59 protein-coding genes, 2 pseudogenes and 2 riboswitches (1 of these 63 running past the window's edge) are annotated in these 57,671 nt (G+C 28.9%); of the genes and pseudogenes, 30 read left to right on the plus strand and 31 right to left on the minus strand.

Annotated features, from left to right (window positions below; genetic code table 11):
- Positions 1-157 (plus strand): annotated as a pseudogene (locus tag ACWI69_RS00505) (electron transfer flavoprotein subunit alpha/FixB family protein); the annotation flags it as partial.
- Between the two features lie 51 nt (positions 158-208).
- Here the strand turns inward: ACWI69_RS00505 and blaOXA are convergent.
- From blaOXA to ACWI69_RS00580, 15 genes and pseudogenes are all read right to left on the minus strand, one after another.
- Entirely contained in the window at positions 209-1,006 is a 798-nt protein-coding gene (gene blaOXA / locus ACWI69_RS00510; RefSeq protein ID WP_448819914.1) for a class D beta-lactamase, read from the minus strand.
- 412 nt (positions 1,007-1,418) lie between these two features.
- On the minus strand, positions 1,419-2,003 hold the full coding sequence (locus ACWI69_RS00515) for a CDP-alcohol phosphatidyltransferase family protein (RefSeq protein WP_448819915.1): 585 nt from the start codon (positions 2,001-2,003) through the stop codon (positions 1,419-1,421).
- Positions 2,004-2,987: an ABC transporter ATP-binding protein gene (locus ACWI69_RS00520; protein ID WP_448819916.1), complete on the minus strand. Its 984-nt coding sequence runs from the start codon at positions 2,985-2,987 to the stop codon at positions 2,004-2,006.
- Entirely contained in the window at positions 2,988-3,650 is a 663-nt protein-coding gene (locus ACWI69_RS00525) for an ABC transporter permease (protein WP_448819917.1), read from the minus strand.
- An 85-nt stretch (positions 3,651-3,735) separates the two neighbouring features.
- Positions 3,736-4,617, minus strand: a complete 882-nt coding sequence (locus tag ACWI69_RS00530; RefSeq protein ID WP_448819918.1) for an ABC transporter permease — start codon at positions 4,615-4,617, stop codon at positions 3,736-3,738.
- On the minus strand, positions 4,604-5,767 hold the full coding sequence (locus ACWI69_RS00535; RefSeq protein ID WP_448819919.1) for an ABC transporter substrate-binding protein: 1,164 nt from the start codon (positions 5,765-5,767) through the stop codon (positions 4,604-4,606). Before ACWI69_RS00535 ends, ACWI69_RS00530 begins: the two co-directional genes overlap by 14 nt.
- Positions 5,768-5,780: 13 nt before the next feature.
- Positions 5,781-6,452, minus strand: coding sequence for a TVP38/TMEM64 family protein (locus ACWI69_RS00540; protein ID WP_448819920.1), 672 nt, complete (start codon positions 6,450-6,452; stop codon positions 5,781-5,783).
- The gene (locus tag ACWI69_RS00545) at positions 6,449-8,491 is read right to left on the minus strand and encodes a heterodisulfide reductase-related iron-sulfur binding cluster (protein ID WP_448819921.1); all 2,043 of its coding nucleotides are present in this window, start codon (positions 8,489-8,491) and stop codon (positions 6,449-6,451) included. Before ACWI69_RS00545 ends, ACWI69_RS00540 begins: the two co-directional genes overlap by 4 nt.
- Positions 8,492-8,643: 152 nt before the next feature.
- Positions 8,644-10,281, minus strand: a complete 1,638-nt coding sequence (locus ACWI69_RS00550) for an FAD-dependent oxidoreductase (RefSeq protein ID WP_448819922.1) — start codon at positions 10,279-10,281, stop codon at positions 8,644-8,646.
- Positions 10,282-10,353: 72 nt separating this feature from the next.
- Positions 10,354-10,917, minus strand: coding sequence for an alkyl hydroperoxide reductase subunit C (gene ahpC, locus ACWI69_RS00555; RefSeq protein WP_448819923.1), 564 nt, complete (start codon positions 10,915-10,917; stop codon positions 10,354-10,356).
- 183 nt (positions 10,918-11,100) lie between these two features.
- Complete coding sequence (locus ACWI69_RS00560; RefSeq protein ID WP_448819924.1) at positions 11,101-12,003, minus strand: cation diffusion facilitator family transporter; 903 nt, start codon at positions 12,001-12,003, stop codon at positions 11,101-11,103.
- Between the two features lie 165 nt (positions 12,004-12,168).
- The gene (gene rbr, locus ACWI69_RS00565; RefSeq protein WP_448820011.1) at positions 12,169-12,732 is read right to left on the minus strand and encodes a rubrerythrin; all 564 of its coding nucleotides are present in this window, start codon (positions 12,730-12,732) and stop codon (positions 12,169-12,171) included.
- Between the two features lie 15 nt (positions 12,733-12,747).
- Positions 12,748-14,214: pseudogene (locus ACWI69_RS00570) on the minus strand ([FeFe] hydrogenase, group A); the annotation flags it as partial.
- 12 nt (positions 14,215-14,226) lie between these two features.
- Positions 14,227-14,769: a rubrerythrin gene (gene rbr / locus ACWI69_RS00575; RefSeq protein ID WP_448819925.1), complete on the minus strand. Its 543-nt coding sequence runs from the start codon at positions 14,767-14,769 to the stop codon at positions 14,227-14,229.
- A 504-nt stretch (positions 14,770-15,273) separates the two neighbouring features.
- A complete protein-coding gene (locus tag ACWI69_RS00580) occupies positions 15,274-15,696 on the minus strand; it encodes a GNAT family N-acetyltransferase (protein WP_448819926.1) in 423 nt (140 codons plus the stop codon).
- Positions 15,697-15,768: 72 nt separating this feature from the next.
- Here ACWI69_RS00580 and ACWI69_RS00585 point away from each other — a divergent pair, with 72 nt between their 5' ends.
- The gene (locus tag ACWI69_RS00585; RefSeq protein WP_448819927.1) at positions 15,769-16,077 is read left to right on the plus strand and encodes a hypothetical protein; all 309 of its coding nucleotides are present in this window, start codon (positions 15,769-15,771) and stop codon (positions 16,075-16,077) included.
- Positions 16,078-16,161: 84 nt separating this feature from the next.
- Here the strand turns inward: ACWI69_RS00585 and ACWI69_RS00590 are convergent, their stop codons facing one another.
- Both ACWI69_RS00590 and ACWI69_RS00595 read right to left on the minus strand, forming a co-directional pair.
- Positions 16,162-16,506 (minus strand): hypothetical protein, encoded by a 345-nt coding sequence (locus ACWI69_RS00590; RefSeq protein ID WP_448819928.1) that lies wholly within the window; start codon positions 16,504-16,506, stop codon positions 16,162-16,164.
- Positions 16,507-16,538: 32 nt separating this feature from the next.
- Complete coding sequence (locus ACWI69_RS00595; RefSeq protein WP_448819929.1) at positions 16,539-17,219, minus strand: hypothetical protein; 681 nt, start codon at positions 17,217-17,219, stop codon at positions 16,539-16,541.
- 248 nt (positions 17,220-17,467) lie between these two features.
- Here ACWI69_RS00595 and ACWI69_RS00600 point away from each other — a divergent pair, with 248 nt between their 5' ends.
- From ACWI69_RS00600 to ACWI69_RS00610, 3 genes are read left to right on the plus strand one after another with little or no spacing between them, the layout of a single operon-like run.
- Positions 17,468-18,127 carry a response regulator transcription factor gene (locus ACWI69_RS00600; protein WP_448819930.1) on the plus strand — a complete coding sequence of 220 codons (660 nt, stop codon included), beginning with the start codon at positions 17,468-17,470 and terminating at the stop codon, positions 18,125-18,127.
- Positions 18,108-19,448, plus strand: coding sequence for a histidine kinase dimerization/phospho-acceptor domain-containing protein (locus ACWI69_RS00605; protein ID WP_448819931.1), 1,341 nt, complete (start codon positions 18,108-18,110; stop codon positions 19,446-19,448). The genes ACWI69_RS00600 and ACWI69_RS00605 overlap by 20 nt, the downstream gene beginning before the upstream one ends.
- Before the next feature lie 18 nt (positions 19,449-19,466).
- Positions 19,467-20,282 carry a nitroreductase family protein gene (locus ACWI69_RS00610; RefSeq protein ID WP_448819932.1) on the plus strand — a complete coding sequence of 272 codons (816 nt, stop codon included), beginning with the start codon at positions 19,467-19,469 and terminating at the stop codon, positions 20,280-20,282.
- Between the two features lie 185 nt (positions 20,283-20,467).
- Here the strand turns inward: ACWI69_RS00610 and ACWI69_RS00615 are convergent, their stop codons facing one another.
- Positions 20,468-22,021, minus strand: a complete 1,554-nt coding sequence (locus tag ACWI69_RS00615) for an ABC-F family ATP-binding cassette domain-containing protein (RefSeq protein ID WP_448819933.1) — start codon at positions 22,019-22,021, stop codon at positions 20,468-20,470.
- Positions 22,022-22,274: 253 nt separating this feature from the next.
- On the opposite strand from ACWI69_RS00615, the gene ACWI69_RS00620 reads away from it, so the two are divergent.
- Both ACWI69_RS00620 and hutG read left to right on the plus strand, forming a co-directional pair.
- A complete protein-coding gene (locus ACWI69_RS00620; protein ID WP_448819934.1) occupies positions 22,275-24,290 on the plus strand; it encodes a urocanate hydratase in 2,016 nt (671 codons plus the stop codon).
- Between the two features lie 29 nt (positions 24,291-24,319).
- A complete protein-coding gene (gene hutG, locus ACWI69_RS00625) occupies positions 24,320-25,264 on the plus strand; it encodes a formimidoylglutamase (RefSeq protein WP_448819935.1) in 945 nt (314 codons plus the stop codon).
- A 55-nt stretch (positions 25,265-25,319) separates the two neighbouring features.
- On the opposite strand, the gene ACWI69_RS00630 is transcribed toward hutG, so the two are convergent.
- A complete protein-coding gene (locus ACWI69_RS00630) occupies positions 25,320-25,955 on the minus strand; it encodes an HAD family hydrolase (RefSeq protein WP_448819936.1) in 636 nt (211 codons plus the stop codon).
- A gap of 302 nt (positions 25,956-26,257) precedes the next feature.
- Here ACWI69_RS00630 and ACWI69_RS00635 point away from each other — a divergent pair, with 302 nt between their 5' ends.
- Positions 26,258-26,953, plus strand: coding sequence for a polysaccharide deacetylase family protein (locus ACWI69_RS00635; RefSeq protein ID WP_448819937.1), 696 nt, complete (start codon positions 26,258-26,260; stop codon positions 26,951-26,953).
- 429 nt (positions 26,954-27,382) lie between these two features.
- Here ACWI69_RS00635 and ACWI69_RS00640 read toward each other — a convergent pair whose 3' ends face one another.
- Entirely contained in the window at positions 27,383-27,637 is a 255-nt protein-coding gene (locus ACWI69_RS00640) for a hypothetical protein (RefSeq protein ID WP_448819938.1), read from the minus strand.
- Positions 27,638-27,824: 187 nt separating this feature from the next.
- Between ACWI69_RS00640 and ACWI69_RS00645 the strand changes: the two genes are divergently transcribed.
- The 6 genes from ACWI69_RS00645 to ACWI69_RS00670 all read left to right on the plus strand — a co-directional run bounded on the left by ACWI69_RS00645 (position 27,825) and on the right by ACWI69_RS00670 (position 31,896).
- A complete protein-coding gene (locus tag ACWI69_RS00645) occupies positions 27,825-28,004 on the plus strand; it encodes a PAS domain-containing protein (protein WP_448819939.1) in 180 nt (59 codons plus the stop codon).
- Positions 28,005-28,147: 143 nt separating this feature from the next.
- A complete protein-coding gene (locus ACWI69_RS00650; RefSeq protein ID WP_448819940.1) occupies positions 28,148-28,786 on the plus strand; it encodes a GGDEF domain-containing protein in 639 nt (212 codons plus the stop codon).
- Positions 28,787-28,863: 77 nt separating this feature from the next.
- A complete protein-coding gene (locus tag ACWI69_RS00655; protein ID WP_448819941.1) occupies positions 28,864-30,072 on the plus strand; it encodes a DEAD/DEAH box helicase in 1,209 nt (402 codons plus the stop codon).
- Between the two features lie 433 nt (positions 30,073-30,505).
- A complete protein-coding gene (locus ACWI69_RS00660; protein WP_448819942.1) occupies positions 30,506-30,754 on the plus strand; it encodes a glutaredoxin domain-containing protein in 249 nt (82 codons plus the stop codon).
- A 159-nt stretch (positions 30,755-30,913) separates the two neighbouring features.
- The gene (locus tag ACWI69_RS00665; protein ID WP_448819943.1) at positions 30,914-31,420 is read left to right on the plus strand and encodes a GNAT family N-acetyltransferase; all 507 of its coding nucleotides are present in this window, start codon (positions 30,914-30,916) and stop codon (positions 31,418-31,420) included.
- Between the two features lie 11 nt (positions 31,421-31,431).
- A complete protein-coding gene (locus tag ACWI69_RS00670; RefSeq protein WP_448819944.1) occupies positions 31,432-31,896 on the plus strand; it encodes a YbaK/EbsC family protein in 465 nt (154 codons plus the stop codon).
- Positions 31,897-32,007: 111 nt separating this feature from the next.
- On the opposite strand, the gene ACWI69_RS00675 is transcribed toward ACWI69_RS00670, so the two are convergent.
- From ACWI69_RS00675 to treR, 3 genes are all read right to left on the minus strand, one after another.
- The gene (locus ACWI69_RS00675; protein WP_448819945.1) at positions 32,008-32,208 is read right to left on the minus strand and encodes a cold-shock protein; all 201 of its coding nucleotides are present in this window, start codon (positions 32,206-32,208) and stop codon (positions 32,008-32,010) included.
- A gap of 194 nt (positions 32,209-32,402) precedes the next feature.
- Entirely contained in the window at positions 32,403-33,407 is a 1,005-nt protein-coding gene (gene add, locus ACWI69_RS00680; RefSeq protein WP_448819946.1) for an adenosine deaminase, read from the minus strand.
- A gap of 68 nt (positions 33,408-33,475) precedes the next feature.
- A riboswitch (purine riboswitch) is annotated at positions 33,476-33,574 on the minus strand.
- 225 nt (positions 33,575-33,799) lie between these two features.
- The gene (treR, locus tag ACWI69_RS00685) at positions 33,800-34,510 is read right to left on the minus strand and encodes a trehalose operon repressor (RefSeq protein ID WP_448819947.1); all 711 of its coding nucleotides are present in this window, start codon (positions 34,508-34,510) and stop codon (positions 33,800-33,802) included.
- 179 nt (positions 34,511-34,689) lie between these two features.
- On the opposite strand from treR, the gene treP reads away from it, so the two are divergent.
- Together treP and treC are read left to right on the plus strand one after the other, a co-directional pair.
- Positions 34,690-36,114 (plus strand): PTS system trehalose-specific EIIBC component, encoded by a 1,425-nt coding sequence (gene treP / locus ACWI69_RS00690; protein ID WP_448819948.1) that lies wholly within the window; start codon positions 34,690-34,692, stop codon positions 36,112-36,114.
- 25 nt (positions 36,115-36,139) lie between these two features.
- Positions 36,140-37,810, plus strand: a complete 1,671-nt coding sequence (gene treC / locus ACWI69_RS00695) for an alpha,alpha-phosphotrehalase (RefSeq protein ID WP_448819949.1) — start codon at positions 36,140-36,142, stop codon at positions 37,808-37,810.
- 104 nt (positions 37,811-37,914) lie between these two features.
- Here treC and ACWI69_RS00700 read toward each other — a convergent pair whose 3' ends face one another.
- Positions 37,915-38,286: a pyridoxamine 5'-phosphate oxidase family protein gene (locus ACWI69_RS00700; RefSeq protein WP_448819950.1), complete on the minus strand. Its 372-nt coding sequence runs from the start codon at positions 38,284-38,286 to the stop codon at positions 37,915-37,917.
- Between the two features lie 159 nt (positions 38,287-38,445).
- On the opposite strand from ACWI69_RS00700, the gene ACWI69_RS00705 reads away from it, so the two are divergent.
- The 12 genes from ACWI69_RS00705 (at position 38,446) to ACWI69_RS00760 (ending at position 48,017) form a co-directional block, all read left to right on the plus strand.
- Complete coding sequence (locus ACWI69_RS00705; protein WP_448819951.1) at positions 38,446-38,961, plus strand: RrF2 family transcriptional regulator; 516 nt, start codon at positions 38,446-38,448, stop codon at positions 38,959-38,961.
- Between the two features lie 136 nt (positions 38,962-39,097).
- Entirely contained in the window at positions 39,098-39,424 is a 327-nt protein-coding gene (locus ACWI69_RS00710) for a hypothetical protein (RefSeq protein WP_448819952.1), read from the plus strand.
- Positions 39,425-39,490: 66 nt separating this feature from the next.
- Positions 39,491-39,700, plus strand: a complete 210-nt coding sequence (locus ACWI69_RS00715) for a hypothetical protein (RefSeq protein WP_448819953.1) — start codon at positions 39,491-39,493, stop codon at positions 39,698-39,700.
- A 274-nt stretch (positions 39,701-39,974) separates the two neighbouring features.
- Complete coding sequence (locus ACWI69_RS00720; protein ID WP_448819954.1) at positions 39,975-41,003, plus strand: C4-dicarboxylate TRAP transporter substrate-binding protein; 1,029 nt, start codon at positions 39,975-39,977, stop codon at positions 41,001-41,003.
- Positions 41,004-41,026: 23 nt separating this feature from the next.
- Entirely contained in the window at positions 41,027-41,566 is a 540-nt protein-coding gene (locus ACWI69_RS00725) for a TRAP transporter small permease (RefSeq protein ID WP_448819955.1), read from the plus strand.
- Complete coding sequence (locus tag ACWI69_RS00730; protein WP_448819956.1) at positions 41,566-42,852, plus strand: TRAP transporter large permease; 1,287 nt, start codon at positions 41,566-41,568, stop codon at positions 42,850-42,852. The genes ACWI69_RS00725 and ACWI69_RS00730 overlap by 1 nt, the downstream gene beginning before the upstream one ends.
- 14 nt (positions 42,853-42,866) lie before the next feature.
- Entirely contained in the window at positions 42,867-43,937 is a 1,071-nt protein-coding gene (gene glpQ / locus ACWI69_RS00735; protein ID WP_448819957.1) for a glycerophosphodiester phosphodiesterase, read from the plus strand.
- Between the two features lie 14 nt (positions 43,938-43,951).
- Complete coding sequence (locus ACWI69_RS00740; protein ID WP_448819958.1) at positions 43,952-44,464, plus strand: MgtC/SapB family protein; 513 nt, start codon at positions 43,952-43,954, stop codon at positions 44,462-44,464.
- An 8-nt stretch (positions 44,465-44,472) separates the two neighbouring features.
- The gene (locus tag ACWI69_RS00745) at positions 44,473-45,252 is read left to right on the plus strand and encodes an HAD-IIA family hydrolase (protein ID WP_448819959.1); all 780 of its coding nucleotides are present in this window, start codon (positions 44,473-44,475) and stop codon (positions 45,250-45,252) included.
- A gap of 66 nt (positions 45,253-45,318) precedes the next feature.
- A riboswitch (cobalamin riboswitch) is annotated at positions 45,319-45,492 on the plus strand.
- Positions 45,493-45,587: 95 nt separating this feature from the next.
- Entirely contained in the window at positions 45,588-45,992 is a 405-nt protein-coding gene (locus tag ACWI69_RS00750) for a hypothetical protein (RefSeq protein WP_448819960.1), read from the plus strand.
- A 172-nt stretch (positions 45,993-46,164) separates the two neighbouring features.
- Complete coding sequence (locus ACWI69_RS00755; RefSeq protein ID WP_448819961.1) at positions 46,165-47,523, plus strand: FAD-dependent oxidoreductase; 1,359 nt, start codon at positions 46,165-46,167, stop codon at positions 47,521-47,523.
- A gap of 32 nt (positions 47,524-47,555) precedes the next feature.
- The gene (locus ACWI69_RS00760; RefSeq protein ID WP_448819962.1) at positions 47,556-48,017 is read left to right on the plus strand and encodes a DUF302 domain-containing protein; all 462 of its coding nucleotides are present in this window, start codon (positions 47,556-47,558) and stop codon (positions 48,015-48,017) included.
- Between the two features lie 127 nt (positions 48,018-48,144).
- On the opposite strand, the gene ACWI69_RS00765 is transcribed toward ACWI69_RS00760, so the two are convergent.
- The 4 genes from ACWI69_RS00765 to ACWI69_RS00780 all read right to left on the minus strand — a co-directional run bounded on the left by ACWI69_RS00765 (position 48,145) and on the right by ACWI69_RS00780 (position 52,346).
- On the minus strand, positions 48,145-48,900 hold the full coding sequence (locus ACWI69_RS00765; RefSeq protein ID WP_448819963.1) for a class I SAM-dependent methyltransferase: 756 nt from the start codon (positions 48,898-48,900) through the stop codon (positions 48,145-48,147).
- Positions 48,901-48,926: 26 nt separating this feature from the next.
- The gene (locus tag ACWI69_RS00770) at positions 48,927-50,324 is read right to left on the minus strand and encodes a tryptophanase (protein ID WP_448819964.1); all 1,398 of its coding nucleotides are present in this window, start codon (positions 50,322-50,324) and stop codon (positions 48,927-48,929) included.
- A 138-nt stretch (positions 50,325-50,462) separates the two neighbouring features.
- Complete coding sequence (locus ACWI69_RS00775) at positions 50,463-51,749, minus strand: rhodanese-like domain-containing protein (protein ID WP_448819965.1); 1,287 nt, start codon at positions 51,747-51,749, stop codon at positions 50,463-50,465.
- 231 nt (positions 51,750-51,980) lie between these two features.
- Positions 51,981-52,346 carry a YbaN family protein gene (locus ACWI69_RS00780; RefSeq protein WP_448819966.1) on the minus strand — a complete coding sequence of 122 codons (366 nt, stop codon included), beginning with the start codon at positions 52,344-52,346 and terminating at the stop codon, positions 51,981-51,983.
- A 153-nt stretch (positions 52,347-52,499) separates the two neighbouring features.
- On the opposite strand from ACWI69_RS00780, the gene ACWI69_RS00785 reads away from it, so the two are divergent.
- Positions 52,500-54,647 (plus strand): TonB-dependent receptor, encoded by a 2,148-nt coding sequence (locus ACWI69_RS00785; RefSeq protein ID WP_448819967.1) that lies wholly within the window; start codon positions 52,500-52,502, stop codon positions 54,645-54,647.
- A 488-nt stretch (positions 54,648-55,135) separates the two neighbouring features.
- On the opposite strand, the gene ACWI69_RS00790 is transcribed toward ACWI69_RS00785, so the two are convergent.
- The 3 genes from ACWI69_RS00790 to ACWI69_RS00800 are packed head-to-tail and all read right to left on the minus strand — an operon-like array spanning position 55,136 to position 56,746.
- Entirely contained in the window at positions 55,136-55,504 is a 369-nt protein-coding gene (locus ACWI69_RS00790; RefSeq protein ID WP_448819968.1) for a hypothetical protein, read from the minus strand.
- Positions 55,492-56,565, minus strand: a complete 1,074-nt coding sequence (locus ACWI69_RS00795; protein WP_448819969.1) for a ParA family protein — start codon at positions 56,563-56,565, stop codon at positions 55,492-55,494. The genes ACWI69_RS00790 and ACWI69_RS00795 overlap by 13 nt, the downstream gene beginning before the upstream one ends.
- A gap of 46 nt (positions 56,566-56,611) precedes the next feature.
- The gene (locus tag ACWI69_RS00800; RefSeq protein ID WP_448819970.1) at positions 56,612-56,746 is read right to left on the minus strand and encodes a hypothetical protein; all 135 of its coding nucleotides are present in this window, start codon (positions 56,744-56,746) and stop codon (positions 56,612-56,614) included.
- A 553-nt stretch (positions 56,747-57,299) separates the two neighbouring features.
- On the opposite strand from ACWI69_RS00800, the gene ACWI69_RS00805 reads away from it, so the two are divergent.
- Positions 57,300-57,671, plus strand: partial view of a hypothetical protein gene (locus ACWI69_RS00805; protein ID WP_448819971.1) — the start only. It continues 1,461 nt past the right edge of the window; 372 of the gene's 1,833 nt are visible here — the first part of the coding sequence; the start codon lies at positions 57,300-57,302; its stop codon lies off the right edge, out of view.

Raw genomic sequence — 57,671 nt, forward strand, 5'->3', positions numbered from 1 at the left:
TTTAGCTGGAATGGAAGAGTCAGAATATATAATAGCTATAAATAAAGACAAGGCGGCACCTATTTTTGGAGTAGCAGATTTAGGATTAGTAACTGATCTGGGAAAAACAGTTACTTACTTGGTTGAAGAGATTAAAAAGGCAAAGGCGGAAAAATAGTAAATTAAGGTTCAAGTTTAATTTAACTTGAACCTCAAATTTCAAGTAATCTTATATAATATTTAAAGTTTTTAAAGCTTCTTTTGCCATTTCTTCACGTTTAGGTAGATTTTTACTCTCTTTCATATCTAAGTTAATAGCAAAACTATATATCCTATCATCTTTTTCTATCCAACCAACAAACCATCCGATAGGAATTTTTATATTTGAAGTCCCCCAACCAGTCTTTCCATGCAGGGTCCAATCCTCAGTTTTTTCTAAAATTGTTATTTCTTGAACTTGTTTTTGGATATCTTTACTGTATGGCAATTCACTATTTGCTAATTTAGTTAATAATTCACATTGCTCTATTGCGCTAATTTTTAAAGGTCCTCTTAACCAAAATTGATCAACTTCTTTTCCAATTTTTTTATTTCCAAAATTTAGTTTATTGATTTCTTCTTGCATTTTTTTTACTCCGATTTTTCTTGCTAGTAATTGATAAGCTGGAACTTGTGAAACCTTAATAGCGTATCTCAAATTTGAATCTTGAGCCCAACTTTTTAAAAATACTTTCTCACCATTATATTTATAAAAAATATCATCTACATTTTTTACAGCTCCAGTATTTAAGGCAATGAGAGAACTATAAATTTTAAAAGTAGAAGCTGGGTAAAATTGTACTTCAGCTCTTTTTTTATTATAACCAGTGAAGCTATTATTTTCGCTGTCATAAAGTACAAAAGTTCCTTCTAATTTATTTTTTTCAAATATTTCTTTAATTTTTTTATTTTCAGTAAAATTTAAAGCTAGTAATTGAAGTGATAAAATTAGAAAAATACTTAAAATATAAAACACTCTTTTCCTCATAATTTAAAATGAACTCCTTTTTATTTTTTTGCTCTTTAGCATACCATATAATTGGTGAATTGTAAATCTTTTAACAATAAATTATTTTAGATAATTTTTATGTTTATTAGTTGATAATATTGCTATTAAATAGGTCTAATAAATATTTTAATATAAAATTATTAATGAATAATATTTTTAAATGTTATTTTTATAACAATTTATAAATCTCGTATTCTAAATAGAATACGAGATTTATTTTATTGATTTTACTAATAATTTCCCAAAATATTAAAATTGCTTTACTAAAACCGAGAATTAAAATATATAAATACGAGATATAGAAATAATAAAAAAATCATACAATAAATAAAAAATAAAATTATTAAAGTATGATTTAAAAATTATCTTTCTAATAAAATTATTATAGGGTTTATTTTAATATTTTTCTAGCTTCTCTAAATCTTTGAAAAGCTGTGAATAAAACCATCCCTGTAAATATATTTATAACAAGTCCAGCGTTCTCTTTTAAAAGTATTATTAAACTCAACATTAAGAAACCTTCAGTTCTTTCGGCTAATCCAGCTTGATAATAGAATGTTTTTTCTCCTTTATTTTCAGCCAATGGCCCCGTTGTTAAAAATATTGTCATTGATATGATAATACTTATTGCTAATATAAGGGATATAAAGCTAAATTCACTATATTTATATGCAACTCCTAATATAACTGCACCCTCAACCATTCTGTCAAAAGTGATATCCATTACAGTTCCAAATGCTGATGAAGATTTTGTTTTTCTAGCTATTGTTCCATCTACAGCATCCAAATATCCAGAAAACCATAGTACCAAAACTGCTAGAACATTGAATCCAAAAACAACCAATCCCCCACTAAAAACTCCTAATAACATAGCTATTATTGTAACCGCATTTGCACTTAAATCAAATTTCATAGCTATTTCTGCTCCAACTCCTATCAATGGTTGAATATACCTTCTACAATGTGTATCTAACATCTATTTTTGCTCTCCTATTAATATTTTTTCATTGTCACTATATGCAAGAGACACCTCATCTCCCACTTCATATAAAAATTCTTTTTCTTCCACTAAAGTCACTTTTTCATTTCCTAAAGCAACAACCACTGAATATCCTCCCATTTTAAAATTTATTTCACGTACTATTCCTTTTAATTTTGAGTTTTTTACAATCTTGATACTCTTTCCCCTAAGAGCGACAAATTTATATTCACCTATATCATATTGAAAAACTTTTTCAAATATTTCTTTTGAAAATATATTTTCCACAGCCAGTAATTTTGCAGTGTAAACACTTTTAGGTTTATTGTATAAATCTTTGGGCGTTCCATAGTCTAAAAGCTCACCTTTAAACATAATTCCAATTTTATTGGATAAATAAAAAGCCTCTTCCCTATCGTGTGTTACAAATATAATTGTAATTTTTAACCTTTCATGAAGTTTTTTTACCATTTTTTGCATTTTATCTCTTAAATTAAAATCTAAAGCTGAAAAAGGTTCATCCATTAATAAAAGTTTAGGACGAGTTACTATTGCTCTTGCTATAGATACTCTCTGCTTTTCACCACCACTCAGCTCATTGGGAAATCTTTTTTCTTTTCCTACCAAGTCCATCTCAAGCAGAGTATTTTTTACTCTTTTTTCAATTTCATCCTTAGAAATTTTCTTTATTTTTAATCCAAAAGCTATGTTTTCCCAAACATTTAAGTGAGGAAGAAGTAAATCACTTTGAAAAACCATTGCTACTTCTCCATCTTTTATCACTCTACTGGGAGTTTTACCATCTATTATTATCTCACCACTGAAGTCCTTATCCAATCCTGCCACTAAGTTTAAAAGCGTGGACTTCCCTGATCCCGATTGTCCCAATATTCCGATAAATTCGCCATTCTCTATAGAAATATTAATATCCTTCAGTGAAAACTCAGAAAAAAACTTAGATACTCCTTTTATTTCTATCATTTATTGTTCTCTCTTTCTATAAATATTTTTTATTATTAAGTTTACTAAAAGAACTAACAAGTATGTAAATGAAACGTATATAACACTATATACTGTTCCATTAGTAACACCGCCATCAACTAAGTATGGCATCATTAAAATTGGAAGTGTCATAATCTGCCCTCCTCCAATTATAAAAGTTACTAAATATTGAGCTAATGAAATAACAATAACCAGAGACATTCCAACCAAAAATGATGGATAAATTATAGGTAAAGTAATTTTAAAAAAACGTTCCATAGCATCTGCTCCTAAGACCTTTCCCAAATTTATATAATCTTTATTTAATGTCACATATCCTGCTCTCATACTTTGAATATAGTAAGGCATTGTTGTTACACTATGAACAATAGCAACCCCCAATATTGTTTCTATTAAATTTAATTTTATAAATGCAAACTGAATTCCCATTGTACTGACCATTGTCGGAATAATTAGTGGAAGAATAATTAAAAACTCTATAAACTTCTTTCCTCTAAAATTTTCTCTGGCCATAAAAGAAGCTATTGGAGTTCCAATTATAAAATTTATAAACATTGTTAGTATAACAATTAAAAGTGTTGTTAGTAGGCTATCATAGGTTTTTCCAGAATTTAACACATATTTCCACATCTTAAAATTCATACTATTTAAAAATATTCCAATGAAAGGTAATAAAAATATTAGAGATAGTAAAAAATATATAATCCATAAAAATAATTTTTTCATTTTACCACTCTCTTTCTTGAAATTTTGTAAAGAACTTTAAAGCTAAGCACATTATTCCACCAAATAGTAAGCTTATACTTGAAATTAAAATATTCATAACCATTATTTTTCCTCTTAATCCTAAATTACCTTTTGTATATGTATCAAATACTAAAACAGAAAGTACTCTGGGATGAGTAACACCTAAAATATATGGCGTTTCAAATGCGGCAAAAAGATAGGTTAAAACTATAAAGAAACTGATACTCAAAGTTGGAAAAATCAATGGAAAAACTATTTTTCTAAAAAAAGTAATATTATTCAAGTTATATAATTTTCCCAAAGAATCCCATTTTCTATCAATTCTAAAAACTGTAGGGAGACTCATCATAGTCATAAATGGTAAAGCTTTCCAAACATAGGTCAATATTATTCCAACTCCATTATGGTCATTTGTTAATATTGGAAACTGATTTACTGAGGATATCATACCTATTTTTAACAGAAAGTTGTTAATTATCCCTCTTCTCATAAGTAAAAGTAAAATTCCATATGCACTGACTAAATATGGTACAAATACAGGTGCTTCAATGACTTTTTGGAAAAATTTTGTATAAAAATATCCTTTTCTTTTGCTTAAAAAAACCAGAAACACAACAACTATTGTTAGTATAAACGCAAGAAAAGAAGATATAGTATTTATTTTTACTGTATATATTAAACTATTATAAAACTCTTTTGAAGAAAGTATATCTCTATAATAATCTAGAGTAAAGTATGATTTTGTTAGAATTCTATTATATCCTAATGAGGTCATAAGAACATAATAAAGACCGTAAAGAAAGAAAAATGATATATATAATAAAAATGGTATTATATAAATAAATTTTTTAATTCTTTCCAACGTTCTCCGCCCACCCCTCTTCTATAATTGTTAATTTATCGGGAGTTAATTCCATAACTCTCTTCTTCTGTAACACTTCTGGTGAGGGAATCTTCCCACTTTTATTTAAATCAGAAAATTGTTTTACAACCTCTGGAGATAATTTTTTCATATCTAAAATGTTAAAATCTCCCCAATTTTTAGGTTCTTGTTTTAGTAGTTGTATTTCTGGTGATACCAATTCATTGATTACCGCCAAGGCTCCATCTTTATTTTGAGCATTTGTAGGTATAGCTAAATAGTGATTATTAAACAGTGTTCCTTTATCTAGTAAGAAACTTTCTGATGTTTCTGGGTAATCTCCCGACTCTATTTTAGAATTTACTTTATTTATAGTGTAACCCATAGTTACATCAACTTCGCCAGCTGAATAAAGAAGATCCAATTTTCCTTCGGACTCCGGATAAGTTTCACCTTTTCTCCATAAATACGGTTCTATATCATTAAAATAATTCCAAACCACATCTAAGTTTTGCTTAAACTCTTCAGGGGTCATATTTTGAATATTATCATATCCTAACATATCAATTACTATATTTCTAACAAAAGCACTTCCAGTAAAGTTACTCGTATTTGGATAAGTAAATCTTCCTGGATTTCTTTTTACATATTCTGTTAAAGTTTCCCAGCCAGTAAATGGAATTCCACCATTTTTGGTATCGTATATAAAATTGAACTGGGCCTCTCCAAATGGAACCTCTAAACCATTGATATCCTCTCCGAAATCTTTAATTGTCGTACTTTCTTTTAACAAATCTCTATTTTTAATATTTCCTAAAGTGTTCTCCGTTAAAACTCCAGCATCTTTTAAAGCTTTAAAATTTTCACCATTTACCCATAAAACATCTATAACGCCATTTTTTTTTTCAGCTTGTTTTTCAACTATTAATTTATTCACAACATCTTTTATATCCACAATAGGTACTCTTTTCAAATTTATATTCTCATTTTTCAATATTTTAGGAGCTACGACATCATCCATAAAAGCGTTAATCTCTTTAGAACCTCCCCACATATATATATTCACATCTTCATTCTTTTTTTTACCACAACTTGTTAGTGCCCCAAGAATTAGCAATGAAAATGCAAGTAGTTTAAATTTCTTTCTCATTTTAAAATCCTCCTCAAGAATTCTTTTTCGCTTTTTTTGCTATTATTTTTGTTATTATAGTTAGTCCTAAAAATATGAGTGATGCTATTATCGACATTTTAACTGCTGTTTTCATATCTCCTGAAGCAACAGCTCCTGCTAAAAGTACAAACACAGATGTTCCTGGTAAAATAAATACTATTGATAACATTGAATATTGAATAAAATTAATCGGTGTCAACCCATAAACATAGTTTTGAATCCCAAAAGGAAATATTGGTAGTAGTCTTGTTATTGCAAGAATAAACCAACCGTCATTTTTCACGCCTTCATTTATTTTTTTAAAAATCTCCGTATTTCCAAATTTTTCCTCAATAGGTTTTCTAGCTATATATCTTGCTATTAAAAATGATAGAGATAATCCTAATCCTGCACCAATAACCGTATATATAATTCCCATTAGAGCTCCAAAAATTATTCCACCAACCAAAGTCAAAGGTAAAGTCGAAATACAAGTTGTTGTTACAACTGTGTATAATCCAATATATGCTAAGGGGCCCCACATACCTAAACTTTTAATCAATATTTCTAGTTTTTGTCTATCTCTTAAATATTCTAAAGCCCCAGATTTTACTATTCCCATTATAATAACCATTAAAATACACAATATTACTACTGCTTTTATTGGACTTTTTTTTCGATTCATCTGACTCTCCTGCGCTTATTAAGCTCAATTTTCGATTTATATCTTGTCAACCACTGTTTTAATGGTCCCATATTTCTTTTTTTTGCTTTCAATTTTTCATATTTATCACCAAATATTAAATCAACTATATGAACAGCATCTGCTCCTCCATTTTCCATAGATTCTCTACATGCCGCACAATAGGTTACCATATGTCCCGTTGTTGTTTCACTGGCTCTTCTATTCATAACTTTTTTTGCTACTTCTGGGACTGCAGGAACAACCATTCCTCCAAAACCACAACATCTTGTTTTTTCCCTAGAATTTTTTAATTCTTCCACTTCATATCCTAATTTTTTCATAGTCCATCGAATTCCATCATGAATTTTTGTTTGATTTCTAGTCGGGCATGAATCATGTATATTAAACTTTATATCAGCACCTTTTCCTATACCAACTTGGAACTCAGGTAATCCTATTTCTGGCAATAGCTCCCATAGTGATACCACATTTTGTTTTGCATATGCACCAAATATTTCATAACATGATTGACATGCAACAATAACCGTTTCTGCTCCAACTTTATCTAATTCTAGTTGAACCGAATAAAATCTCTCGCTAAAGAGCTCATCTTGTCCCAATGATTTGGTTGGTTTTCCACAACACTTTAATATGGACCCAACTTCACCATTCAATCGATTTTGTAGATGATCCATAATACTTCCAATAGCAACAGAATCATATGAGGGTAAAGAACATCCAGGAAAAAAAATATATTTTGTCTTTTTTCCATTTGGTGCACTATTTGTTGTATTAAATAATTTTGAATATCCTAAATATTGATGTGCTTCTATAGCCTTGTGCCCTTTCATTGGGGATTTACCTCCACTATCCCTAATATATTCACTTCTGAAGTTACTAAAGTTTGTCTTTAAATCTAAATTTTTGGGACACTTTAAAGTACATTGATTACACATATTACATGAGTAAGCTATTTTAGGATTCATATTTTTATAACCTTTTTCTAGATATTCTGCAAATAAATTCTTCGGACAGTCTGTATAGTCATTTAACATACTACATTCTTTCATACAGAGTTTGCATTCGCATTTTAGACATCTATTTGCCTCTTTTCTTGCTTCTTCTGCTGTAAATCCAAAATTTTCACCATTTACTATTTTAGGAACTATTCTTTTATTTTTTTCAGAAGAATTCCACCCTTCAGGCAAAAATTCTGTTGGTAAATACAATTTTGTTTGATAAACTCCTTCAGCCTCTAAAAATCGCCCCTCTTTTAAGCTTTTTCCAGTTAAATATCTATCTATTGACTTAGCTGCTCTTCTTCCCTCTGACATAGCTTCTACAACAATACGCGCATTTGCACAATTTCCAGCAACATAAACTTTTTCATTATCTACTAACTGTAAAGTTAATTCATCAAATCTAAGTCTTCTTTCTGCCTCTTCACCCGTAGCAATTAATATTGCATCATACTCTTTTTCCAATTCTTCAAATAATATATCTTTTCCAATTTCAACTGATAACTGAATATTAACTCCCAATTTTTCTAAGAGAGAATATTCTCTATCTATTACTGCTCTTGGAAGTTTGTATTCAGGAATTCTAATCCTCATCATTCCACCAAGCTCAGATGCTTTGTCAAATATTGTAACTGTATATCCTTCTTTTATTAAGTCTATTGCTCCTTGAGCTCCTGCTGGTCCAGCCCCAACTATAGCTACTTTTTTCCCATTTTTATTTTTTACACTTAAGTCCCAATCCTCTTCATTATCAAAATTATCCGCTGCATATCTTTTTAAAGTAGCAATCGCTATAGATGATCCCTCTTCCGCTCTTCTACAATTTTGTTCACAAGGATGAGCACAAATTCTTCCAAGTGTTCCTGGTAAAAAAAGTGTTTCTCTTATAGTTCTTATTGCTTCCTTTCCCTTTCCTTCGCCAATTAACCTTACATAAGTTTTAACATCTGTATTCATTGGGCAACTACTCTTGCAGGTAGTTTCTGAAGCTCCCATACAATTTTCAACAATATTTTTCATCTTTTCTTCTTTCTAAAATTTTATTTTTCACTATTGTATATTATACTCTTTTTATCTGTAATATTAAATAAATCTTTTTTATTTTTACTCGTTAATCTCATTAGACAAAAAAAGATTGGATAAATTTTTTAATATCATCCAATCTTTCTTCATTATTTTTTTATCTTATCTATTATCTCTTCTATAGATTGTTTTCCAAAAGATATGTCTGTATCATCTATAATTAACGCCGGAACTCCCATAATATTGTATTTATCTTTTAATTCTGGAAATGCAAAAATATCTATCATTTCAGCATGAACATTTGAATTTTCAATAGCTAGTCTTTGTGCTCCTGTAACTACCTCTGGACAAAGCGAACAAGAAAGTGAAACTGCAATTTTAAGTTTTACCTTTTTATTTACACTTTGAATTTTTTGTTTTAATTCTTCACTCAACTCCTGTCCTGGCCCAGCTATATTGTATAGAGCTAAAATGAAAGAGTTCAGCTCGTGCCCACTTGGAAGCCCAGAAAACTTAACTCCCCTAAAATTATCATTATTATCCAAAATAGCAATAGTTGGAGAACAATCTAGCTCTATTTTTTCTTCTAATTCAGAATTTTCACCTTTTTTATAAATTTCTAGAGAGACTTTATTGGAAAGTTCACATATTTCATTCAAGAATCCTCTAATATTTATCGAAAGATCGTTATCATTTATTACAGCTACTATTTTTATCTCGTTTTGGAATCTTTCAAAAATATTTTTCAGTTGCGAAACTATCCCTTCATCTAAAAACTTAGAATCAGAATCTCTACCGGAGATATCTGAAGTTTTTGGATGTTCCTTTTCCTCTTTTTTGATTCCTAAAGATTCTCTTTTCTCTTCAATAATTTTTTCTAAAACTGTTGCAGCTAAAGCTCCATCAGCAACCGCTGTAACAACTTGCCTCAATCTTTTTGGTCTAACATCTCCAACAGCGTATACATCTTTAACATTTGTTTCTAAATTTTCGTCAGTTATAATATATCCCTGAGAATCTAAATTTACATGATTTTTAAATAAGTCACTTTGTGGCTTATACCCAATGAAAACAAAAACACCAAAAGATTCATTATTTGGAGCATTATATTCCCAAGTAGTATTTGTTAAATTATCTTTAAAAATAGCTTTTCTAAGTTTCGTATCACCGATTACTTCAATAAGTTGCGAATTGAACTTTACCTCAATTTTTGGATGTTTTAAAACTTTTTCAGCTATAGATTTAGCACATGTAAACTCAGGCTCTCTGGCTATAATTGTCACTTTTCTTGCAAATTTAGTTAAAAATATAGCCTCTTCGGCTGCAGCAAACCCAGCTCCAATAACAAAAACATCAAGACCAGTAAAAAATTCTCCATCACAAGTAGCACAATATGCAACACCTCTACCCGTATACTCATCTTCTCCAGGGAACCCTAACTTTCTTGGATTTGCTCCTGTAGCGATAATAACACTTAACGCTCTATAAACTCCAGAAGTAGTTTCAATTTCCTTAATTTCTTCCTTGAAGTTTATATTTGTAACTTCAGATTTTAGAAATTCAACACCAAATCCAATCGCTTGTTCTTTCATCTGTTCTCCCAGATGGTGCCCAGAGATTTCTTTAATTCCAGGATAATTTACAACTTCAGAAGTAGTAGTGATTTGCCCTCCAACCCCAGATTTTTCTATAATTAAAACATCCATCTGAGCTCTACCGGCATATATCCCAGCCGATAAGCCCGCTGGTCCTCCTCCAATAACAATTAAATCATATATCTTACTCATAGTTCACCTCTCAATTTTAGTATATATATCATTAAAAATTGAAAGGCACTTAATAGTGCCTTTCCAAAGAGTTTAAATTTTTCCAACTAAATCTAAAGATGGTTTTAAAGTTTCTGAACCTGGTTTCCATTTTGCAGGACAAACTTCTCCACCATGCTCAGCAACAAATTGAGCAGCCTGAACTTTTCTTAAAAGTTCAGTAGCATCTCTTCCGATTCCTAAATCATGGATTTCATATGCTACTATTTTTCCTTCAGGATTTACAACAAAGCTTCCTCTTAGAGCTAATCCCTCTTCTGGAATTAAAACACCAAACATCTCTGATATTTTTCTTGTAGGATCTGCTACCATAGGATACTGTATTTTCTTTATAGTATCAGAAGTATCATGCCATGCTTTATGAACAAAGTGAGTATCAGTTGAAACAGAATAGATTTCACAATTAATCTCTTTAAACTTAGCATAGTTATCAGCTAAATCTCCTAACTCTGTAGGACAAACAAAAGTGAAGTCTGCTGGATAAAAGAAGAAAACTGACCATTTCCCTTTTATAGATTCATTAGTAACCTCAACAAACTTGTTATTGTGGTACGCTTGTGCTTTAAACTCTCCAATATTTTTTCCTATTAATGACATATAATAACCTCCTATATATTTATAATTATTTTCTTTTTGTAATCATTACAATATAATAATACTATACTTTACTTATATTGTCAATATTTTATTTAAAAATATTTTGATAATAAAAATATTATCTAAAGTTTATTCGGTAGAAATTACTATTTTCCTTTTTATTTTTTATAAAAAATGAAAAAATTAATATTCTGGATTTACATGAACCATACAATGTTTAGCGTCAGAAAAAGATTCCTCTATCTTTGTATGCACTCTCTCAGCTATTGTATGAGCTTCACTAAGTGAGATATTTCCATCTACAGAAATTTCCAAATCTATATAAAATTTAGCTCCAAAAATTCTAGTTTTTAAGGAATCAATCCCTTTAACACCAACTTCTTCTAAAGTTAATCTCTTTATCTCCTCAACAATCTTTTCATCACATGACACATCTACAATTTTCTCAACAGCATCTTTAGCTATGTCATATGAAACTTTTAATATTATAATAGCTATAATTATGGCTGCTAAAGGATCTAGTATTCGGAAGCCGATAATAGAACCACCAATACCAATTAAACTCCCAATTGAAGAAAAAGCATCTGATCTATGGTGCCAAGCATCTGCCATAAGAGATGGCGAATTTATTTTTTTAGCTGAATTTCGAGTATACCAATACATCCATTCTTTGACAAGAATAGATAACATAGCAGCTATAAGTGCCAAAATTCCGGGAGCAGGTAAGTCCTCACTAAGTGCTTTTTCTATTCTTCCAATTCCTTCATAACCAATTCCTAATCCAGTTAATCCAAGTAATACAGCTAAAAATATAGCCACTATACACTCTAATTTTTCATGTCCATATTGATGCTTTTCATCAATATTTTGTCCACCAATTTTTACACCAATAATAACGATAAATGTACTAAATACATCACTAGCAGAATGAATTGCATCCGATATCATCGCCCCTGAATTAGCTAATATACCTGCCATTAACTTAATTATAAAAAGTAACATATTTATAAAAATACTAACTTTTGAAACTTTCATTGCAATCTTACTTCCATTCTTTAACTGTTCGTCATCTAAAATATTACTCACCTTCCCTTTTATAAAAAAATATAAAAAAGGACAATAATTTTCCTCATAGAAAAATCGTTGTCCCATGATTTTTAATCTCACTGCATCAATTAAGACGCCCGGCAAATTAGCCTGATCAACTTTAGAAGAGTATAACCTATCTATATCACAAAATCAAGTAATAATTTAATAATTTTCCGATCTCACTTCAAAAAAGCTTTTTGAATATGAACATACTTCACAATTTTCAGGAGCTTTTTTTCCCATAACTAGATGTCCACAATTTATACATTCCCACATAGTTTCATCTGCTTTTTCAAAAACAGCTTTCATTTCCACATTATTTAAAAGTTTACGGTATCTTTCTTCATGAGCTTTTTCTATTTTAGCTACAGCTCTAAACTTTTTAGCAAGCTCATAGAAACCTTCTTCCTCTGCTTCTTTAGCAAACTTACTATACATATCTGTCCATTCATAATTTTCACCTTCAGCTGCATGTAAAAGATTTTCACTAGTATCTCCAAGCATTCCTAATTCTTTAAACCACAATTTAGAATGTTCTCTCTCATTATCAGCAGTTTTTATAAATAAATGATGAATTTGTTCATACCCTTCTGATTTTGCAACTTCTGAATAAAATGTATATTTATTTCTGGCCAGTGATTCTCCAGCTAAAGCCTCTAGTAAATTTTTTTCAGTTTTTGTTCCTGCATATTTATTAGTAGATTCCTCATTTTTTTTCTCTTCTATTTTCTCAAAAACACTTGCAGGTTGTTTACAAAGTGGGCAAACAAATCCTTCTGTCAAATTTCCTTCATGAATATATCCACAAACTGTGCATCTATATTTTTCCATTTTCTTTCCTCCCAGTTCTTCACTTCTGTCACTATAGTTAGTATGTAACATTTTTTCTGCCAATTCACTCAAAGGTTCTTTATAAAACTCTTTATATAACTCTACAATCTCTGGATTTTCATGACTAAGTCTAAGCTCTAATTCAGAATCTCTTTTATATAAACCTTCAATTCGCTTCTCTCTTAATTTGTCACCTTTTAACATTGTACCTTTTGGTTGTCCTCCACCACCAATACATCCACCTGGACAAGTCATAACCTCAATAAAGTGATACTCTTTATCTAAATTTTCTATATTTTTTATAAACTTCGTTGCATTGTCTGTTCCAAAAATTACAGCCACATTTATTTCTAATCCCTCAATATTTAAAGACGCTTCTTTTACACCATCCATCCCACGAATCTCTTTAAGATTATAAAGTTCTAGTGGTGGTTCTCTTTTAGTCAAATAGGTATATGCTGTTCTTAGAGCAGCTTCCATAACTCCACCAGTATTTGCAAATATAACTCCTGCCCCTGAAGCTTTTCCCATAAATCTATCATAATCAACATCTGATAAAGATTGGAAATCTATCTCCTCCTCCTTTGCCCACAGAGCCAATTCTCTCGTTGTTATAACAAAATCCATATCTCTTAAATTTTCTATTTTATTATAATGAGCTGAGTCATTCATTTCCTCTCTTTTAATTTCAAATTTTTTAGCTGTACAAGGTGTTACAGCCACATTTACTATTTTTGTTGGATCAATCCCCATTTTTTTAGCAAAATAGGTTTTTATAGTCGGACCTTGCATTCCAATTGGACTTTTTGCAGTTGATATATGCGGTAAGATTTCAGGATGAAAAATTTCAGCATATTTTACCCAAGCTGGACAGCAACTTGTAAATTGTGGTAGTGGCTTGTCATTTTTAGTTATTCTGCTTAAAAGTTCACTAGCTTCCTCCACAATTGTTAAATCCGCTGCAAAATTTGTATCAAGCACATAGCCTGCTCCCAATTTTTTTAATAATGCTACCATTTTCCCTTGAACAAAACTTCCATCTTCCATTTGAAACTCTTCACCTAAAGCAATCCTAACTCCAGGAGAAGTTGAAAATATCACTATATTTTCTTTATTCTTTATTAATGATTTTAATTTTTTATAGTCATAAACTTCTGTAATACTAGATGTAGGGCAAACATTTGAGCACTGTCCACACTCTATACAGACAGCAATATCATTAGTTTTATCTAGAAAGTAATTATTATTTACACCTATATAATTATTACAAATTTCCTTACATTGCCCACATTTTATACAAAGTTTTTCATCTCTAGCTATAGAATAGCTATCTTCGTTGATAGCTACTCTAATATTTTGTGATAGATGCTTACTCATAACTACCTCCTTTTAGAAATTTTTAGGTTGTAACATAAAGTAAGCTTTTGGATGCTTACAAACTGGACATAGCTCCGGAGCTGAATCTCCTACGTGTATATGACCGCAGTTCATACATTCCCATTCTTTGACTTCCTCTCTTTTAAATACCTTTCCTGATTCTATATTTTCTAAAAGCTGTTTATATCTGGCTTCATGTTGTTTTTCTATTTTTCCAACTTCATCAAAAAGGATAGCAATCTCCTCTAGTCCCTCTTCTCTAGCTTCTTTAGCAAATGTTGCATACATATCTGTCCACTCATAATTTTCGCCCTCAGCAGCATCTTTTAAATTTTCAATAGTAGAAGCTACCGTTCCTCCATGAAGAAGTTTGAACCAAATTTTAGCGTGCTCTTGTTCGTTGTGTGCTGTCTCTTCAAACAATTTAGCCACTTGAACATACCCCTCTTTTTTAGCTTTACTTGCATAGTAAGAATATTTATTTCTTGCCATAGACTCTCCTGCAAAAGCTTCTAATAAATTTTTTTCTGTTTTTGTACCTTTAATATTGCTCATTATGTCCTCCTCTTCTTAAAACTATATTTTTATAGTTTTATAAATTTGTAATTATTACAAACTTGATATGAGTATACACCTATATTTTAAAATTTGCAAGTTTTTTTAAGTAAAAAATAAAAATAAAACTTTTTTCCCATCAAAAAACGTCTAAAGTATATAATAATAGTTAGAAAAGCAAAGAAAGATTTTTAGTAGTTTTATCACTATAGTAAATTGTTGATATTGTGGAAAATAACCATCACGTAGTATTGAAATTATTTAGTTTCAAAAATATTTTGATATTAAAGTTTTAAACAAGTTATGAAGTTATTTTTTCTAGCTATTATATTAAGGCAATAGATTTAAAGTTAGTAAAGTATCTTGATTTTAAAAAGATTTTTAGAAAAAAAGGTTTTACAAGTTTTAAAATTATTCGAACGTAGAAAGTTAATAAAATTAAAAAGTTTTAAGTATTCAAGAAGTGGAAGTAGAGGGATTTGTGATGGTTACCCTCTACTTTTTTTATTTTTCCCATATCATAATAAGCTCTTTCTCACCTGTTGCTTCATCAAAACTTTCAGATATTGCTTTAAAATTTTCTCTTTTATAAAAATTTATTGCACGAAAATTTTTTATGTATACATTCAAAGAAAGATGTTGTTTCTTATCTTTTACATGATACAATAACTTTTTTCCTATTCCCTTAAAATGCCATTCACTCGATATAAAAATACCAGCAATATAGCTCTCCACAAGACCTATAAATCCTTTAATTTCACCACCACTCTCATAGACATACACCTCTGCCTGAGGTAAAATATCTTTCACTTCATCAATCTTTCCTAACCAATAACTCTCAGGAATAAAGTTATGAACTTTTTTATTTTCTTCAAACCAAATTCGAATAACCGTGTCTATATCTTTTTTCTCTAATTTTCTAATCATTACTGCTCTCCTTTACAACTAACTTTAATTATGTTATTATCATAACATAAAAAATTAAAATGGAGGAGTTTCATGGAAAATAAAAATTTAAATAATAAAGTAAAAGAAAAAAGATTTGAATTGATATTAAGAATATTTAACAAAATTGATTTCCAGAAAATTGAAATTCCAAAAGAGTTCAGTCAGGATACTTTTTTTGATTTTTTGAAATGGAAAATCGGAACAAATATATCTTCTAGATATGATAAACAATTAAATTTTATATATAATCAAAAAAATGAAGAATTACAAGCCAGACTTTTAAAAAATTTAGAATACGATTTTGGACAGGAGCAGTTTGAGATTTTATCAAATATCTATTTTGAATTTGGAAAGCAATAAGAAAAACCTTCTAAATTATTTTGTTAATCTAGAAGGTTTCTAGTTAATTGTTTATAAAGTTATCTTTTGAATTATTCTAAAAAACTATTTAATTAAAAAATTTGTAACAATGCTATTTTTTTCCAGTATTCCCTCTTTTCCTTTAAAGTGTATTACCACAGGACCATTATTTAATTTAATTCCATTTGCTGATACAGCTCTAGTTAAATTATACACATTTTTATTCAACTCTACAAAAGTAGCCGTTTCCCAGTTATCATCTGTCATAAGAGTTCCAATAAGTTCATTATCATTAGTTACTAAAGTAAGTTTTTGAGTTTCATCACTCTTAGAGGATACAATCGCTTGATTCAAGGGTGACGAAGTCAAAGATTTACAACCGATTAAAGATATAAAAACTGTAGTTAATAATAAAATTTTGATATTCATAGATGCCTCCTAGTTTTTAAAAATTAAAGTATTTAGTATATTTCATTTAGAAAAGTTTTATTATTAAAAATAAACTCTCGTATTATGATAGAAGTTTTTGGATGCTTTAACATCTTTTGAAATATTTGTATATTTAATTTAGCCTTATTTAAGGTATTAAACTTTGAACTACTATTAAATTTAATTCCATAAAATTTTGATATTTCAAAAAGCTTTGGCCATCTATTTCTACCATGAGAATTTTTAATTCCTACAATATTGACATTTGTCAGCATAGTACAAAGTTGAACCTTGTCCTCTAAATTTAATAACTGGTTATGAAGTTTAATATTGTATGAAACAAAATGTGTCGTGTCTTTAGATAGAGCTCTAAATTCTTGCAGATTAGTCGTATTTTTTATCTCCTCCAAATAAATTAAATCTCCAGTTTTCAAATTAAAGCCTACTTTAATTGCACTTATATAGAAGCTATTTAAACTCGTATCAACACTATTGTTACTCAAGGAAAAAAATATTATTTTTTTATAATTTTTAGAAAGTTCTAACTCCTCATATTTTGTAGAGAAATCAGTTTTATTAACAATTTTTCTTGATGGAGATATCGGTTTACGAATATTCTCACTTTTGATAGATTGTTTAATTTTAAAATTTTTTATACAAAAGAAAGCTACTACTATAATAATAAATATAAAAATAATGTATATCATTGACATCTTTATACTTTAGTTACCATAGAATCTAACGTTTTTAATTTTGATAGCAGCTCTTTTGACATATGTTTTCTTTTGTGTAAGTTGTTCAAATAAATCCCTCCTGAAAAATTATATATGTATATATTATACTAATTTGTAGAGAAAATGAAGTTAAAATTTAAAAAAATTTCCTTTGATATATTTCTCTAACAGCTTTTTTACTGTATAATATTAGTAAAACTTAATAATTAAGTTAAAAGGAGTTTTTTATGAGAAAAAAAATTTTAATAGTAGAGGACGAGGAAAGTTTAGCAAACATAATAGGAAAGAATCTAAAAAAAGAAGGATTTGAAATAGAAATAGTTACTGAAGGCGATTTAGTTTTAGAAAAATTTTATTCATTTTCTCCAGCATTGGTACTATTAGACATAAATTTACCCAAAAAAAGTGGATGGGAAATTTGTAAAGAGATTCGTGAATATTCAAAAACTCCTATAATTATAATGACAGCTAGAGATACCGAGCTAGATGAGATTTATGGATTGGAGTTAGGCGCAGATGACTATGTAACAAAGCCAATAAGTACAAAGGTAATAATATTAAAAATAAAAAAGCTTTTAAAAATAGATAGTACTAGTTTTTTTTATTTAGATAAGATGAGCTTTGATTATAATTCTTTTAAACTCACAATAAATGATAAAGAACTGATATTATCAAAAAGAGAAGCTCTACTTTTAGAATATTTCTTTAGAAATCAAAATATAGTTTTATCGAGAGAAACACTGTTAAACGAAGTTTGGGGATTTGAATTTAGTGGAGAAGAGAGAGCCGTAGATACATTAGTTACTCGTCTTAGAAAAAAAATGGGAGTATACGCAGAATATATAAAATCGATAAGAGGAGTGGGTTATGTCTTTAATCAAAATTAGAGTTAACCTTTTTACTAAAATATTTGGATTTTCATTATTTATTATACTGGTAACAGTCTTAATAAATTATGTTCTAAGTGCTATTTTTCTAGAAAAATTTTATATTTATAGAAAAAAAGAGTTAATGCTGAAGGTCATTCAGAATGCAAAAATTATTTATAAAACACAATCTGAAAATAATTTTGAAGATTATGTATATGATGTAAAGGAATCTATGGGAATAGATATTGACATAAAAAATTCACAAAGAAATCGTATGAAAGGAAATCATATGATGAAGAGAAATAACAGTATAGAAAATATTCCCTATAATAAATTTGTAGATAAAGAACTATTTGGAAATGATGCTAAAATTTTATATTACGGGGAGGAACTCTCAAAGAATAGTGGAATATTTGTAAGTACTTCTCTTTCAGTGATTCAGGCTCATAGTCACGAAAGTAATATATTTAATATTATAACGGCTCTATTCGCACTGATTATATCTTTAGGAACAGGACTAATATTTTCTAGGAGAATTACAAAAGATATAGGACATTTGAATAAAAAGGCAGACAAAATTTCTAAATTAGAGTTTCCTAAAAATATTAAAATTGATAGAAATGATGAAATTGGAGATTTAAGTAAAAATTTAGAAAAAATGTCGAAGGAACTTTCAACATCCGTAACCAATTTAAAATCATTTGTATCAAATGCTTCCCATGAATTAAGAACTCCAATTGCTGTTATCTGCACTCATGCGACAGCATTGCTCGAAAATAGTGAAATTGAGGAAAAGGAAAAAAGAAAATATCACGAAATAATCTTAAAAGTAGGAAATGAGATGAAGGAATTAATCGATAATCTATTGATACTTTCAAAGTTAGATAGTACAGTTTTCAAATTAAAAAAGGAAAATATAAATCTGGAACAAATTATAGAGGCGGCTTTAGAGAGATATGACATAATCGAGTTAGAAAAAGACATAAGTATAGATGTAAATTTGATAACAAAGAATATAATCGGTGATTCTAGAATTTTAAAATTGGTTTTAAATAATCTGATTCAAAATGCTTTAAAATATAGCATTAGAGGAGGTGAAGTAAAAATTTTTCAAAGGTCTCATTACTTAGTTTTAGAAAACATATTTCAAGGTGAACTTGAAACTGATATTCAAAAACTTTTGCAACCTTTTTCAAGAGGAAAAAATGCTGAAGATTTCAAATTTGATGGTGTGGGATTAGGATTATCAATAATTTCGAAGGCTTTGACTTTAGCTTCAACAAAATACAATATATTAATAGATAGAGACAAATTCATTGTAGAACTAAGTATATTTTGATAAAAAAGGAGGGGTAAGATGTTTAAAGTAGACAAAGAGAAGTGTATAGGTTGCGGATTATGCATAAAAGATTGCTTTGTAAGAGATATTGAATTGATTGAAGGAAAAGCTTTAATAAAGAATATAACTTGTTTTAAGTGTGGGCATTGTATAGCAATATGCCCAGTTGCTGCAGTATCTACAGATGAATATAATATGAGTGATATAGTTGAGTATAATCAAGAAAAATTTACTATTGATTCTGATACTCTTTTAAACTTTATAAAATTTGAAAGAACAGTAAGACAATTTAAAGAAAAAGATGTAGAGAATGAAAAGATTTTAAAAATAATAGAAGCTGGAAGATTTACTCAAACAGCTAGTAATGCACAAAATGTAAATTACATAGTTGTAAAGAATCAAATTCAAGAAGTTAGAAAAATAACATTAGAAGTATTGAATAGCTTAGGAGAATATGTTTTAAAGAGTTCGACAAACACCTTATATAAAAGATACGCTAAAATGTGGATAAAGATGTATAATGATTTTATATCTAATCCTCTAGGAGCGGATTATCTATTTTTTAAGGCACCAGTTTTGATAATAGTTACTTCGGAGCATCCTTTAAATGCTGGATTAGCTTCAGCTAATATGAAACTTATGGTTGATACATTAGGATTAGGAACTGTTTTTAGCGGTTTTTTTACAAGAGCCTGCGAAGGTGATTCTAAAATAAAAGAATTTTTGGGAATTGAAAGAAATCAGAATATAGTCACTTGTATGGTAATTGGTTATCCAGATGTTAAATATTCAAGAACTGTACCTAGAAAAATGCCAAATATTATTTGGAAATAATAAAGAAAAAATCCATTGAATAGCTATCTATTCAATGGACTTTTTTTGCGTAAATTTCAATTATTAGAGTGAAAATTATTGATTCAAAGTTTAAAATTGTAATAGTTACAAATATATACTTATTATAAATCAATTACTAAAAAATTGCAAGATATTTTTAAATCTTTATATTATGGAAATATCAATTAAATTATTTTTGTTGTCCATTCCTCGACATTCCAAATTTCAGTGGCAATATCCATATAAAATTCAGGTTCATGACTCACCATCAAAACTGTTCCATTAAATTCTTTTATTGCTCTTCTCAACTCTTCTTTTGCATCTACATCCAAGTGATTTGTAGGTTCGTCTAAAATTAAGAAATTAATCTCCCGATTCATAATTTTAGCAAGTCTAACTTTTGCATTTTCTCCTCCTGATAAAACACGCATCTGACTTGTTATGTGATCTGTAGTGAGACCACATTTAGCTAGAGCCGCTCTGACTTCGGCATTCGTCAATCCTGGAAATTCATTCCAAAATTCATCCAAAGCAGTTACTGAAGAGCTTTCTTCCTCTTGTTTAAAATAACCAATTTCCAAAAATTGACCATGTTCAATCTCTCCTGATAAAGATTTTATTCTTTTTAAAATTGTATTTAAAAGTGTAGATTTTCCTAATCCATTAACCCCTTTTATAGCAATTTTTTGATTACGTTCTATCGTAAAATTAAGTGGTTTTGTCAAAGGTTCGTTGTATCCAATAACAAGATTTTTCACAGTAATAATCTCTCTAGATGGTGTACGAGCAGTTTTAAAACCGAAAATTGGCTTTGGTTTCTCTCTAGCAATTTCAATAATATCCATACGATCTAACTTTTTTTGTCTATCTTTAGCCAAGTTTGTTGTAGCAACTCTAGCTTTATTTCTAGCTATAAAATCCTGCAGATGAGCAATTTCTTTTTGTTGCTTTTTGTAAGCAGCTTCTATTTGCCGCTTTTTTAATTCATACATTTCTCTAAATTGATAGTAATCACCAGTATATCTGGTCAAAACTGCGTTCTCAATATGGTAGATAACATTAGTCACCTCATTTAAAAATGGTATATCATGAGAAACTAAAATAAAAGCATTTTCATAACTTTTTAAAAAGTTTTTTAACCAAATTATATGGTCTTCATCTAGGAAATTTGTAGGTTCATCTAAAATTAAAATCATTGGATTTTCTAACAAAACTTTAGCTAAAAGTATTTTGGCTCTTTGACCTCCAGAAAGCTCAGAAACATCTCTTTCTAATCCAATATCAAGTAAACCTAATCCAGCAGCATATTCTTCAATCTTAGAATCAAGGTTATAAAAATCAGCTCCTTCAAGAATACTCTGAATCTCACCTACCTCTTCTAAAATTGCATCCATCTCTTCAGGAGAGCAATCCCCCATCTTTGTATAGAGATTCATAATCTCTTGCTCTAACTCAAACATATGAGCAAATGCAGATTTTAAAATATCTCTAATTGTTTTTCCTTTTTCTAAAGTACTATATTGATCAAGATAACCGGTCGTAATATAGTTACACCAAGAAACTTGACCTTCATCTGGCATAAGTTTACCTGTTATAATATTTAAAAATGTTGATTTCCCTTCTCCATTGGCTCCAACTAATCCAACGTGTTCACCTTTTAGTAGTCTGAAAGAGGCATTTTCTAAAATAACTCTAGAACCAAATCCATGACTTACGCTTTTAACATCTAAAATACTCATAAATTTTAACTCCTAATATATTTAATTAATCTTTTTAACGATATACAATACTCTAATTCTATCATGATTTTTAAATAAATGATACATACTTTATTTTTTACCGCATTCACAGTGTATACCTTGAAAATTTATACTATTTAATTTTTATATTGTATTTTTCATAAATTTTGAGGTATTAAAAATATTATAAAGTTAATAATTTTTTTACTTACTAAGGTTATTTTAAAAATGTAAAATATGGAGGTTTTAAATTATGCTAAATCAAGAAATTTTTAATGCTATGTCTATCAAATTAACAGCCCATGATATTCCTTTGGAAAAACCTAAATTTGATCCTAAAATTAGAAGAGCTCCTAAAAGGGTTGTACATTTAGAAAAAGATGAGATTGCACTAGCATTAAAAAATGCTTTAAGATATATTCCAGAAGAATTTCATGAGATGTTGGCACCTGAATTTTTGGAAGAACTTAATACTTATGGAAGAATATATGGATATAGATTTAGACCTGTCGGAAATATATATGGAAAGCCAATTTTTGAATATAAAGGAAAATGTACAGATGCCAAAGCGATTCAAGTTATGATAGATAATAATCTTGATTTTGATATAGCTCTCTACCCATATGAACTTGTTACTTATGGAGAAACTGGACAAGTTTGTCAAAACTGGATGCAGTATAGATTGATTAAAAAATATCTTGAAAATATAACAATGGATCAAACTTTGGTTGTAGCTTCAGGGCATCCAACAGGATTATTTAAATCTCATCCTTCAGCTCCTAGAGTCATAATAACTAACGGACTTATGATTGGAGCTTTTGACGACTATGATAACTGGGCAAGAGGTGCAGCTCTTGGAGTAGCTAACTATGGGCAGATGACTGCTGGAGGATGGATGTATATAGGTCCTCAAGGGATAGTCCATGGAACGTACTCCACAATTTTAAATGCTGGAAGACTTTTCTGTGGAGTTCCTGCTGATGGTGATTTAGCTGGAAAGCTTTTTGTAACATCTGGACTTGGAGGAATGAGTGGTGCTCAAGGAAAAGCTACAGTTATAGCAAAAGGAGTTTCCATAATTGCAGAAGTTGATCTTTCTAGAATTCAAACGAGGCTAGAACAAGGATGGATAAATAAATTTGTTACAACTCCTAAAGAAGCCTTTGATTTAGCTAAAGAGAAGATGAACTCTAAAACTCCATATGCAATCGCTTATTTGGGAAACATAGTGGATTTATTAGAATATGCAGATATAAATGACATTCATATAGATTTATTATCTGATCAAACATCCTGTCATGCGGTTTATGATGGTGGATATTGTCCTGTTGGAATAACCTTTGACGAAAGAACAAGACTATTAGCAGAAGACAGAGAAACTTTTAGAAAATTAGTTGATGAAACGCTAAGAAGACATTATAATGTAATTAAAAATCTAACTAATAAAGGAGTATACTTCTTTGACTATGGAAACAGTTTCTTGAAATCTATTTACGATATAGGAATTATGGAGATATCTAAAAATGGTAGAGACGACAAGGGGGGGTTCATATTCCCTTCATATGTTGAAGATATTTTAGGTCCTGAATTATTTGATTATGGATATGGACCATTTAGATGGGTTTGTTTATCGGGAAAAAAAGAAGACCTTTTAAAAACTGATGCTGCGGCCCTTGAATTGGTTAACCCAAATAGAAGATATCAAGATAGAGATAACTATATGTGGATAAAAGATGCAGATGAAAATGGACTTGTCGTTGGAACACAAGCAAGAATATTTTATCAAGATGCTATGAGTAGAACCCAAATAGCCCTAAAATTTAATGATATGGTTAGAAAAGGTGAGATTGGTCCAGTTATGCTAGGACGTGACCACCATGATGTTTCAGGAACAGATTCACCATTTAGGGAAACATCCAATATAAAAGATGGAAGTAATATTATGGCTGATATGGCGACACAGTGTTTTGCAGGAAATGCAGCTAGAGGGATGACTATGATAGCACTACATAACGGTGGAGGAGTAGGAATAGGTAAATCTATCAATGGTGGGTTTGGAATGATTTTAGATGGAAGTAAAAGAGTGGATGATATTCTAGCCCAAGCAATGCCATGGGACGTTATGGGTGGAGTTGCAAGAAGAGCTTGGGCAAGAAATGCTCATTCAATTGAGACAGTTATAGAATTTAATAAAAATAATGAAGGAACAGATCAAATAACTTTACCATATATTGTAAGTGAAAATTTAATAGAAAAATTAGTAAAATAAAAGTTTAACAAAAAATAGGAGAAGATAGTATGCAGTGGAATGGAAGGGTAGATGGAGAGGAATTAGATGTTCTTCGTATACATCAAGTAGTCAATGTTATGACTTTAGATGAATTACTTAAAGTTGATTCAGAAGAGAAAAAGGTTTGTTTTGTAAGTTTTAATTCTGATGAAGGAGTTAGGAGAAATTCAGGTAGATTAGGAGCAAAAGATGGTTGGATTCACGTAAAAAAAGCTCTATCTGGATTTCCTATTTTTAGAGAAGACTTAAAATTTTATGATTTAAAAAATCCTATCGAAGTCATAGGTTACGATTTAGAATCAGCACATACAGAGGTCTCCAAAATAGTTTCAGCTTTAAAAGAAAAAAATTTTCTTGTGGTGGTTCTTGGAGGAGGTCATGATGTCGCCTTTGCGAATTTCTCTGGAATTTTAGACTATGCTTTAAAAAAAGAAGATAATCCAAAAATTGGAATTATAAATTTTGATGCCCATTTTGATATGAGGGAATATACAAATGGCAGAAACTCTGGAACTATGTTTTTACAAATAGCTGACATTTGTGATAATAAAAATTTGAATTTTGATTATAATGTTTTTGGAATTCAGAAATTTTCTAATACAAAAAGACTTTTTGATAGAGCGGATAAATTGGGCGTTAAATACTATTTTGCTGAAGAGATTAGAACTATTGTAAGTGATGATCTTTATTCAATTTTAAAAAGGAACGATTATATACACCTAACTTTGTGCACAGATGTATTCCACATAACTTCTGCTCCGGGTGTAAGTGCACCACAAACCTTTGGAGTTAATCCAAGAAATGCGTTGCCCCTTTTAAAAACAATTGCAAGATATTCAAAAAATTTAACAATAGATGTAGCTGAAATTAACCCAACTTTCGATTATGATGATAGAACATCAAGACTGATGGCTAACATAATATATGAACTAATTCTTTGTCATTTTGAATAGATAAAAAATTACGAAAGGAGAGTAGATAGAACTCTCCTTTTTTAATGTATTATCTTTAAACTTCACCAATTAGTTCCAATATATCCTGTGGTCTATTTAAAATAAAATCTGCAGATATACTTGATAAATCACAGCTTCCCCATGAAGCTAGAGCAAACTTCATACCAGCTTTTTTACTAGCTATTTCATCTGCAAAAGTATCTCCAACATATATAATATTTTCTGGATTTAACTTTAAAAGCTTCGCTCCCAAAAGTAATGGATCAGGGTTGGGTTTATGAAAAATTGTATCTTCTGCCAAGACAGCACACTCAATATATCTCTCCAATCTTGTAGGAATAAAATCGATTTCATATTGTTTTTTCATTTTAGAACTAGCGATTCCTATTTTAATTCCCATTTCATAGAGTCTTTTGAATACTTCATCAAATCCCTCATATAAAATAGCTCCCTCTTCAAATTCATTGACATATTTTACCCATTTTTCATAGGTTTTTTCAATATCATGGAACCCAAGTATTTTTATTGTCTCTTTACCTGGGTAAGCGCAATATTCAAGAAGTTCATCGTAGGAAATCTCTTTTCCAAGTTCTTCTAAAATTAATTTTTGTAGTGGTATTATATTCATTTTTTGGGTGTTTAAAACTGTTCCGTCCAAATCAAAAAGAATTCCTTTGATAATAGTTCTCATATATAAACTCCTTTTTTATCATTTTTATTATTGCGTGTTAAGTTTATAGTAACACTTCTTTATAAAAATTTGTATCTCTTTTTAATCAAAATAATTTCCTATTGACATTTAGAAGTTAATATAACAAATAATATCCCTTCTCGAAGAGCTGTAGAGGGAAATGGTGGCATATTACAGGATATTAACAATGGTCTTTGTAGATATTGGATAGGAGAAATAAAAGGAAGATAAATTTTTTAAACGAATAGTTTAAACAAAGTGTATCTATTTATTTTAAAATAATTAAAACTTCGGAGGTAGATATGAAAAAAAATTTTAAACTATTTTCATTATTAACCATAGTTTTTACTATTTTTAGTGATAGCTTTGCAAATGAAAAAATTTATTTTCACGGAGATAGCCAAAGTAAAAAAATAGCCTTAACTTTTGATGATGGACCAAATGATAGCTCTCTTCCAAAAATTCTAGATTTATTAAAAGAAGAAAAAATAAAAGCTTCTTTTTTCTTCATTGGGAAAAATATTTTATCTAATAAAGAAGAAGTTAAACGAACTTATGATGAAGGACATTTAGTTCTAAATCATAGTTATACACATTCAAATTTTAATACAGCATCTCAAGAAACTATAACATCTGAGATTAAAGAGGCAAATAATGCAATCAATAATATTTTGGGTATAACTCCTACATTATATAGACCCCCTTATGGAATAATTACAGAAAACGAAAAAATAGTTGTTAAAAATTTGGAGATGAATATTGTACTTTGGAATGTTGATGGGGAAGATTGGAACATAAAAAGGTCAGTGGACTATGTGATAAGGACTCAGGAAAAAGAAACTAAGAATGGGAGTATTATTCTTATGCATACCCAACCAAATAAAGACACATCATATGAAGCTCTTAAAAAATTAATCCCATATTACAGAAATCAAGGATATGAATTTGTAAAATTAGATGAACTTTTAGAAATAGAGCCATATGAAACTTTAAAATAAAAATAAATAGATGGACCAATAACAACTAGTCCATCTATTTGTTTTACCGTATACTTGAAGTCATTAAAAGTGCCATGACAAGAAACCAAATAATTATTCCAAGAAATATCATAACAAGTGATGCTATTAGAAAATTCTTTAAATTTTGATTGGTTTTTTCAGAGACTAACCACTTAATCCACATAATTATGTTAACAATAGGAATCATCATAATTATTTGAATAATAATCCAATTCTTGACAGTCAAAACTTTTTCGTTATCTTTTACATCCATATTTTGCAAGAAGCCCTTTCAATAGGTACTTCTACTCACCTCCATAACACATAGTTTATTATATTAGCAATATACATTTAAAGATCTCTATTTCCTTCAAGTTAATAAAAACAAAAAAGCACCAAGATTTTATCATGATGCTACACTTCTATAAATTAATTGGCTATCGGTTCAAGAACTTCATCTACCTCTGCAACTTCAGGATTAGGAACTACAACTTGTTCAGTCATTTCTTCACTTACCTCTGTTGCTGCAGATTGTTTACCCGCCTCCATAGCCTTATCAGCAGGAACTTGATCAACAATAGTAACTTGCTCTGTCACAACCTCTTGCGGAGCTGTCTCTTCTTTACTTTTTCCACATGCTACAACCAATGTTAATACAATTAAAGATAATAAAATTTTTTTCATTTAGCACTCCTTTAAATCGTTAATTTTATAAACTATTATACAATTATTTACTTGAAATGTATATTTGAAATTTTAGATCAAAAAAAAACGGTATAATTTTACAACTATATATTGCTCTTAATTAACTACAATTATAACAAATAAAAAATAATTTGATTTTTTATAGTACAAAAGTTATACTTCAATAGTGATATTTAAAAGTAGTAAGCATAAAAATTTAATCAAAGTATTAGGGGGATTTAAAATACTAGAAGGATTACAATCAATTTTTGACACTTTATCAACAGGAGTTGTTGTATTAAACAATAAGGCTGAAGTGAGATTTTTAAATAAATATATGACAACTATAATGAAAAAAAACATTTAAAAACCCAGCAATTAGGGGAACTTTTTGGAAATTTATTCACATGTATCCATACAGAAGATAGTAACCAAAGCTGTGGAGAAACTGAAAATTGTCCTGAATGTTCACTTAGAAAATCCTTAGGAGAAGTTACAGAGACATCCCAAATGGTTGTTTTTGAAAAGGAATTTTATTTAACAGAAGAGGAGCAAAAATTAAAAAAATTTTTTGGAATTAGTATGAAACCTATGATAAATTCCTATGAAGGTGAGCTACTAATAGAGGTATTTCCAATAAAACACGACAAAGTTAATGAGTTATATATATACTATCAAAATATTGACGAAGTAAATAAGAAGATATATAAAGATATATTAACGGGACTATATAATAGAAATTTTTATGAAGAAAAAATATCTAAAATTTATAACAATTTAGAAAATATTAGTATAATTTTATTAGATATAGATAATTTTAAAAGTTTAAACGATACAAATGGTCATATAGTGGGGGATGAAATATTAAAGACTCTTTCTAAAATAATAAAAGAAAGAATTTGTTCTGAAAATTATGCAATAAGAATGGGTGGAGATGAATTTTTAATTTTGATAAAAAAGGGAAAAGAAGAAGCTTTAGATTTTGCTAAAATAATTTTATCAGATTTTAAAAAATTTGGAAAAAGTGTAAGTATAGGAATTGCTGAGAAAAAAATAGGATTAAAAACAATAAATGAGTTGTATAAAAAAGCAGATATGGCACTGTATACCGCTAAAAAAAAATGGGAAGGGAACAATAGTTACAAATAGTTAATTAATTTATATTATTTTCTTCAAAATAATGTTATAATAGCAGATACACAAAAAATATTATAAATGGAGAAATTATGAACTTTAAAGAATTCAATTTTAAAAAAGAAATATCAGCACAGATTGATGCTGTTGGATATAAAGAACCCACTCCTATACAAGTTCAAGCTATTCCAGCAATCCTAGAAGGCAATGATGTTCTTGGACTAGCTAAAACTGGAACTGGGAAAACTGCTGCGTTTGTCCTACCTATTTTAGAAAAAATAGCGACAACAAAAGGAAAAGGAAGAAGAGTTAGAGCACTTATTATTGCTCCAACTAGAGAACTTGCAGAACAAATTAACAATACAGTTTTACAACTGGGAAAACAGATTGGAATAAAAAGTTTGGCTGTTTATGGCGGAACATCCATAAAAAAACAGATTGATATTCTAAAAACAGGAGTAGATATTGTTGTTGGTTGTCCTGGAAGAATATTAGACCATATCAATCAGGGAAATTTAGGGTTAACAAGACTTGAATTTTTAGTTCTAGATGAAGCTGACCATATGTTAGATATGGGATTCTTAAAGGATATCGAAAAAATTGTAAAATATACACCTAAAAAAAAGCAAACACTTTTTTTCTCAGCAACAATGCCTAAAGAAATAAAAACTTTGGCATTTAAAGTTTTAGAAAAAACGCACAAAACTATTGAAATAGAGTATAAAGAACCTGTAAAGTTAATAGAACATGAATTATACTATATAGATCATGACAATAAAAAATCTAAACTTATAGAGTTACTTAACAATTCAGATATTGAATCTGTAATTGTTTTTACAAACGGGAAACATAAAGCTAAACATTTGAGTAAAACTTTGGAACTAAAAGGATTGAAAGCCATAAACTTTCAGGGTAATTTATCACAAAATCAAAGAGATGCTGCTTTATCTGGCTTTAGAGAGGGTAAATATAATATACTTGTAGCTACGGATATTGCTGCAAGAGGTCTGGATATACCTCAAGTTACTCATGTTATAAACTTTGATCTACCTAAAACAACTGAAGCATTTATTCACAGAAGTGGAAGAACAGGAAGAGCTAATAAAAATGGAATAGTAATCTCTTTCTCATCACTAGATGATAAAAAAGTTTTAGCAGATATTTTGAAAATAAATCAAATAGAGTTTTCTCAAATTCATGGTGATGAGAGATTACTATCTAAAAAACCTATGAATCAACAACACAATAATAGAAAAGGAAAAGCTGTAGGAAATAGAAACATTTCTGAAAAAAGAAAGTGAAATCCTACCGCTCCGATAAGGGGCAATTAATTAAAATTCATAGAGATAAAAAAAAGCTTCCTTTTGGGGAAAAGAAAGCTTTCATAACACGGGGGAGTGTTATAATAAAAAGATTTAAATAAATTTGGGGGGTATTAAATTTACTCAATCATCGGTTTCAACTAATAATACCATATTCGTACTAAAATGTCAACAATGTTTTTATTTAGAAAAAAATAAAAATTTTTTTCTAAAATAGGGCGTAATTTAGAGTAACTGAGCTAAATTGGTATTTACTACTTCCATGATCGAACCTAATCCTTCATATGGTTACTCATAGGTGACTGGTAACAAAATTGTGCCTAATTGTTTTTATAATTATTTTATATTATTATAAAAGCATGACAAAGTTCAAATAAAATTGATGCCAGATAGTGGCGATGGAGGAAATTTAATGAAAATTATGCTATTCACATTACCAACTTGTAAGTACTGTACACCAGCTAAAGAATTATTAAAAGATAGGAAAGAGATTGAAATTATTAATTTAGAATCTCGTGAAGACTTAGCTGTAAAATATGGAATCAGATCTGTTCCAACTCTTATTACTGAAGAATGTAACGGATTTACATCATATGTAGGATTAGACAGAATACAGGAATTTGCTAAGCAAAATATAGCTTCTAGTTGTGGATGTAAGTAATTTAACTACAGAAAACAAATTTATTTTCAAAATAAAAAACTTTTTACTATAAAAGATGATTATAGTGAAAAGTTTTTTGTCTTTAAATTTTAGACTAGAAAAGTGCTAAAAAAAGAGTTAAAATCTCTAATATATTCTTATTGAAAGGAGGAAAAAATCATGATAAGAAAAGCAACAAAAATAGACATTTCAAAAATTATGGAAATTATAGCAACAACAGTAAAAGAAATGAAATTATATAATAATACCCAATGGGATGAAAATTACCCACAAGCTAAAAATTTTTCAAAAGATATAGAAACAGGAGATTTATATGTAGATGAACTAAATGGTGAAATAAGAGGATTTGTTTGTGTAAATTATGCTGAACCCACTGAATATAAATGTATTAATTGGCACTCTTCAGAAAAAGCTATGGTTATTCATAGAATGGCTGTAAACCCAAATTTTAGAAATCAAGGAGTTGGAATATCTTTATTAAAATTTTCCGAGGAATTAGCATTAAAAAATGGAATTTTATATCTAAAAACAGATACCTATTCGATAAATGATAAGATGAATGCCCTTTTTAAGAAGTTTGGATTTCAATTAGCTGGAGAGATGGAATTTTTAGGAAAGGAAAAACCCTTTTATTGTTATGAAAAAATTATTTCTGAGAAATATTGAGGAGAAAGTTAATGGCAATCGAAAAAGTTAGAGAATATTTTAAACAATTTGGAATAGAGAATAGAATTCAAGAATTTGAGGTATCTAGTGCTACAGTAGATTTGGCAGCAAAAGCTTTAAAATGTGAACCATGTAGAATCGCAAAGACACTCTCTTTTATCATTAATGACAATCCTATTTTAATTGTAACTGCTGGAGATACAAAAATTGATAATTCAAAGTATAAGGAGCATTTTAAATCAAAAGCTAAGATGATTAAATTTGATGATGTACTGGAAACTATTGGACACGAAGTTGGAGGAGTTTGTCCATTTGGAGTTAATAAAAATGTAAATATTTATTTAGATAACTCTTTAAAACGATTTAAAACTGTGTTTCCGGCGTGTGGAAGTAGTAACAGTGCAATTGAATTGACAATAGAAGAAATTGAAAAATATACACCATTTGTTTCATGGATTGATGTATGCAAAAAATAAAGAGATTATCTATGCTCGGGGACATGGATTTTCTAAAGGCGAAACTCGAGAGTAAATTGAAAAAATAAAAAAACCCTTATAGAATTTTCTATAAGGGTTTATAAAATTCAATTACTTCGAAGAAACGATATTTTCAGCTTGTAATCCTCTGTCACCTTTAACAACATCAAACTCTACTGATTCGTTTTCTTTTAAAGACTTAAATCCATCTTTTTTAATTTGAGAGAAGTGTGCGAATACATCTTTCCCATCCTCACCAGTGATAAATCCAAATCCTTTTTCTTCGTTAAACCATTTTACTGTACCTTTCATTTAAGTACCTCCGTTATTTTTAATTGTTAGTAACAATTTACCCAATCAATATTATTATAAAGAAGTACTTGCTAAAATAGTTCCTTAAAAATTTTTATTTACTTGTGTCATTTCTTTACTACAAAAATAGTATAACATATATTTTTTTAAAAGTAAACCTTTTATTTTAAAATAACTAAATATCATTGAGTATACTAAATTACTTCTTCCAATAAACTCTTTAAATTTTTTTTAGTTTGAGAATCTGTAAAAGCAGCTTCAACACTATTTAAATAAATATCTTTATAGATATCAAAATCCATCTCAAAATTATTTTTTACAACACTATATTCATTTGTTAAAGTTGTATTTGAAACAGTTCTATTATCTGTATTTATTGTTACTTTAATTCCATCCTTATAAAAGTCTAAAATTGGATGAAGATCAAAAGAATTTACAGCCTTTGTCTGTACATTACTTGTTGGACATACCTCTAAAAAAATATTTTCTTCTTTTACTATATCATAAGCTTCTTTACAATTTTTAATATAAATTCCATGTCCAATTCTTTCAGCTCCAAGAGTTCGAATAGCATCTAAAACATTTTCACCTATTCCGGTTTCTCCAGCATGAATTGTCACCTTATATCCATATTTTCTGCCCAATGCAAATGGCTCAATAAATTTTTTACAAAACCCTTTTTCTTCACTAGCACATAAGTCTATTGCTACAACCCCATTTCCTATGTATTTTTTTCCAATTTCAATAACTTCGAAAACCGTTTCTACAGGCATATGTCTTAAAAAAGATAAAATTAAATTTCCCTTTATATCATAATATCTTTCTCCCTCTCTTATTCCCTCTAAAACACTTTGAATAATCTCCTCAGAGGATAATCCTTTATTGGTATGTAATAGAGGAGCGAATCTGATTTCTATGTATTTTATGTTTTCTTTTGCAGAGTCTTCTATCAATTCAAATGCAATTCTTTTTAAGCTTTCCTTCGATTGCATAACAGCCACAGGAATTTGAAATCTTTCTAAATACTCATTTAAAGAGGTACAGTTCATAGGAGCAATTAAAATATTTTTTATTGTTTCAATATCATGACTTGGCAATTTAACTCCCTCTATTTTTGCTAATTCAATAATTGTTTCAGGTCTTACACTTCCATCTAAGTGACAATGTAGTTCTATTTTAGGTAATTTTTTTAAATTCATATATTCTCCTCTAAAGTTTAATTTTTTATAGATAAAAAAATCCCACCTATAAAGAAAATATGGCATAAAACATGACATATTCTCTTCGTAAGCAGGAATTAGGGTTCCACGGTAGATACCCCTATACCAATTAATAGGGTTATACGAAGGTTTTATTAATATATTTGGGACATTATATAATATAAATTATTTATATGTCAATAAAAATAATTTAAACATGATATAAATTTTCTAAGATTCCTTAAAATAGAATACAAATAGATGGAGAATTGTGCAAAATATAATATACCATCTATACTCTAGTCTCATTAATACACTGACAAAAAATAAAAAGAGAGTTTACTAGGACCCTCTTTTAGCTAATTTTTTCTATTCTATCTTCAATCATTTTTTCATCTTTTAGCATAACTACTGAAAACAAACTTATCACTTCTGTGGTGAGATTCGGTATATTCAAAAAGAGTTCCGTTGTCCAAATAAGCAAAATTTTTAACGATAGCTACAAGATTATTTCCTCTCAAATCTAAATACTTTTTATCTTCTTCACTGGGAGGTTCAACCGAAATTATTTTCTGTGCTCCCTTAATTTTAATTCTTTTTTTATTCTCTAAAAATTCATATATAGAACCCATAGCAATTGAAGCCGTCAATCCTTCAACTACCTCTTTTAAGAAAAAGTTATCATCCAAAATAACTTTTTCTCCACTAATCTCTCTTATTCTAATAATATGATAAATAATTTCTCCAATAGGAAAATGAGTTTTTTTATTTAGCTCATCATCAACAACTAGAACTTCAAAAATTGGAATAGATGTTTTGTATTTTAAACTATTTTTTAAAGAAGCCTCTTTAAAACTTTCAGTTCCCCCCAATAAAAAATTAACAGGAATTTTTTTCATAACAAATACTCCTTTTCCATGAACCGAACTCAAAAGTCCATCACTTGCCAAGAGATCAATAGCTTTCCGAACTGTGTTCCTACTTACTGAAAAAATATCCTTCAGTTGATTTTCAGATGGAATCTTTTCTTCTGGTAAATAAATTCCATCATCTATATTTTTTTTAATAAAGTCATATATCTCTAAATATCTACTTTTCGTCATTTATTCTCCTAAATATCTATTAACTACTTTAATTTTATTGAAAATATTATATCAGAAAAACTGTGTTATTCAAACAAATAAACTTGTTTAAACAAGTTATTGACAAAGAAATGAATATTTTGTATTATATGTTCAATAAAAGTTTAAAAAAGTTTTTAAAAAAACATTGGAGGAGTAAAATGGGGAAATATGAAAAGGAAGCTAAAGAGATATTAAACTTAATTGGTGGAAAAGACAATCTGATTAGTGCTACTCACTGTGTCACTAGGCTTAGACTGGTTTTAAAAGATGAAACTTTAGTTAAAAAGTTAGAATTAGAAAGTAATCCTTTGGTAAAAGGATGCTTTTCAACAGCGGGGCAATTTCAAATAATAATTGGAAATCAAGTTAAAGATTTTTACAAAGATTTTATTAGAATAGCGGAAATTTCTGAAGCAACTAAAGAGGAAACAAAGATTGCTGCCAATGAAAAAGCTGGAAAACTCCAAAAAATTGTAGGTGGATTTGCAGAAATATTCACCCCTCTACTTCCTGTTATTATAGCCGGAGGTTTGATACTAGGATTTAGAAATATAATTGGAGATTTGGCAATATTTGGAGATGGAAGCCAAACTTTGACAGATTTGTATCCAAAATTAGCAGAGCTTCATAGCTTTTTATGGATATTAGGAGAAGCTATATTCCATTTTTTACCTGTAGGAGTAACATGGGCAACAGTGAAGAAATTTGGAGGAACAGAGATTTTAGGAATCGTTTTAGGGATAACTTTAGTTTCGCCACAACTTATGAATGCTTATGGATATGCTACAGCTCAAGCTGCAGGAACAATTCCTTTCTGGGATTTTGGATTTATAACTATAGAAAAAGTTGGATACCAAGCTCAAGTTATTCCAGCTATGTTAGCAGGAATATTTATGGCTAAAATGGAACTTTTCCTAAGGAAATATTTTTCAGAAATTTTAAAAATGATACTTATTCCGTTTTTAGTTTTATTTACAACCGTTGTTTTATCATATTTAGTAATAGGTCCTGTGTCTCGTGAACTAGGAAATTATATTGCAGCTATATTCAATATTTTATTAACTGGTCCATTTAGAGTATTTGGCTCAATACTCTTTGGAATGCTCTATGCACCGCTAGTTATAACTGGAGTTCATCACACATTCTTAGCTGTAGATTTACAGCTAATTGCTCAAGGTGGAACAATGATTTGGCCTATGATAGCTTTAAGTAATATAGCTCAAGGCTCAGCAGCAGTAACAATTATGTTTTTAAACAGAAAAGATGAAAAATTAAAATCTTTATCTTTGTCATCTGCTATATCAGCGTGGTTAGGAGTTACTGAACCAGCTATGTTTGGAGTAAATTTAAGATTTATGTATCCGTTTTACGGAGCTTTAATTGGTTCAGCTCTTGCGGCAATTTATTGTACTTTGACAGGGGTCTTGGCAAACTCAATAGGAATTGGAGGTCTTCCTGCCTTTTTAGCAATTCAACCAAAATATTGGATAAATTATATAATATCTATGGGAATAGCTTTTATAGCTCCAATTATAGCTACATATCTGTTAAGTAAAGGTAGATTCGTGAAAAAACAAAAATAATAAATTAAAATAAGGTGAGTAGATTATGTTAAAAAAAGATTGGTGGAAAAGCTCTACGGTTTATCAGATATATCCGAAAAGTTTCTGTGATAGCAATGGAGATGGAATAGGTGATATCAAAGGGATTATAAGCAAACTAGATTATTTAAAAAAATTAGGTGTAGATGTAATTTGGACAACTCCTATGTATGTTTCACCAATGATGGATAATGGGTACGATATAGCGGATTACTATAATATTGATCCTATATTTGGAACTATGGAGGATTTTCACAAATTATTAGATGAAGTACATAAAAGAGAAATGAAGCTAATAATGGATATGGTTATTAACCATACTTCAACAGAACACTTTTGGTTTAAGGAAGCTCTAAAAGGACCAGAAAATAAATATCATAACTACTATATTTGGAAAGATAGGACATCTGATAAAGCTCCTAATAATTGGGCTTCTAAATTCGGTGGGAGTGCTTGGAAATATGTAGAATCATTAGGGAAATACTACTTACATCTTTTTGATGTGACACAAGCTGATCTCAACTGGGAAAATCCAGAGCTAAGAAACGATATTTACAAGATGATAAATTTTTGGCTAGAAAAAGGTGTAGATGGATTTAGATTAGATGTAATAAATCTTATTTCAAAAAATCAAAGATTTCCAGATGACAACTACAAGACACCTACGTCAGATGGAAGAAAATTTTATACAGATGGTCCCAAAATCCATGAATTTTTGCAAGAACTAACAGCTAATACTTTTGGAAAATATCCAGAAAGCTTAACTGTAGGAGAGATGTCCTCAACAAGTATTTCTCATTGTGTGGAATATACAAAACCGGAAAATAGAGAATTGTCTATGGTATTCAACTTTCATCATTTAAAAGTGGATTACCCAAATGGAGAAAAATGGGCTTTGGGTGAGCTAGATTTCAAAGCTCTAAAAGATATATTTTTTAAGTGGCAAGTGGGAATTGAAAATGGAGATGGATGGAGCGCTGTATTTTGGTGCAATCATGATCAACCCAGAATTGTTTCAAGATTTGGAAGTGAAAAATACTTAAAAGAATCTGGAAAAATGCTGGGAACAACTATTCATATGTTGAGAGGAACTCCGTATATTTATCAAGGAGAAGAGATTGCAATGACCAATCCTCATTTTGAAAATATCAACGAATATAGAGATGTGGAATCTTTAAATAATTATAGATTACTTCTTGAAAAAGGAAAAAATGTTGATGAAATTATAGCAATTTTAGGTCAAAAATCTAGAGATAACAGCAGGACTCCTATTCAGTGGAACGAAGACAGAAACGCCGGATTTACAAAAGGAACCCCATGGATAGGGATAGCTAAAAACTATTCCACAATAAATGTTGAAAATAGTTTAGAGGATAAAAATTCAGTTTTTTATCACTATAAAAAATTAATCGAGTTAAGAAAAAGATATAAAGTTATTTCTCATGGAGATTTCATTCCTATGTATGAAGATAGTCCTCAAGTATTTGGATATATTCGTAGATTTAAAAATGAAAAACTTCTAGTCATAAATAATTTTTATGAAAATGAGATAGAAGTTGAAATTCCAGAGGAGTTTCTTGAAAAAGAAATTTTAATAAAAAATTATGAAGATTTACTATTAAGCAGTAAAAAAATAAAACTGAGAGCTTACGAATCATTTGCAGTTTTCACTTCTTAGACTTCAAATTCTATCTTTTCTAAAACTACACTATTAACAAGAGAAAGTCTTAGAAAATATCTAAGACTTTGTCTACTATATTTAAAAATAAATTTTTAAAAATTCTAAAGTGTTTGCTTACATGAATTTACTGTAATTTCTAAAACTCTAGTAAGAAATGAAAACTTTTCTTTCATCAGATTATACTCTTCTCCATCTTTTAAAAATCTAGCAGTTCCCTCAATAAGAAATCCAGTTCCCATATATCTATATCCCATCACTTCATGGCTACCTAATGTCAATTTTACTTCAGGATTTTCAGCGATATTTTTCTGAGTTTTAATCATTCCAGCAGTAGGAATTAAAATTTTATTATTATCAATTATAGTAAGATAACTATTCCAAGTATTGGACACGTGAGCACCTTTGATTCCGCAAGTAACAATAGAAACAACTCCTTCGTGTTTTAATACCTCTAAAAACTTTTCATTAAACATATACCCTCCTACAAAACTTTAATTAACGACAATTTTTATCGCTAATTATGATATTAACATTTTTTTTAATTTATGTCAATAGGAATCTCATTCTTGAAACAGTTATATTTTGATGATAGAATACAAAGTAAGTACGTTTAAAGGAGTGAAAATTAAATTATGAAAATGTCAATAGGTGTAGAATATGCTATTCATTGTCTCTTATATATAGTAAAACTCAAGGATAAGGATTACGTTGGAATTAAGGAGTTAGCAGAATTTCAAGGAGTATCAGAGTCTTATTTAGCTAAAGTTTTTACAAAATTAGGAAAAGCCGGCATAACTAAATCAATCTCTGGAGTAAAAGGAGGATACGAACTGGCAAAAAATCCAGAGGATATATCCTTCTGGGATATAGTTGAAGCTGTTGAGGGAAAAGATCCTCTTTTTCAATGTGCTGAGATTAGACAAAAAAATATCTTAGTGGATAAAAATAATCTTCCAGAATCGTATACTAAATGCCCGTGTTTTATCAAAGTAGTTATGCAAGAGGGAGAGAATGAGATGAAAAAATATCTTTCAAATAAAACTTTAAAATGGTTATACAATGAAGTTTACGGAAAAATTCTTCCACAAGAAACAGAAATTGAAACTCTTAAATGGTTTAAATCCAAAAGGGAATCTACAATAAAATAATATTTTAATTTTGCATAGTAAGAGCTAGAAATTAAAATCTAGCTCTTTTCCATTTCTTGACACAAATCTGTAACAATCTTTTGTTAAAATACATTTAGAAAAAATATTTAAAAGATTCAAAGAGAGGAGAGTTAAGATGATGAAAAAAATTATGTTGATAGGAGCTCTAGTTTTAAAAGAAATAGCTTTTTCTGGTGTAGAAATTACAAATTTTAATGAATTAAAGCAAAATTTAAAAACAGAGCAACAAATAGTTTTTGATGAGATATTTGATTTAAACGAAAAATTAATAGACAGTTATAGAGCAGACTTAAAATATTTAAATACTTCCGATTTTAATTATAACGAAAAATTAAAGTTTTTGGAGTTAAAAATTAAAGAACTGGAAGATAATAAAGCATCTGAAATTGAAAAATTAAAAAAAGATTTTGTCAAAAATCCTAGAAGATATAAGATAAATTAAGAAGGAACAGCTTCATCTATTTAGTATAACCTGCTAAATAAGGTGGTTCATAAAGGAGATGAAGTTATGAAAATTATAAGTGAGATGGATATTATGGGGCAATGGGAAATCGCTATTGAAACAAATAATGAGCAGGAGCAAGAAATTTTAAAGCAGAAGATTGATGAGATTGGAGCAGAATTTATGGAGTCTGGAAATTCAGAAGTTATAGCTTACACAACTGGTCCTCAAAAGATTAGACTGGTTAGCTTTGTTAAGCACAACGAAAAAATATAAAATTTAGAAAAACTAGATTAGGTTGTAGACATTCATTGGTCTACAACCTTTTTTATTATTTCAAAATTGCAGTTTAAATATTGACATTTTAAATTAATATAGTATACTAAGTACTGAAAACACATATATTTTAAACTAAAAATATACAAACAAAATGTAAAGATTTTCATAAAATAGCAGAGACGAGAGAGAGCTATTCATCAAAAAAGGTTTTTATCTTTTTTTTGAAAGCTCTTTTTTTATAAAAATAAAATTTAATTTAGGAGGAGATAAAATGAAAAAGGGATTTTTAAAAATTTTGATGTTAGTATTAAGTGTTTTTATAGTGGGATGCGGAGGAGAAAAAGAAAAAACAGATGGAGTACAGCAAGCTAAAGCTCCTCAAAAAAAAATTATTAAAATGAGTATGAAATTTGTAGAAGATGAGCAAACAGCTAAAACTTTTCACCAAGTAGTAAACAAAATAAATGACAGATTAAAAGATAACTTAGAAATCCAAGTTTTTACTGGTGGACAACTACCAATTGGAAAAGATAGTATGGAACAAGTTGTTGGAGGAGCAAACTGGATATCTGTAGATGGAATAAACTTTTTAGGGGACTATGTCCCTGATTATAATGCTGTTGTTGGTCCCATGTTATATAATAGCTTTGATGAATATTTATTTATGACTAAAAGTGATTTAGTTAAAAATCTAAATATTGAAGCTGAAAAAAAAGGAATAAAAGTATTATCACTAGATTATCTATTTGGATTTAGAAGTATGTTGACAGAAAAAGAGATAAAAACACCAGAAGATTTGAAGGGACTAAAAATCAGAGTTCCAAATAGCCAACTTTATATGTTAACTCTAGAAGCTATGGGAGCAAATCCAACTCCACTTCCATTTACGGAAGTTTATAGTGGAATCCAACAAAAAGTTGTGGATGGATTAGAGGGATCTTTAATGACAATCTATGGAACTAAAATATACGAGGTTAGAAAACAAGTTTCTTTAACTAATCATCTTTTGGGAGTTTCAGCTGTAACTATTTCAAATAAAGTTTGGAATGAATTAACTGAAGAACAAAGAAATGTTATTGAGGAAGAGATTTACAATGGAAGTATCTATAACACTAATGAAACTATAAAATTAGAAAAAGAGTATCAAACTAAATTAGAGGAACTTGGAGTAAAATTTAATGAGGTTGATGCTGTCGCATTTAATAAAGCGATTGAAAATGTATTTAACCAATTCCCAAAGTGGACACCTGGAATCTACAATCAGATAATGGATGAATTAAATAAAATTAGAAATAAATAGAATTTGCTAGTTTGGAGGCTTGCATGGGTAACGATATCGTAAAAAAATTTGGAGAACTAGAGTTTGAAGCACTACTTGGAAGTATCACAATAAGTGTGACTGTAATTCTTGTAATAGTAAATGTATTCCTGAGATATTTCTTAGGAATACAATACTCTTGGATAGAAGAAGTTTCAGTTGGTTGCTTTATATGGACGGTCTATTTAGGAGCAACAGCAAGTTATAGAAAGAGGGGACTTATTGGGGTAGATGCCGTGACAAAAATACTTCCTCTAAAAGGAAGAAGAATACTGAGAATTATCACAAATAGTTTATTGCTGGTTTTAGCCGCTTCTATGTTCTATTTAAGTTATAACTACACACATTCATCTGATAAAATAACATCTGCCTTAGAAATTTCATATGTTTATATAAATTCTTCTTTACCTATTTCATTTGGATTAATGACAATTTATTCTGTCTATTTTTTTGTTTATGATATTATTAATTTTAATAATTTAGAAATAGAAGAAACAGAAGAACAAGAAGAGTTTGAACAGCAAATAGAGGATGTGATGATATAATGGAAGCATTTATACCAGTTATTATTTTATTTATTTTATTTTTCTTAAATATACCTATCGCTTTTGCTCTAATAGGAGCATCACTGTACTATTTTATATTTCAGAACAATATAATGTCTGTCAATATGGTTATTCAACAATTTGTAACTTCTGTCGAATCATTCCCATATTTAGCTGTTCCATTTTTTATAATGGTAGGATCCGTTATGAACTTTTCAGGAATTAGTTCAAGCCTGATGAAAATGGCAGAAGTTTTAACAGGTCATATGATTGGAGGGTTAGCTCAAGTCAATGTAATATTGAGTGCTATGATGGGAGGAATCTCAGGTTCAGCAAATGCAGATGCAGCTATGCAATCTAAAATTTTGGTTCCAGAGATGGTAAAAAGAAATTTTTCAAAACCATTTTCAGCTGCAGTTACAGCGGCTTCTTCCTCAGTAAGTCCAGTAATCCCTCCAGGAACAAATTTGATAATTTATTCATTAATAGCTAATGTTTCAGTAGCTAAAATGTTTTTAACTGGATATACTCCTGGAATTATGATGACAATTGCCCTTATGTTTGTAGTACATATAATCTCTAGAAAAAGAGGGTATACTTCAACTAGGGATAAAAGAGCAACAATAAAAGAAATTTTAATCCAAATTAAAGACTCTATATGGGCACTTTTAATTCCTTTTGGAATTATTTTAGGAATGCGTATGGGACTTTTCACTCCAACAGAAGCTGGAGGTGTTGCTGTGCTATTTTGTTTTATAGTTGGAGTTTTTGTGTATAAAAAACTCAAATGGGAACACGTACCAATTATTTTAAAGGATACAGTCTATGGAACAGGTTCTGTTATGCTTCTTATAATCGGAGCAAAAGTTTTTGGATACTATTTAACATTGGAAAGAATTCCTCAAATGATAACAAACCTTTTAGTTGGCTTCACAGACAATAGATATATGTTACTTTTTATAGTTAACTTACTTTTACTTTTTGTTGGAATGTTTCTAGAGGGGGGAGCAGCCCTTGTAATTCTTGCTCCACTTTTAGTACAAGCAGCTCTAAAGGTTGGAATAGATCCAATACAATTCGGAGTAATACTAATTGTTAATATTATGATTGGAGGAATAACGCCACCTTTTGGGTCAATGATGTTCACAACATGTACCATAGTCGGTGTAAAGCTTGATGAATTTGTGAAAGAAGTATTACCGTTTATTTTAGCACTATTAGTTGTTTTAGCTATTTTAACTTATTCAGAAACAATAGCATTGTATATACCAAACTTATTAATGTAGACTGTGGAGGTTAGATGAACATAAAAATATTATTAGCACTCAGTATAGTGGGATTATCTTTAACATCTTTTTCTCAAAATGATAAAAAAATTATAATAGCTCATAGAGGAGCAAGTGGTTATTTACCAGAACATACACTTGAATCAAAGGCTTTGGCTTTTGGTCAAGGAGCAGATTATCTAGAACAAGATTTAGTTATGACTAAGGACAATAGAGTAATTGTAATACACGATCATTTTTTAGACCAACTCACAGATGTTGCCAAACAATATCCTAATAGAGCAAGAAAAGGTGGCAGATATTACGTAATGGATTTTACTTTAGCTGAAATAAAAGGTTTGAACATGACTGAAAATTTTAAAGTAGAAAATGATCAAGAAAAATTGGTCTATGAAGGAAGATTTCCTCTGTGGAAATCAACATTTAAAATTCACACTTTAGAGGAAGAATTAGAGTTTATTCAAGGATTAGAAAAAACGACAGGAAAAAGAATCGGAATATACCCAGAGATTAAAGCTCCTTGGTTACATCATCAAGAAGGAAAGGATATAGCTAAAGAAACTTTAGAAATTCTGAAAAACTATGGTTATACAAGTAAAGATGATCCTATCTATTTCCAAGTTTTTGATTTTAATGAATTAAAAAGAATTAAAAATGAGCTCATGCCAAAAATGGGAATGGATTTAAAATTGGTTCAGTTAGTTGCATATACTGATTGGAATGAAACTATGGAAAAAAATAAAAATGGAGAATGGGTAAATTATGATTATGATTGGATGTTTACTCCAGAAGGTATAAAAGAATTAGCAAAGTATGCTGATGGAATAGGGCCAGCATGGTATATGTTAATTGATGAAAATGAGTCTAAAAAGGGAGATATTAAGGTAACTCCTTTGGTTCAATATATTGGAGACAATAGACTCGAGTTACATCCTTATACAGTTAGGAAAGATGCTCTACCAAATTATGTAGACAATATTGATGAAATGTTTGAGATTATATTTAATAAAACCAATTCTACGGGAGTATTTACAGATTTTCCAGACTTAGGAGTTCAATTTATAGCAAATCAAAATAAATTATAGATGAGGGATGTATTATGAGTGGGATGAGACTGACAGAAATATTATTTAGGTTAATAGTCTCCTCAATATTTGGGGGCTGCATAGGGTTAGAAAGAGAATTAAAAAATAAATCAGCAGGTTTTGTAACTTTGATACTAGTTTGTTTAGGAGCTACAACTATTGCCCTTTTGCAAGAAGAATTATTAATAAGACAAATAAGTTTAATATCTACACATCCTAGTCTCATAGAAAGTTATAAATTAGACATCACAAGATTATCAGCTCAAGTTGTCACAGGGGTAGGTTTTATAGGCGGAGGAGTGATAGTTTATTCAAATGATAAAATTTCAGGGATAACAACAGCAGCTACCTTGTGGATAACAGCAGCTATTGGCTTAGCTATTGGATATGGTTTCGTATTTCTATCTACAGCAGTTTTTTTAATTGTAGTTATAACGTTGATAGTAATGAAAATACTTGAAAGAAAAGTTATAACTATGGTAAGAAATAAGAAAGCAACTAGAAATAGGTTGGTAAAAAAGGAGTAAAAATTAAGATGAAAGACTACAAAGGATACTTGTTTGATGTAGATGGAACAATAGTTTTGGGAAATATTTTAATTCCTGGGGCTAAGGAGAAGATAGAGGAGCTACGAAAGTGTGGAAAAAAGATAGGATTTTATACAAATAATTCCTCTAATAATCCAAAAAGTTATATTGAAAAATTTAAAAAATTGGGAGTTGAAGCTGAGCTGAAGGAAATAATAACTGCTGGGGTTGTCTTGGCAGATTACTTGGCAAATAACTGTAAAAATAGAAAAATATTCATGGTAGGAACAAAAGAGTTTAAAGAGTATTGTAAAGAGATGGGAATCCAAATTTTTGATGAAAAAGATGAGTTCAATTTTTCTGAAATTGATATAGTTGTGGTAACACTCGACTCGGAGCTGAATTATAAAAAATTAGAGGTCGCCTGTAAACTTTTACATGGGAATGTAGAGTACTTAGCGGCAAATGAAGATTTGGTTTATCCAGTGGAAGGTGGAGTATTTTTACCAGACTGTAGAGCTATTTGCAATATAATTGAATTATGCACAAAGAAAACACCAAAATATTTTGGAAAACCAAAAAAAGTCATGTTAGATTATGCACTAAAAAATTTGAATTTATCGAAAGAAGAAACTGTTATAGTAGGAGATAGATTATATACGGATATAGCTTCAGGGTATATCAATGGCTGTGACACAATACTTGTTTTAACAGGAGAAGCCACAAAGGACAGTAAGAGTGTGTATAAACCAACATATATATTAGATAGTGTAGCTGATATAGATTAAAAATACCAGACTGAAGTTAAAACTATTTGACAAATAATTTAAAATAAGATATAAAATTACTATGAAACTAAATAAAAGTTTTTAGGTGCTTAGGCATAACAAGGAAGTAGGTGTAAATCCTACACAGCCTCCGCTACTGTAATGAGGATGAAACTGCATAGAACCACTGGAAGAAAATCTGGGAAGGGCAGGAGTAAAGCGAATCTAAGTCAGGAGACTTACCTAAAAACTACACAAAAATTGTTAGGAGTGGACAAGTGTGTAATAAAATCTAATGGACTTTAATGTTCGATAGATTTTTTGTCTTCTTCTCTACATTTAAGGGAGTGAGAGAGATGAGGAAAGACTTAAAATGGGATTATAATAAATTTAAAGAATTTGATAAGTTTATACATACTTTCAAAACTTATCAAGACTTAACAAAATTTCTAGAACAAAATCTGTCTGCAATGAGTGGATCGGAAGAGTTTTTACACTATATTATAAAGATGACACCACAAGAACAGTTACTATTATTTTACTTAAAAAAATACAAGAATATCATTAATCTAAAAGTTTTTTATAAAGAGTACATGAAGTTTTGTCAAGAATATTACTACTCTTTAAGTAAAGATTTATTTGAAGTTGATCCATGGAAAAGACAAGTTGTGTATTATATAAATAGAAAAAATAGATTTTTGGATAGCTTGAAAAAAATTAGGAATAATTTAAATATATCCGAAAATAAATCTTTAAATTGACTTATAAAATAAAAATAATACTGTTTAATACTACACGCCTTAAGATTAAATTTGGGCGTGTTTTAATTTTTTGAAAATTCCTGGTAGTTACTTTTTTGTAACTAATTTACAAGTCATGAATAAAATTGTATTCTAAATGTATTGAAATTAGATATAAAAAGGAAGTGTTATTATGAAAAAATGTGATATTTTAAACGCTAAAAATTATGATGCTATTATAATTGGTTTTGGTAAAGGGGGAAAAACTCTCGCTGGATTTTTAGCAAATAAAGGAAAAAAAGTAGCTCTAGTTGAAAAAGATAAAAAAATGTATGGAGGAACTTGTATAAACGTAGGATGTATCCCCACAAAAATTCTTGTTGAAGAGTCTCAAAAAGTTGATAAAAAATTTAAAAAAGCTATTGAAAAAAAAGATGAATTAACATCTAAGTTAAGAGAAATTAACTATAATAAGTTAAATTTACATGAAAATATTGATATCTACACTGGGATTGGAGCTTTTGAATCTGAGCATATCATTAGTGTGACAGAGGATGAAAACGAAATTGTTTTAAATGGTAATCAAATATTTATAAATACAGGCTCCAAAACGATTATTCCCAAAATAGATGGACTTAAAACAACAAGAAATATTTACACTAGTACATCTATTATGGAGTTAAACGAATTACCTAAAAAATTAGCTGTGATAGGTGGAGGTTACATTGGATTAGAATTTTCTTCTATCTATAATAATTTTGGCTCCGAAGTAATTATTCTTGAAGGAAACGAAGATATTCTTCTAAGAGAGGAGATGGAAATTAGAGAGGAAGTTAAAGAAAATTTTAAAACTAGAGGAATTCAAATATTATCAAAAAGCAAAGTTTTAAAATTGAGTAACTATTCTGATAATCAAGTAGAAATTGTTTTCAATCAAGATGAAAAAGAGAATAAAATAGTAGTTGATGGAGTACTTATAGCCGTGGGTAGAGTTCCTAATATAGATGACTTAAAGCTTGAAAATGCAGGTATCAATTATTCTGAAAAGGGAATTCTAGTCAATAATACTTTACAAACAAATGTACCTCACATATATGCCTTAGGTGACGTTAAAGGAGGAGCTCAATTTACATATATATCTTTAGATGACTTCAGAATAATTAAAAATAATCTTTTTGGAGATAAAACTATGACAACCAAGTCCCGAAATATAATTCCATACTCTGTTTTTATTTCACCAACGTTATCAAAAGTTGGACTTTCTGAAAAAGAGGCTATAAATGCGGGGTATAAAGTAAAAACAAAAGTAATTAAAGCATCAACAATACCAAGAGCTAAAATTTTAGGAGATGAAAGAGGTGTCTTAAAAGCTGTTGTAGATGAGAAGAATGGTAGAATTTTAGGGTGTTCGTTATATTCTACTGAATCTAGTGAAGTAATTAATGTAGTAGCTATGGCAATAAAAGAAAATAAAGAATATACTTATTTAAGAGATTTCGTATTTACTCATCCAACTATGAGTGAAGCTTTAAATGATTTATTTGATTTTTAAGATAAATAGATTAGATATTCAAGGAGAAAACTATGATTAAAAGAGTCTTATTAATGCAACTATTAATTTTTTTATCAATTTTTACACAAGAAACACCAAAAAAAAATATCAAAACTGATTACATTAGTCCATATTCTTTTAATGTAACTGTAGAAAGAATAGAAAATGAGTTAAAAAAAATGAATATACCTGTATTTGCCAAATTTGATCACTCTTTAAATGCAAAAAAAGTAAATTTAGACTTAGGAGAAACTACCGTTATTGTTTTTGGTTCTCCTAAAGTAGGAACTCTATTAATGCAAAAAAGACCTGAAGTTGCAATTGAGTTGCCATTAAAAGTTTTGATCTCTGTAAATAAACACAATCAGACTGAAATTAAACTCCAAGATATACAAAAAATAGCTAAAGATTATAATTTAGAAAATGATGATATTATTCTAAAAATGGAAACTTTTTTAAATAAATTGGCAGAAAAAACAATCGCTAAAGATTAATATAGAAATGTATTAGAAAAGGTTTTTGAGATTTTTTTAACCACTATTTTTTACTCTTTAAAATTTTGAGCTGTAGACAACTATTTATCTACAGCTCCTTTATTAAAATAATGAATTTGACAAAAACTTAGTATTTTCTTGCTATAATAAATTTAACTTTGCTCTGATTAATATGTCTAGTGTCCTTTAAAATTGATAAAAATTCAGATTTTATCGATTCAATCTCTTCGTCTTGAAAAAAGTTATCGAATGATAATCTATTGAGTCTATTTTCCCACATTGTATAAACTTCACTAGAGACTACACCCGATCCTGTTAATTCTAAATCTTCTAAATTCTCACTAAGTAAAATCTCCATTCCTAATTTTTTTAATTTAGGCAAAATTTTTCTTCCTGCTCTAAAGTCATAAATCCCTCTATCTCTTATATTTTTTTCAAAAAAAGTTAAGTTCTCTAGAGTCTTTTTAGACAATGGAGCGTGTCCTCGTAAAAGATCGTCAATTTCAATGATTGCAAGCCATCCACCACTTTTTAATTTATCAAACCAAGTTTTAAATATTAAATCCATCTTGTTTGGAAAATAAGCAACAGCAAAACTGGAAAATATCCCATCAATTTCTTTAGAGATATAATCCAGATTAGAGATATCATTTTGCAAAACTGTTACATTAGAGATTTTTCTATTTCGCAATACTTCAAGTAAATTTTTGTTTAAGTCTATAGCTATAACTTCTTTTACTTTTTTGGAAAGAATCTCTGCAAAACTACCTGTTCCACAACCAAGTTCTACAACGATATCATCACTTTTTACTGGAAGCTTTTCTGCTATTAAATTCCATTTTCTATATTTTTGTTGATTTTCATACTCGGCTTTAAGTGTCATATCACTCCTCCCCCAAATTAATAAATTCAATCTTCTATAATTTCTAGGGAAGCTTGAAAGTGCCTTAATATCGGTGGTTCCCAAGTTATTCTGTATCCTCTTGTAATTTCATGAGCTCTCTCTTTTATTGCTATTAAAGCATCTGCTATTATATCTAAGTGAGCTTGTGTGTAAACCCTTCTTGGAATAGCGAGCCTTGTAAATTCAAAATCAGCCTGTAATTGCTCATTTGTATCAGGATCATTTCCTAACATATATGAACCTATATCACAGCTTCTAATTCCTGCTTCTTTATAAAGTTCTATAGCTAAAACTTGTCCCGGAAACTCATTAAACGGTATATTTGGAAAAATTTTTGAAGCATCTACAAATACTCCATGCCCACCAACCGGAGATTGATATATAATTCCTGCATCATCAAGTCGGGAAGCTAAATACTCTATCTGTCCTATTCTATATCTTAAAAAATTTTCATCAATCCCTTCTACTAACCCTATAGCTAAAGCTTCTAAATCTCTCCCCGAAAGTCCTCCATAAGTTGTAAATCCCTCAAAACTTATGCAATTTGCTTTTATTTTTAAAATCATATCTGTATTTTCTACAGCATTTTTTACTCCTATTAAACCACCCATATTGACTATAGTATCTTTTTTGGCTGACATAGTGAAATAATCAGCATAAGAAAACATCTCCTTTATTATCTCCTTTATAGACATATTTGCACACTCAGGCTCATCTCTTTTTATAAAATAAGCATTCTCTGCGTAACGAGCTGCATCTATATTTAATGGTATATTATATTTTTTACAAATAGTGGCAACCTCTCTTGCATTTTTCATTGAAACAGGTTGACCGCCAGCAGAGTTATTTGTAATAGTCAATACCACTAACCCTATTTTTTCTGGACCATATTCCTGTATCAATTTCTCCATTTTTTCAATATCCATATTTCCTTTAAATTTTGATCTTTTAGCTGGATCTTTCGCTTCTGGTACCACACAATCTAAAGGTCTTGCTCCAGCTAAAATAACATGAGCTCTTGTTATATCAAAGAACATATTGGATATTGCATACTGTCCCTGTTTTAAAAAAGTCGGAAATAATACTTTTTCTGCTGCTCTTCCTTGATGTACCGGTTGGATATATTCATATCCAAAAATATCTCTAGCCGTTTCTATTAATTTAAAATAACTTGAAGCTCCAGCATAAGCCTCATCACCTCTCATAACGCCTGCCCATTGTTCTTGACTCATTGCATTAGTTCCTGAATCTGTCAGTAAATCAATATAGACGTCCTCTCCCCTTAAATTAAAAAGATTAAAATTCGCTTCCTTAATTTTTTTTGCTCTCTCTTCTGGTGTAGTCATTTTAATTGTTTCGACCATTTTTATTCTAAATGGTTCTGGAACATACTTGATAGCCATAACGTTATACCTCCGTTTTTAGTCTACCCCGGTCATCTGTTTTCAGATAGGCGGACGGTATTTCCTTTTTAGAAAATTATCCAAAATTCTTACTAATTCTATATACCCTATTAAAATTTATTTTGTCAAACATAAATTTTACTTTTCTTCTCCTACTTCAATAGGATTTGAACTATTTTCGCTCCATTCCATCCATCCATTTGAATAAAGAGCGTTATTTTTTAATCCCATCACTTGGGAATAAAATAATACTTCCGCTGCTCTCCATCCTGATCCACAGAAAAATGTAAGCTCTTTATTTGTATTAATACCTAATCCCGACCACATGGATATAATCTCGTAACCATTTCTCATTGTATTATCAATATTTCTATAGTCCTCTAGCGTTGTCGATTTAGTTCCACCTTTTCCCCATACGGAACCTGCAATTCTACCTTTTCTATCCATATATGAATATCCAGATTCCTTTCCTATCCTTTCATTATACGATCTGATATCCACTAAAAGTTTTGAATTTTTTTTATCTCTTAAAACTTCTTTAGCTCCATTTTCATCAACTATTAAATTTCTATTCAAAGGTATTCTTGATCCAAAATCTTTAATTGGAGTTGGCTTAACAACCCCTATTTCCGTTCTGTATCCAGCACCTTTCCAAGCTTCCAGACCTCCATTTAAAACTCTTACATCCTTCACTCCTAAATACTTTAAAATCACAGCTAATCTATATGAAGCCATAACATCTTCACCATAAAGAACAATTGCATCATTTTTAGAAATTCCCATTTCTTCAGCAAATTTAATTAGATTTTCATCTGTATTCAACATCCATTTTGGAGGTGGTTCAATACTATCTGTATTGATATGAGGAGCTCCAGGAATGTGGCCAGCTAAATAAACTGCTGCATCTTTTATACTTCCCCAAGATACTTCAAAAATTTTGATTTCATTTTTATCTATCGCATTTTTTACCCAATTTGCAGGAACCAAAATTTCATAGTTTTCATATCTTTCAAAAGGTAATTTATCATAATCCTTATTTTTCTCTAAATCATAAAAATAAATCTTTTCTACTCCATCTTCTCTTAAATAATTTTCCACTTTTTTCATATCCTCAGATTTTCCGTATAAAACAATATTTTTTTCTGGGAAAATCCCTTTTTCCAAAATTCTTTGTTTTAATATATCTCTATTTTTAGAATTTCGATATTTAGTTTTTAACCAATTAGCAGAAAAGTCCGTAGCACCTCTTATATGCCCATTTGTCTTTAAATTAGACAAGTTCCATCCGTTATATTCATTACTGTCTCTTGTATCAACTATAACCCATTCAGAGTTACCAAGATTTTTTAGCAATTCTTCAGTATTAATATCCTTTGCTAATAAAACTGCTGATAGAATTATTAATAAAAATAATATTTTTTTCATCCTATATTTCTCCTCAAATCTATTTTTAAGACAACACTTTGTCAATTAAATTTTTAACTTTTAACCTAAAAGTTCCATCCTCAATTAATTCATCTCAAAATAATCACCTCACCGAACAAATGCATTATATTATATACTAATTTAGTCATTAAATCTATCGATAAAAAAATAAATGGCAGATAAAATCTACCATTTATTTTTATAAATTTTTAAAACTACAAAATTAGAACTTTAACTATTCTTTAATGTTTTTAACTTCAAAAGATGCACTAAAACCCCTAAAAATATTATTAAAATACTTACACGGCCATATATATTTTGTATAGAAAAAAAACTTTTTCCCATCCCTAAGGTCATTACAGTTATTGCAATTACTTTATTTTTGTATGTTATTCCTTTTTTTTCTTTATAATCCTTTATATATCTCCCAAATACTTTATTCTCCAATAAAAAATCATGAAACTTTTTAGAACTCCTTTCAAACAGAAATGCGGATAAAAGTAAAAATGGAGTCGTTGGTAATACTGGCAAAACTATTCCAATAACCCCTAAAAATAATGATAGGCATCCTAAAATTAAATATAGTTTCTTTTTCATAAAATATCCTCCTACTTAAACTTTATGTATTCTACCACAATTTTATTTGATTATCAAATATTTTTATATTTATATATATATTTTGATTGTAAAATGCCAATCGTTGTGTTATATTTATTTTGTCTATCAAGTATTTTTTATATAGGAGGTATTATGAATAAATATTTTATTTCACTGGGAGTTTTATTTTCTACTATGTCCTATTCTGCTACTACACAAGAAACTGGAATATTCCTGGAAAAAAGTATTATTTCTTCTATTGGATACGAAGAGTCCATACAGAATACAACAAAAAATATTCAAGTAATAACAAAAGAAGAGATTTCTGAAAAAAATTTTAAAAATATTGCTGAAGTATTAAATAGCTCACCTTTAATTACTATTACAAAAAATTCAATAGGTGAAACAATTCAAATGAGAGGTAGTGGAATTAATTCCAAAGCGACAGTTCAAGTTTTAGTTGACGGTACATCTATCAATCCAGTCGATATAAATCATGGAACATTACCGATAAATTCTATAGCTTTATCTTCAGTTGAAAGAATAGAAATTTTACCTGGAGGAAACGGTGTTCTCTATGGAGATGGTTTTACTGGTGGACTTGTTAATATTATTACAAAATCATCTGTAGATAAAACTGGTGGATATCTTGGGTATAGATACGGTAGTAAAAACGAAAATATTTTTGATGTTGGGACCTCTCTTAAAGTAAATGATTATGTATCATTTATTGTAAATTATTCAAAAGAAAATAGTCATACAAATAGAGATGATGAGAAAATTAATTCGGAACATCTTGACTTTACAACTTTATTGAATATTAGTGAAACTGATAAATTAAAATTACAGTATTCTTATTACAATAAGAAAAATAAAACAGCTAATCTTCTTACTAAGAATCAATTAAACAGCAACTCTTCTCAATCTGGAGTAGATTTTGATGGTTCATATTTAAAAAATAACTCAGGTAATAACTACCCTCTTTTAGAAGGAACAGGAGATACTTTAGATAAATCTGATTTAAGAAGAGATGAATTTTCTTTTAATTACAATAAACATTTTAATAATAAATTCGATTTTAATTTAAGTGGAAGTTATCAAAAAAATACAAATAATATAGCAACTAAAGAGTCTACATATGCAAATTTTGGTTCTATAGTGAATCCATTTGATTACAAAAATTATTATGCAGATAATATCGGTACTCTCACTGATGAAAAATTTAAAATCAATCCATCTTTAAAATATACTTATATGAATAATAGTTACTTAATTTTGGGCTATGACTATAAAGAACAAAAAAGTAAAAGAGATTTTGATAATTTTATGGATATGTATAAAATCTATAATTTATCAAGTAAAAAAGAAAGTAATGGTGTTTATCTTTTCAATAAAACATCTATCAACAAATTTGAATTTTTGCAAGGTTATAGAAGAGAGTGGACAAAGTATAACACTGTTAAAAATAGCCATTATTACCATAGGGTTAAGCCTATTTTCCTCAATGGCGGTTATGTAAACACTGGCTTAAAAACAGATTATATAAAAAAATCAATGCGTAACGATAGTTATGAATTTGCTATAAATTACTTATATTCTGACACTGGTAATATCTATACCCGTTTTGAAGAAAGTTTTAGAACTCCAGCTCCAACAGAATTTCAAGATAAAGACGGAACTGGCTATATCCTAAACGATTTAAAAGCTGAAACAAGCCAAACTTTAGAAATTGGAATTAAAGATTATTTTTTAGGAAGTTTTATTTCGTTGAACGGATTTATTGGCGAAACTAAAAATGAAATTTATTATACCGAAGTTTCTCATGGAAAAGAGTGGTACTACGGTAACTTTGGTAAAACAAAACGAAAAGGTATTGAATTAACATTAGAACAACTTTTTGGAAAATTCGTATTTTTTGAAAATTTAGCTTATATTGATACTGAGATTAAAGAAAATTCTAAAAATTCCACTTTAGAAGGAAAACAAGTTCCATATACTCCTAAAATAAATGCCAATTTAGGTACACTCATTAATTTTACAGATAATTTTAATTCTATATTATCTTTTAACTATAAAGACAAATATTACCTAGATAAAGCCAATAAATATGAAGCCAAAAATTTTATAACTTTAGATTTAAGTTTAAATTACATTTTCAATAATGGATTAAAAGTATACGGTGGTATCAATAATATTTTAAATAGAAATAACTACGATCAAGAAGGGGTTTCTAATAATGAAATTCTCTATGATCCAGCTAATGGACGAACTTTTTATTCAGGATTTACTTACACATTTTAATTAAAATTCATATTCTAGTTATTTTAAAAAAGCTAAGATTACACTTTTTTGGTTGACCCTTAGCTTTTTTATATATAAATTTCAAGTTAAAAATACCTTCTGAGATATCTTTTTTAAGTCGTAAACATACGTTTTTAGCGATTTTAACCTTTACCTGTATACTTTACTAATTTTTTTAAAGAAACCTCTTAAAACGTCTTTAAAAGCTATTAAAATCGATTTTATTTCCCAGACTTTTTTAATTGCCGTATATTTCATCTTCTAATTTTGATAAAATGTTTTCTATTCTAATTAATTTTTCGTCATTAAATTCATTATTACTTATAATTTTTAGAAAAGAAGATAATTTTTCTTTTATTCCTATCTTTTTTATATTACTATTTTCTTTAGCTTGATTTTGATTTAATAAAGATTTTTTTATCTCTTTTATTTTTTCCTTTGGATTTTCAGAACTTAGAATTTCTGATATGATTTCTTCATTTTCTTTTTCAATTTTTTTTTAAATCTTTTATTACTCTATCAGGAAGTTTATAAATAGTTGTTGAATCATATTGAATAGAAAGTTGTTTTCTATCTAAACAAAGATACACAAAATCTTTTTTAAATCCTAGATTTTCATACCATTTCCCAAACATACCATTTTTATTATTTGAAAATATTTTTTGAGCCTCTAAAAAGACATCTCCAAGTTCTTTTAAATTATCTTTTAGTAGATTTCCAGTATATATTGCTTTTTTCTCAAGTTCGATTAAATGTTCTTTATCTTCTTTGCTAAAATCTGCGTAATCGAATTTTGAATCAAACTTTTCTTTTTCTATTACAACTTCACTTTTTTTATAATTTGCTAACAATCCCATTTTGTAATTTCCTCCACTAAATTTTTATAATCTATCGCTGCTGTACATGTAGAATCTATTTGGTAAATGGAATTTTTATCAAGTCCTAGTAAATTTAATTTTGAACAAGTTCTTATTGTAGAATCAGTTGTTTTAAAATTTTCTTTTAAATGCTCATAAATTTCTTTATTTACTTTTTTCCTTTTATCCAATTTAGTTGGTAAAACTAAAGTATTTTTTATTTTTATATCCAATTCTTCTTCTGTTTGTTCTAATGTTTGAATTAAAAGATTTAATCCATCTAGTGCTAAAAGTTCAGTTTCACAAGGAATTAATATGTAATCTGAAGCATATAAAGCATTTATAGTGAATAAATTCATACTTGGAGGACAATCAATTATTATATAGTCATATGTTTTTTCTAATTTATTTAAAGCTTTTTTTAGTAATTTTTCTGTTCCAAATTTAGAAGTTAATTGTCTTTCTGCTAAATTAAGTATTAAGTTAGATGGGATTAAATCAAAATTTTTTGTTTCAAGAATTACATCATTAATATTTTTTTGATTTACTAAAATATCTTTTATTGTTAATTTAGGAGTTTCGGCTAGAGCTGTAAAAGTTAAACTCGCTTGTGGATCTGTATCAATTAATAAAACTTTTTTACTTTGTAATGATAATCCTGACCCAATACAATGTGTTGTTGTTGTTTTTCCTACTCCACCTTTAAAATTAATAATTGAAATTATTTTAGACATTTTTTCCTCCTGATTAAAGCTTATTTTTATTTGTTCTGTCGTAATATCTATTTTAACTAATTGATTTTTTTTATATCCTATTTTTTCAATTATTTCTTTATCTAAAGTGAATCTATAGAGCTTAGTATTTCCATTTGGTTGTATTATTAATGGTTGTCCCTGTTCATCTTTTTTTAAGATTATTTCTTTATTTTTAAGGTCATAAGAATATTTTAATGATTTAGGTTCATTCATTATTTTTATTCCTTTTATTGGAATATTCAAGTAAGCTGTTGATATTTTATTTTTTTTATTAAAAATTATGTTTATTTTTTTCTCGAAAATCATTTTTACTCCTTTAAGTAAATATCTTCGGTCATGACCGAAGATATTTTTAAGATAAAAGAAGTTTAGCTATTTTATAAGCTTCTTCTTCTGAATTAACAATATATTTTACTTTTTCTTGTTTACAATTTTTTTTAAAGTAAAGGGTTACTTCAATTCCACTTTTTAATAATGTTAATCTCATATTAAGCCTCCTTGGTTTTTAGAGAATGAAATAATATATTTTTATATTATTAAGAATACAATATATTTCCTTAAAAGTCAACGCATATTTAAAAAATAATAATAAAATGCGTTCTTTTATTTTTTAGAACATTGTTTATAGTTGTTTATATATTGTTATATATTGTTATATATTGTTATGTACAAAAAATAAGGGCCAAAAAATCAATTTATCCGTTGATTTATAAGGTGTTTTAAGGTTTTTTATGAATCCTCATTTAATGGGAGTATTCTTCCTCGTTTAGTGGGACTATCTATCCTCATTTAATGGGAGCTTCTTCCTCGTTTAGTGGGACTATCTATCCTCGTTTAATGGGAGTATATGAGTTTTGACTACTTTTTATCCTCACTTATTAGGAGTATTTTATAAAAAAAATGAAACTTCTTCATTATATGGGAGCATTTTACTTGAAAAATATAAATTTTTTAGGTATAATTTAATAAAAATAATAAAAAAAAATAGAATTAATAGATATATACCCATGTAATGACGAAAAAATTGTTGGAGTTGAGTTATGAAAATAGTAAAAAAGAAAAGCAACAATTTAAATTTTCAAGAAGTTATTGATACACCTGAAACGGAGATCGTTGAAGAAAATATAACCCTAGATGAGAGCTTCATAAAAAATAGAGCATTAATTAGAATGGATATGAATATTATTCAATATCCTATATTTAGTAAAAATACAAAAAGAAAAACTAATCAAATAGTTAAGTATTATTTCAACAACAATAGAGACACCTATATTACTGTGACACCAGCATCAGGCTATCATATTCCTGGTGAAATGGAAGAGAAGGTGTTTATTGTTTTAATGAAAATAATGAAGGATAAAGGAATGCCACAAAAGTTTTGGGTTACCCTAAGTGAGCTAAAAAAAGAGCTT

It is taken from the genome of Cetobacterium sp., assembly GCF_977044495.1.

Bases quoted from the DNA above. Each gene is read 5' to 3' on its own strand.
- blaOXA (WP_448819914.1), bottom strand. From the start codon at position 1,006: ATGAGGAAAAGAGTGTTTTATATTTTAAGTATTTTTCTAATTTTATCA.
- ACWI69_RS00515 (WP_448819915.1), bottom strand. From the start codon at position 2,003: ATGTTAGATACACATTGTAGAAGGTATATTCAACCATTGATAGGAGTT.
- ACWI69_RS00520 (WP_448819916.1), bottom strand. From the start codon at position 2,987: ATGATAGAAATAAAAGGAGTATCTAAGTTTTTTTCTGAGTTTTCACTG.
- ACWI69_RS00525 (WP_448819917.1), bottom strand. From the start codon at position 3,650: ATGAATTTTAAGATGTGGAAATATGTGTTAAATTCTGGAAAAACCTAT.
- ACWI69_RS00535 (WP_448819919.1), bottom strand. From the start codon at position 5,767: ATGAGAAAGAAATTTAAACTACTTGCATTTTCATTGCTAATTCTTGGG.
- ACWI69_RS00540 (WP_448819920.1), bottom strand. From the start codon at position 6,452: ATGAATCGAAAAAAAAGTCCAATAAAAGCAGTAGTAATATTGTGTATT.
- ACWI69_RS00545 (WP_448819921.1), bottom strand. From the start codon at position 8,491: ATGAAAAATATTGTTGAAAATTGTATGGGAGCTTCAGAAACTACCTGC.
- ACWI69_RS00550 (WP_448819922.1), bottom strand. From the start codon at position 10,281: ATGAGTAAGATATATGATTTAATTGTTATTGGAGGAGGACCAGCGGGC.
- ahpC (WP_448819923.1), bottom strand. From the start codon at position 10,917: ATGTCATTAATAGGAAAAAATATTGGAGAGTTTAAAGCACAAGCGTAC.
- rbr (WP_448819925.1), bottom strand. From the start codon at position 14,769: ATGAGCAATATTAAAGGTACAAAAACAGAAAAAAATTTATTAGAAGCT.
- ACWI69_RS00580 (WP_448819926.1), bottom strand. From the start codon at position 15,696: ATGATTAGAAAATTAGAGAAAAAAGATATAGACACGGTTATTCGAATT.
- ACWI69_RS00585 (WP_448819927.1), top strand. From the start codon at position 15,769: ATGGAAAATAAAAATTTAAATAATAAAGTAAAAGAAAAAAGATTTGAA.
- ACWI69_RS00590 (WP_448819928.1), bottom strand. From the start codon at position 16,506: ATGAATATCAAAATTTTATTATTAACTACAGTTTTTATATCTTTAATC.
- ACWI69_RS00595 (WP_448819929.1), bottom strand. From the start codon at position 17,219: ATGTCAATGATATACATTATTTTTATATTTATTATTATAGTAGTAGCT.
- ACWI69_RS00600 (WP_448819930.1), top strand. From the start codon at position 17,468: ATGAGAAAAAAAATTTTAATAGTAGAGGACGAGGAAAGTTTAGCAAAC.
- ACWI69_RS00605 (WP_448819931.1), top strand. From the start codon at position 18,108: ATGTCTTTAATCAAAATTAGAGTTAACCTTTTTACTAAAATATTTGGA.
- ACWI69_RS00610 (WP_448819932.1), top strand. From the start codon at position 19,467: ATGTTTAAAGTAGACAAAGAGAAGTGTATAGGTTGCGGATTATGCATA.
- ACWI69_RS00615 (WP_448819933.1), bottom strand. From the start codon at position 22,021: ATGAGTATTTTAGATGTTAAAAGCGTAAGTCATGGATTTGGTTCTAGA.
- ACWI69_RS00620 (WP_448819934.1), top strand. From the start codon at position 22,275: ATGCTAAATCAAGAAATTTTTAATGCTATGTCTATCAAATTAACAGCC.
- hutG (WP_448819935.1), top strand. From the start codon at position 24,320: ATGCAGTGGAATGGAAGGGTAGATGGAGAGGAATTAGATGTTCTTCGT.
- ACWI69_RS00630 (WP_448819936.1), bottom strand. From the start codon at position 25,955: ATGAGAACTATTATCAAAGGAATTCTTTTTGATTTGGACGGAACAGTT.
- ACWI69_RS00635 (WP_448819937.1), top strand. From the start codon at position 26,258: ATGAAAAAAAATTTTAAACTATTTTCATTATTAACCATAGTTTTTACT.
- ACWI69_RS00640 (WP_448819938.1), bottom strand. From the start codon at position 27,637: ATGAAAAAAATTTTATTATCTTTAATTGTATTAACATTGGTTGTAGCA.
- ACWI69_RS00650 (WP_448819940.1), top strand. From the start codon at position 28,148: ATGGTTGTTTTTGAAAAGGAATTTTATTTAACAGAAGAGGAGCAAAAA.
- ACWI69_RS00655 (WP_448819941.1), top strand. From the start codon at position 28,864: ATGAACTTTAAAGAATTCAATTTTAAAAAAGAAATATCAGCACAGATT.
- ACWI69_RS00660 (WP_448819942.1), top strand. From the start codon at position 30,506: ATGAAAATTATGCTATTCACATTACCAACTTGTAAGTACTGTACACCA.
- ACWI69_RS00665 (WP_448819943.1), top strand. From the start codon at position 30,914: ATGATAAGAAAAGCAACAAAAATAGACATTTCAAAAATTATGGAAATT.
- ACWI69_RS00670 (WP_448819944.1), top strand. From the start codon at position 31,432: ATGGCAATCGAAAAAGTTAGAGAATATTTTAAACAATTTGGAATAGAG.
- ACWI69_RS00675 (WP_448819945.1), bottom strand. From the start codon at position 32,208: ATGAAAGGTACAGTAAAATGGTTTAACGAAGAAAAAGGATTTGGATTT.
- add (WP_448819946.1), bottom strand. From the start codon at position 33,407: ATGAATTTAAAAAAATTACCTAAAATAGAACTACATTGTCACTTAGAT.
- treR (WP_448819947.1), bottom strand. From the start codon at position 34,510: ATGACGAAAAGTAGATATTTAGAGATATATGACTTTATTAAAAAAAAT.
- treP (WP_448819948.1), top strand. From the start codon at position 34,690: ATGGGGAAATATGAAAAGGAAGCTAAAGAGATATTAAACTTAATTGGT.
- treC (WP_448819949.1), top strand. From the start codon at position 36,140: ATGTTAAAAAAAGATTGGTGGAAAAGCTCTACGGTTTATCAGATATAT.
- ACWI69_RS00700 (WP_448819950.1), bottom strand. From the start codon at position 38,286: ATGTTTAATGAAAAGTTTTTAGAGGTATTAAAACACGAAGGAGTTGTT.
- ACWI69_RS00705 (WP_448819951.1), top strand. From the start codon at position 38,446: ATGAAAATGTCAATAGGTGTAGAATATGCTATTCATTGTCTCTTATAT.
- ACWI69_RS00710 (WP_448819952.1), top strand. From the start codon at position 39,098: ATGATGAAAAAAATTATGTTGATAGGAGCTCTAGTTTTAAAAGAAATA.
- ACWI69_RS00715 (WP_448819953.1), top strand. From the start codon at position 39,491: ATGAAAATTATAAGTGAGATGGATATTATGGGGCAATGGGAAATCGCT.
- ACWI69_RS00720 (WP_448819954.1), top strand. From the start codon at position 39,975: ATGAAAAAGGGATTTTTAAAAATTTTGATGTTAGTATTAAGTGTTTTT.
- ACWI69_RS00725 (WP_448819955.1), top strand. From the start codon at position 41,027: ATGGGTAACGATATCGTAAAAAAATTTGGAGAACTAGAGTTTGAAGCA.
- ACWI69_RS00730 (WP_448819956.1), top strand. From the start codon at position 41,566: ATGGAAGCATTTATACCAGTTATTATTTTATTTATTTTATTTTTCTTA.
- glpQ (WP_448819957.1), top strand. From the start codon at position 42,867: ATGAACATAAAAATATTATTAGCACTCAGTATAGTGGGATTATCTTTA.
- ACWI69_RS00740 (WP_448819958.1), top strand. From the start codon at position 43,952: ATGAGTGGGATGAGACTGACAGAAATATTATTTAGGTTAATAGTCTCC.
- ACWI69_RS00745 (WP_448819959.1), top strand. From the start codon at position 44,473: ATGAAAGACTACAAAGGATACTTGTTTGATGTAGATGGAACAATAGTT.
- ACWI69_RS00750 (WP_448819960.1), top strand. From the start codon at position 45,588: ATGAGGAAAGACTTAAAATGGGATTATAATAAATTTAAAGAATTTGAT.
- ACWI69_RS00755 (WP_448819961.1), top strand. From the start codon at position 46,165: ATGAAAAAATGTGATATTTTAAACGCTAAAAATTATGATGCTATTATA.
- ACWI69_RS00760 (WP_448819962.1), top strand. From the start codon at position 47,556: ATGATTAAAAGAGTCTTATTAATGCAACTATTAATTTTTTTATCAATT.
- ACWI69_RS00765 (WP_448819963.1), bottom strand. From the start codon at position 48,900: ATGACACTTAAAGCCGAGTATGAAAATCAACAAAAATATAGAAAATGG.
- ACWI69_RS00770 (WP_448819964.1), bottom strand. From the start codon at position 50,324: ATGGCTATCAAGTATGTTCCAGAACCATTTAGAATAAAAATGGTCGAA.
- ACWI69_RS00775 (WP_448819965.1), bottom strand. From the start codon at position 51,749: ATGAAAAAAATATTATTTTTATTAATAATTCTATCAGCAGTTTTATTA.
- ACWI69_RS00780 (WP_448819966.1), bottom strand. From the start codon at position 52,346: ATGAAAAAGAAACTATATTTAATTTTAGGATGCCTATCATTATTTTTA.
- ACWI69_RS00785 (WP_448819967.1), top strand. From the start codon at position 52,500: ATGAATAAATATTTTATTTCACTGGGAGTTTTATTTTCTACTATGTCC.
- ACWI69_RS00790 (WP_448819968.1), bottom strand. From the start codon at position 55,504: ATGGGATTGTTAGCAAATTATAAAAAAAGTGAAGTTGTAATAGAAAAA.
- ACWI69_RS00795 (WP_448819969.1), bottom strand. From the start codon at position 56,565: ATGATTTTCGAGAAAAAAATAAACATAATTTTTAATAAAAAAAATAAA.
- ACWI69_RS00800 (WP_448819970.1), bottom strand. From the start codon at position 56,746: ATGAGATTAACATTATTAAAAAGTGGAATTGAAGTAACCCTTTACTTT.